This window comes from Roseovarius amoyensis, from assembly GCF_003260265.1.
Lineage (GTDB): Bacteria > Pseudomonadota > Alphaproteobacteria > Rhodobacterales > Rhodobacteraceae > Roseovarius > Roseovarius amoyensis.
This window is the reverse complement of sequence record NZ_QITQ01000011.1, coordinates 54,454-108,790: the sequence shown is the minus strand read 5'-3', so window position 1 is coordinate 108,790 and position 54,337 is coordinate 54,454. Positions and strand designations below refer to the sequence as shown.

At 64.6% G+C, this 54,337-nt stretch carries 60 protein-coding genes and 1 tRNA gene (2 of these 61 running past the window's edge); 37 read left to right on the top strand and 24 right to left on the bottom strand.

The genetic code is table 11. The features are described 5' to 3' along the window. Window positions 1-830: the 3' portion of a universal stress protein gene (locus DL899_RS11385; protein ID WP_111734476.1), read on the top strand. It extends 28 nt beyond the left edge of the window; only the last 830 of its 858 coding nucleotides appear in the window; the start codon falls outside the window, past its left edge; its stop codon occupies window positions 828-830. Here the strand turns inward: DL899_RS11385 and DL899_RS11380 are convergent. Beyond that, window positions 820-1,113, bottom strand: a complete 294-nt coding sequence (locus DL899_RS11380) for a hypothetical protein (RefSeq protein WP_162685562.1) — start codon at window positions 1,111-1,113, stop codon at window positions 820-822. The genes DL899_RS11385 and DL899_RS11380 overlap by 11 nt on opposite strands. A 201-nt stretch (window positions 1,114-1,314) precedes the next feature. On the opposite strand from DL899_RS11380, the gene DL899_RS11375 reads away from it, so the two are divergent. Then, on the top strand, window positions 1,315-1,827 hold the full coding sequence (locus DL899_RS11375; protein ID WP_111734474.1) for an SRPBCC family protein: 513 nt from the start codon (window positions 1,315-1,317) through the stop codon (window positions 1,825-1,827). A 7-nt stretch (window positions 1,828-1,834) separates the two neighbouring features. Here DL899_RS11375 and DL899_RS11370 read toward each other — a convergent pair whose 3' ends face one another. Next, on the bottom strand, window positions 1,835-2,518 hold the full coding sequence (locus DL899_RS11370; RefSeq protein WP_111734473.1) for an SGNH/GDSL hydrolase family protein: 684 nt from the start codon (window positions 2,516-2,518) through the stop codon (window positions 1,835-1,837). A 261-nt stretch (window positions 2,519-2,779) separates the two neighbouring features. On the opposite strand from DL899_RS11370, the gene DL899_RS11365 reads away from it, so the two are divergent. The 7 genes from DL899_RS11365 to uvrC all read left to right on the top strand — a co-directional run bounded on the left by DL899_RS11365 (window position 2,780) and on the right by uvrC (window position 9,534). Beyond that, window positions 2,780-3,712: an ABC transporter ATP-binding protein gene (locus tag DL899_RS11365; RefSeq protein ID WP_111734472.1), complete on the top strand. Its 933-nt coding sequence runs from the start codon at window positions 2,780-2,782 to the stop codon at window positions 3,710-3,712. Then, window positions 3,709-4,470, top strand: a complete 762-nt coding sequence (locus DL899_RS11360; protein WP_111734471.1) for an ABC transporter permease — start codon at window positions 3,709-3,711, stop codon at window positions 4,468-4,470. Before DL899_RS11365 ends, DL899_RS11360 begins: the two co-directional genes overlap by 4 nt. 145 nt (window positions 4,471-4,615) lie before the next feature. Next, a complete protein-coding gene (locus tag DL899_RS11355) occupies window positions 4,616-5,413 on the top strand; it encodes a S49 family peptidase (protein ID WP_111734494.1) in 798 nt (265 codons plus the stop codon). Beyond that, window positions 5,394-5,597 (top strand): hypothetical protein, encoded by a 204-nt coding sequence (locus tag DL899_RS11350; RefSeq protein WP_111734470.1) that lies wholly within the window; start codon window positions 5,394-5,396, stop codon window positions 5,595-5,597. The genes DL899_RS11355 and DL899_RS11350 overlap by 20 nt, the downstream gene beginning before the upstream one ends. Beyond that, on the top strand, window positions 5,594-6,556 hold the full coding sequence (locus DL899_RS11345; RefSeq protein ID WP_111734469.1) for a calcium/sodium antiporter: 963 nt from the start codon (window positions 5,594-5,596) through the stop codon (window positions 6,554-6,556). The genes DL899_RS11350 and DL899_RS11345 overlap by 4 nt, the downstream gene beginning before the upstream one ends. 30 nt (window positions 6,557-6,586) lie before the next feature. Then, on the top strand, window positions 6,587-7,369 hold the full coding sequence (locus tag DL899_RS11340) for an SDR family oxidoreductase (RefSeq protein ID WP_111734468.1): 783 nt from the start codon (window positions 6,587-6,589) through the stop codon (window positions 7,367-7,369). Window positions 7,370-7,656: 287 nt separating this feature from the next. Further along, window positions 7,657-9,534: an excinuclease ABC subunit UvrC gene (gene uvrC / locus DL899_RS11335; RefSeq protein WP_111734467.1), complete on the top strand. Its 1,878-nt coding sequence runs from the start codon at window positions 7,657-7,659 to the stop codon at window positions 9,532-9,534. A gap of 42 nt (window positions 9,535-9,576) precedes the next feature. Here uvrC and DL899_RS11330 read toward each other — a convergent pair whose 3' ends face one another. Genes DL899_RS11330 through DL899_RS11305 form a run of 6 tightly spaced genes read right to left on the bottom strand, consistent with a single transcriptional unit; the run spans window position 9,577 to window position 16,143 of the window. After that, entirely contained in the window at window positions 9,577-10,509 is a 933-nt protein-coding gene (locus DL899_RS11330) for a 2-hydroxyacid dehydrogenase (RefSeq protein WP_111734466.1), read from the bottom strand. 4 nt (window positions 10,510-10,513) lie between these two features. Further along, a complete protein-coding gene (rodA, locus tag DL899_RS11325; RefSeq protein WP_111734465.1) occupies window positions 10,514-11,653 on the bottom strand; it encodes a rod shape-determining protein RodA in 1,140 nt (379 codons plus the stop codon). After that, on the bottom strand, window positions 11,650-13,593 hold the full coding sequence (gene mrdA, locus DL899_RS11320) for a penicillin-binding protein 2 (protein WP_111734464.1): 1,944 nt from the start codon (window positions 13,591-13,593) through the stop codon (window positions 11,650-11,652). Before mrdA ends, rodA begins: the two co-directional genes overlap by 4 nt. Further along, the gene (locus DL899_RS11315) at window positions 13,590-14,129 is read right to left on the bottom strand and encodes a rod shape-determining protein MreD (protein WP_111734463.1); all 540 of its coding nucleotides are present in this window, start codon (window positions 14,127-14,129) and stop codon (window positions 13,590-13,592) included. Before DL899_RS11315 ends, mrdA begins: the two co-directional genes overlap by 4 nt. Beyond that, a complete protein-coding gene (gene mreC, locus DL899_RS11310; RefSeq protein WP_111734462.1) occupies window positions 14,122-15,066 on the bottom strand; it encodes a rod shape-determining protein MreC in 945 nt (314 codons plus the stop codon). The genes DL899_RS11315 and mreC overlap by 8 nt, the downstream gene beginning before the upstream one ends. 30 nt (window positions 15,067-15,096) lie before the next feature. After that, window positions 15,097-16,143, bottom strand: a complete 1,047-nt coding sequence (locus tag DL899_RS11305; protein ID WP_111734461.1) for a rod shape-determining protein — start codon at window positions 16,141-16,143, stop codon at window positions 15,097-15,099. A gap of 299 nt (window positions 16,144-16,442) precedes the next feature. On the opposite strand from DL899_RS11305, the gene DL899_RS11300 reads away from it, so the two are divergent. Continuing rightward, the gene (locus DL899_RS11300) at window positions 16,443-17,249 is read left to right on the top strand and encodes an outer membrane protein (RefSeq protein ID WP_162685561.1); all 807 of its coding nucleotides are present in this window, start codon (window positions 16,443-16,445) and stop codon (window positions 17,247-17,249) included. Window positions 17,250-17,331: 82 nt separating this feature from the next. On the opposite strand, the gene DL899_RS11295 is transcribed toward DL899_RS11300, so the two are convergent. Continuing rightward, window positions 17,332-17,406: transfer RNA gene (locus DL899_RS11295), tRNA-Thr, on the bottom strand. 87 nt (window positions 17,407-17,493) lie between these two features. Between DL899_RS11295 and DL899_RS11290 the strand changes: the two genes are divergently transcribed. From DL899_RS11290 to DL899_RS11240, 11 genes are all read left to right on the top strand, one after another. Beyond that, window positions 17,494-17,676 carry a hypothetical protein gene (locus DL899_RS11290; protein WP_111734459.1) on the top strand — a complete coding sequence of 61 codons (183 nt, stop codon included), beginning with the start codon at window positions 17,494-17,496 and terminating at the stop codon, window positions 17,674-17,676. A 6-nt stretch (window positions 17,677-17,682) separates the two neighbouring features. Continuing rightward, window positions 17,683-18,951: a UDP-N-acetylglucosamine 1-carboxyvinyltransferase gene (gene murA / locus DL899_RS11285; protein ID WP_111734458.1), complete on the top strand. Its 1,269-nt coding sequence runs from the start codon at window positions 17,683-17,685 to the stop codon at window positions 18,949-18,951. After that, complete coding sequence (locus DL899_RS11280; RefSeq protein ID WP_111734457.1) at window positions 18,948-19,418, top strand: DUF2948 family protein; 471 nt, start codon at window positions 18,948-18,950, stop codon at window positions 19,416-19,418. The genes murA and DL899_RS11280 overlap by 4 nt, the downstream gene beginning before the upstream one ends. Window positions 19,419-19,544: 126 nt before the next feature. Continuing rightward, window positions 19,545-20,849: a histidinol dehydrogenase gene (hisD, locus tag DL899_RS11275; protein WP_111734456.1), complete on the top strand. Its 1,305-nt coding sequence runs from the start codon at window positions 19,545-19,547 to the stop codon at window positions 20,847-20,849. A gap of 113 nt (window positions 20,850-20,962) precedes the next feature. After that, on the top strand, window positions 20,963-21,442 hold the full coding sequence (locus DL899_RS11270; RefSeq protein WP_111734455.1) for a UPF0262 family protein: 480 nt from the start codon (window positions 20,963-20,965) through the stop codon (window positions 21,440-21,442). 7 nt (window positions 21,443-21,449) lie between these two features. Next, on the top strand, window positions 21,450-21,908 hold the full coding sequence (locus DL899_RS11265; protein WP_111734493.1) for an arsenate-mycothiol transferase ArsC: 459 nt from the start codon (window positions 21,450-21,452) through the stop codon (window positions 21,906-21,908). 394 nt (window positions 21,909-22,302) lie between these two features. Beyond that, window positions 22,303-23,127 (top strand): Hint domain-containing protein, encoded by an 825-nt coding sequence (locus DL899_RS11260; protein WP_338049657.1) that lies wholly within the window; start codon window positions 22,303-22,305, stop codon window positions 23,125-23,127. Window positions 23,128-23,303: 176 nt separating this feature from the next. Continuing rightward, window positions 23,304-23,924 carry a 30S ribosomal protein S4 gene (rpsD, locus tag DL899_RS11255; RefSeq protein ID WP_111734453.1) on the top strand — a complete coding sequence of 207 codons (621 nt, stop codon included), beginning with the start codon at window positions 23,304-23,306 and terminating at the stop codon, window positions 23,922-23,924. Between the two features lie 196 nt (window positions 23,925-24,120). Continuing rightward, a complete protein-coding gene (hisC, locus tag DL899_RS11250) occupies window positions 24,121-25,206 on the top strand; it encodes a histidinol-phosphate transaminase (protein ID WP_111734452.1) in 1,086 nt (361 codons plus the stop codon). Continuing rightward, a complete protein-coding gene (locus DL899_RS11245; protein ID WP_111734451.1) occupies window positions 25,203-26,117 on the top strand; it encodes a prephenate/arogenate dehydrogenase family protein in 915 nt (304 codons plus the stop codon). Before hisC ends, DL899_RS11245 begins: the two co-directional genes overlap by 4 nt. A 48-nt stretch (window positions 26,118-26,165) precedes the next feature. Then, complete coding sequence (locus DL899_RS11240) at window positions 26,166-26,768, top strand: extensin-like domain-containing protein (RefSeq protein WP_111734450.1); 603 nt, start codon at window positions 26,166-26,168, stop codon at window positions 26,766-26,768. A gap of 128 nt (window positions 26,769-26,896) precedes the next feature. Here the strand turns inward: DL899_RS11240 and DL899_RS11235 are convergent, their stop codons facing one another. The 3 genes from DL899_RS11235 to DL899_RS11225 all read right to left on the bottom strand — a co-directional run bounded on the left by DL899_RS11235 (window position 26,897) and on the right by DL899_RS11225 (window position 28,907). Next, on the bottom strand, window positions 26,897-27,403 hold the full coding sequence (locus DL899_RS11235; RefSeq protein ID WP_111734449.1) for a copper chaperone PCu(A)C: 507 nt from the start codon (window positions 27,401-27,403) through the stop codon (window positions 26,897-26,899). A gap of 87 nt (window positions 27,404-27,490) precedes the next feature. Further along, entirely contained in the window at window positions 27,491-27,844 is a 354-nt protein-coding gene (locus DL899_RS11230; RefSeq protein WP_111734448.1) for a hypothetical protein, read from the bottom strand. A gap of 58 nt (window positions 27,845-27,902) precedes the next feature. After that, window positions 27,903-28,907: a DUF2125 domain-containing protein gene (locus DL899_RS11225; RefSeq protein WP_111734447.1), complete on the bottom strand. Its 1,005-nt coding sequence runs from the start codon at window positions 28,905-28,907 to the stop codon at window positions 27,903-27,905. A 69-nt stretch (window positions 28,908-28,976) separates the two neighbouring features. On the opposite strand from DL899_RS11225, the gene DL899_RS11220 reads away from it, so the two are divergent. The 4 genes from DL899_RS11220 (at window position 28,977) to DL899_RS11205 (ending at window position 33,496) form a co-directional block, all read left to right on the top strand. Next, complete coding sequence (locus tag DL899_RS11220; RefSeq protein ID WP_111734446.1) at window positions 28,977-29,507, top strand: gamma-glutamylcyclotransferase; 531 nt, start codon at window positions 28,977-28,979, stop codon at window positions 29,505-29,507. Window positions 29,508-29,575: 68 nt separating this feature from the next. After that, window positions 29,576-30,814, top strand: a complete 1,239-nt coding sequence (locus tag DL899_RS11215; protein WP_111734445.1) for a biopolymer transporter ExbB — start codon at window positions 29,576-29,578, stop codon at window positions 30,812-30,814. A gap of 3 nt (window positions 30,815-30,817) precedes the next feature. Continuing rightward, window positions 30,818-32,911 (top strand): peptidoglycan -binding protein, encoded by a 2,094-nt coding sequence (locus tag DL899_RS11210; RefSeq protein ID WP_111734444.1) that lies wholly within the window; start codon window positions 30,818-30,820, stop codon window positions 32,909-32,911. A 207-nt stretch (window positions 32,912-33,118) separates the two neighbouring features. Then, the gene (locus tag DL899_RS11205; protein ID WP_111734443.1) at window positions 33,119-33,496 is read left to right on the top strand and encodes a VOC family protein; all 378 of its coding nucleotides are present in this window, start codon (window positions 33,119-33,121) and stop codon (window positions 33,494-33,496) included. A gap of 257 nt (window positions 33,497-33,753) precedes the next feature. Here DL899_RS11205 and clpA read toward each other — a convergent pair whose 3' ends face one another. Further along, window positions 33,754-36,087 (bottom strand): ATP-dependent Clp protease ATP-binding subunit ClpA, encoded by a 2,334-nt coding sequence (gene clpA, locus DL899_RS11200; RefSeq protein WP_111734442.1) that lies wholly within the window; start codon window positions 36,085-36,087, stop codon window positions 33,754-33,756. Between the two features lie 173 nt (window positions 36,088-36,260). Continuing rightward, window positions 36,261-37,028 carry a hydroxyacylglutathione hydrolase gene (gloB, locus tag DL899_RS11195; protein WP_111734441.1) on the bottom strand — a complete coding sequence of 256 codons (768 nt, stop codon included), beginning with the start codon at window positions 37,026-37,028 and terminating at the stop codon, window positions 36,261-36,263. 62 nt (window positions 37,029-37,090) lie between these two features. On the opposite strand from gloB, the gene DL899_RS11190 reads away from it, so the two are divergent. The 6 genes from DL899_RS11190 (at window position 37,091) to DL899_RS11165 (ending at window position 43,075) form a co-directional block, all read left to right on the top strand. Then, the gene (locus tag DL899_RS11190; RefSeq protein ID WP_111734440.1) at window positions 37,091-37,831 is read left to right on the top strand and encodes a class I SAM-dependent methyltransferase; all 741 of its coding nucleotides are present in this window, start codon (window positions 37,091-37,093) and stop codon (window positions 37,829-37,831) included. 322 nt (window positions 37,832-38,153) lie between these two features. Next, complete coding sequence (locus tag DL899_RS11185; RefSeq protein ID WP_111734492.1) at window positions 38,154-38,714, top strand: F0F1 ATP synthase subunit delta; 561 nt, start codon at window positions 38,154-38,156, stop codon at window positions 38,712-38,714. Beyond that, complete coding sequence (gene atpA / locus DL899_RS11180; RefSeq protein ID WP_111734439.1) at window positions 38,715-40,253, top strand: F0F1 ATP synthase subunit alpha; 1,539 nt, start codon at window positions 38,715-38,717, stop codon at window positions 40,251-40,253. It begins immediately after the preceding gene. A 15-nt stretch (window positions 40,254-40,268) separates the two neighbouring features. Next, complete coding sequence (locus DL899_RS11175) at window positions 40,269-41,147, top strand: F0F1 ATP synthase subunit gamma (RefSeq protein ID WP_111734438.1); 879 nt, start codon at window positions 40,269-40,271, stop codon at window positions 41,145-41,147. Window positions 41,148-41,169: 22 nt separating this feature from the next. Further along, window positions 41,170-42,594 (top strand): F0F1 ATP synthase subunit beta, encoded by a 1,425-nt coding sequence (gene atpD / locus DL899_RS11170; RefSeq protein WP_111734437.1) that lies wholly within the window; start codon window positions 41,170-41,172, stop codon window positions 42,592-42,594. A 55-nt stretch (window positions 42,595-42,649) separates the two neighbouring features. Next, entirely contained in the window at window positions 42,650-43,075 is a 426-nt protein-coding gene (locus DL899_RS11165; RefSeq protein ID WP_111734436.1) for a F0F1 ATP synthase subunit epsilon, read from the top strand. A gap of 142 nt (window positions 43,076-43,217) precedes the next feature. On the opposite strand, the gene DL899_RS11160 is transcribed toward DL899_RS11165, so the two are convergent. After that, window positions 43,218-43,625, bottom strand: coding sequence for a MerR family transcriptional regulator (locus DL899_RS11160; RefSeq protein WP_111734435.1), 408 nt, complete (start codon window positions 43,623-43,625; stop codon window positions 43,218-43,220). 65 nt (window positions 43,626-43,690) lie between these two features. On the opposite strand from DL899_RS11160, the gene DL899_RS11155 reads away from it, so the two are divergent. Together DL899_RS11155 and DL899_RS11150 are read left to right on the top strand one after the other, a co-directional pair. Further along, the gene (locus DL899_RS11155; protein ID WP_111734434.1) at window positions 43,691-44,335 is read left to right on the top strand and encodes a cation efflux transmembrane domain-containing protein; all 645 of its coding nucleotides are present in this window, start codon (window positions 43,691-43,693) and stop codon (window positions 44,333-44,335) included. A gap of 204 nt (window positions 44,336-44,539) precedes the next feature. Beyond that, window positions 44,540-44,890 carry an H-type lectin domain-containing protein gene (locus DL899_RS11150; protein WP_111734433.1) on the top strand — a complete coding sequence of 117 codons (351 nt, stop codon included), beginning with the start codon at window positions 44,540-44,542 and terminating at the stop codon, window positions 44,888-44,890. 24 nt (window positions 44,891-44,914) lie between these two features. Here the strand turns inward: DL899_RS11150 and DL899_RS11145 are convergent, their stop codons facing one another. Next, complete coding sequence (locus tag DL899_RS11145; protein WP_111734432.1) at window positions 44,915-45,931, bottom strand: ribose-phosphate pyrophosphokinase; 1,017 nt, start codon at window positions 45,929-45,931, stop codon at window positions 44,915-44,917. A gap of 100 nt (window positions 45,932-46,031) precedes the next feature. Here DL899_RS11145 and DL899_RS11140 point away from each other — a divergent pair, with 100 nt between their 5' ends. Beyond that, window positions 46,032-46,631: a 2-hydroxychromene-2-carboxylate isomerase gene (locus DL899_RS11140; RefSeq protein WP_111734431.1), complete on the top strand. Its 600-nt coding sequence runs from the start codon at window positions 46,032-46,034 to the stop codon at window positions 46,629-46,631. Window positions 46,632-46,645: 14 nt separating this feature from the next. On the opposite strand, the gene DL899_RS11135 is transcribed toward DL899_RS11140, so the two are convergent. The 7 genes from DL899_RS11135 to DL899_RS11105 form a co-directional block, all read right to left on the bottom strand. Further along, entirely contained in the window at window positions 46,646-47,692 is a 1,047-nt protein-coding gene (locus tag DL899_RS11135; RefSeq protein WP_111734430.1) for a threonine aldolase family protein, read from the bottom strand. After that, window positions 47,689-48,165: a YcgN family cysteine cluster protein gene (locus DL899_RS11130; RefSeq protein ID WP_111734429.1), complete on the bottom strand. Its 477-nt coding sequence runs from the start codon at window positions 48,163-48,165 to the stop codon at window positions 47,689-47,691. The genes DL899_RS11135 and DL899_RS11130 overlap by 4 nt, the downstream gene beginning before the upstream one ends. Continuing rightward, window positions 48,162-49,100, bottom strand: coding sequence for a bifunctional riboflavin kinase/FAD synthetase (locus DL899_RS11125; RefSeq protein WP_111734428.1), 939 nt, complete (start codon window positions 49,098-49,100; stop codon window positions 48,162-48,164). The genes DL899_RS11130 and DL899_RS11125 overlap by 4 nt, the downstream gene beginning before the upstream one ends. A 94-nt stretch (window positions 49,101-49,194) precedes the next feature. Further along, complete coding sequence (locus tag DL899_RS11120; RefSeq protein WP_111734427.1) at window positions 49,195-49,638, bottom strand: MaoC family dehydratase; 444 nt, start codon at window positions 49,636-49,638, stop codon at window positions 49,195-49,197. 102 nt (window positions 49,639-49,740) lie between these two features. Further along, on the bottom strand, window positions 49,741-50,613 hold the full coding sequence (locus tag DL899_RS11115; RefSeq protein ID WP_111734426.1) for a TIGR01459 family HAD-type hydrolase: 873 nt from the start codon (window positions 50,611-50,613) through the stop codon (window positions 49,741-49,743). 124 nt (window positions 50,614-50,737) lie between these two features. Then, a complete protein-coding gene (locus DL899_RS11110) occupies window positions 50,738-50,965 on the bottom strand; it encodes a DUF1150 family protein (protein WP_111734425.1) in 228 nt (75 codons plus the stop codon). A 4-nt stretch (window positions 50,966-50,969) separates the two neighbouring features. Next, window positions 50,970-51,383, bottom strand: a complete 414-nt coding sequence (locus DL899_RS11105) for an Hsp20 family protein (protein WP_111734424.1) — start codon at window positions 51,381-51,383, stop codon at window positions 50,970-50,972. Between the two features lie 169 nt (window positions 51,384-51,552). Here DL899_RS11105 and DL899_RS11100 point away from each other — a divergent pair, with 169 nt between their 5' ends. The 3 genes from DL899_RS11100 (at window position 51,553) to DL899_RS11090 (ending at window position 53,399) form a co-directional block, all read left to right on the top strand. After that, complete coding sequence (locus tag DL899_RS11100) at window positions 51,553-51,777, top strand: YdcH family protein (RefSeq protein ID WP_111734423.1); 225 nt, start codon at window positions 51,553-51,555, stop codon at window positions 51,775-51,777. Between the two features lie 61 nt (window positions 51,778-51,838). Continuing rightward, window positions 51,839-52,327 (top strand): 5-(carboxyamino)imidazole ribonucleotide mutase, encoded by a 489-nt coding sequence (gene purE / locus DL899_RS11095; RefSeq protein WP_111734491.1) that lies wholly within the window; start codon window positions 51,839-51,841, stop codon window positions 52,325-52,327. Beyond that, complete coding sequence (locus DL899_RS11090) at window positions 52,320-53,399, top strand: 5-(carboxyamino)imidazole ribonucleotide synthase (protein WP_111734422.1); 1,080 nt, start codon at window positions 52,320-52,322, stop codon at window positions 53,397-53,399. The genes purE and DL899_RS11090 overlap by 8 nt, the downstream gene beginning before the upstream one ends. 19 nt (window positions 53,400-53,418) lie before the next feature. On the opposite strand, the gene DL899_RS11085 is transcribed toward DL899_RS11090, so the two are convergent. Then, window positions 53,419-54,337, bottom strand: the 3' portion of a protein-coding gene (locus tag DL899_RS11085; protein WP_111734421.1) for an alpha-D-ribose 1-methylphosphonate 5-triphosphate diphosphatase. The gene runs 227 nt beyond the window's last position; 919 of the gene's 1,146 nt are visible here — the last part of the coding sequence; its start codon lies beyond the right edge, outside the window; its stop codon occupies window positions 53,419-53,421.

Genomic DNA, 54,337 nt, shown 5'->3' with positions numbered 1-54,337 from the left:
TGGACGGCTCGGCCTATTCCGAGAGCGTCTGCCATCACGCGGCCTGGATTGCGGGCAAGAATGGCTGGAAGGTGAAAATCTACCACGTCATGGGGCGCCGCCAGGGCGTGGAAAAGCAGGATCTTTCCGGTGCGATCCGCCTGGGCGCGCGTACGCGGCTGCTGGAGCAGCTTTCCAAGCTTGATGCAGAGCGCGCCAAGCTCTCCCATGAACACGGGCGAGCGATACTCGAGGACGCCAAGGCCGTCATCCAGGCCGACGGCGATATCGAGGTCGAAACCCGCCTGCGCCAGGGGGACCTGGTCGAGACGGTGACCGCGAAAGAGGAAACCGGCGACATGATCGTCATCGGCAAGCGTGGCGAGGCCGCAGGCGTGGCGATGGAACATCTGGGGTCCAACCTGGAACGCATCGTGCGCGCCAGCCACAAGCCGGTTTTCGTTGCCAACCGGGCATTCCGGCCGATCGGGAAGGTTCTTGTCGCGTTCGATGGCGGGTCATCGGCGCTCAAGGCGGTGGACTACATTTACCGAAGCCCGCTCTTTGCCGGGTTGACGATCTCGCTGGTCTTTGCCGGCAGGGAAACCCCGGAAATCCGCAAGGCGCTTGAGAACGCGGCGGCGACCCTCAAGGCGGGGGGCTTTGAGGCAGAGATCATCATTCGCGACGGCGAGCCGGAAAAGGTGCTTGCCCAGATCACAACGAAGGACAAGCACGAGTTGCTTGTAATGGGCGCTTACGGCCATTCACGGGTGCGTTCGCTTGTCATCGGCTCGACCACGACCGAGATGATCCGTTCCTGCCGCGTGCCGGTCCTGATCATGCGGTGAATGATGGGGGCGGTAAATTCGCCGCCCATCCGGGTTTTGCGGCACGGCCATTCCCGGGATGTCGATATCTTTCCGTCGGCCGCCCAGTACCGCCGGTGAATGCGCCCGCCGCTGACCAGCGAGCGATGCTTATGATGCTTGCGCAGGAACAAAAAAGCCCCGCACCGAGGGTCAGAGCGATGCCCGTTATCACCACCGGGCCGGGCAGGTCGCCCAACAGCGGGATCGACAGCGGCGTGATCAGCATGCCGGTGACCGAAATCGCCAGGATGCCCATCAGCATGAAGGCAATCCCGGCATCGGGGGTGTTGAGGTGCATCAGGCCGGGTAGTGAAGCCTTGCTCTTAAGCCGGCCCTGGCATGGGGGTGCGCCGCGCAAATGTCGGTTGCGATGGTTATGCGCCCATGTCTCGCGGGGTCTTGGCCCGGCTCGGACGCTCCGCTAGGCTCGCCCCCGGATCAACAGCGAAGAGGAGCCGCCGAAATGGAAATGCGGGGTGAAAGAGAGATCGCCGCAGACCGTCAGACGGTCTGGGCGGCGCTGACCAGCGCCGAGGTGCTGAAGGAATGCGTGCCCGGCGCGCAGGAGGTCACGGGATCGCCCGAAGAAGGGTTCGAGGCGACGGTGGTACAAAAGGTCGGGCCGGTAAAGGCCACCTTTCGCGGTGCCGTCACCCTGTCGGAAATGGTCCGGCCCGAGCGGCTGAAACTGGTCGGAGAGGGCAAGGGCGGCGCCGCCGGTTTTGCCAAGGGCAGCGCCGATGTGACCCTGACTGAGACCGAAAACGGCACGCTGCTGGCCTATGATGTCGATGCCAGGGTGGGCGGCAAGCTGGCGCAGCTTGGCAGCCGGATCGTCGATGGTTTTGCCAAGAAGATGGCCGACCAGTTCTTTGCCCGGCTCGAAGAGGTGATCGAAGGCCCCAAGGAAGAGGACGAGGCGCCAGAGGCCGAAAAGAAAGGCTGGCTCAAGCGCCTCATCACCCGCAACGATTAGGCCTTGTTTACGGCCCTTCAATCACGTTGGCCAGCAATTGCCCGATGGCGGTGCTGCCCTTGACCGAGGGGTGGATCATGTCGATGGCGTGGTACGATCCGTCGCCGTTCGGCACAAGGTCCTGCAGCGACAGGTAATAAAGGCCACTGTCGATCTGCGACAGCCGGGCGACGCGGCGTTCCAGCTCGGCGCCCTCGTCGCGGCAATGCTCGATGGGTGAGGCCAGACCGGGGCTGCGCAGATAGCCGACATAGATTACCTTGGCGCCGGACTGGCGCAGCCGCGACAGAAAGCCGGGGATCGTGCCCTTGGTGCCGTCCTCGGAAATCAGCCGGTTCAGCTTGGGCCCGCAGATCATGCAGCCGCAGCCGAACCACAGGTCGTTACCGCCGCCGTTGACAACCACCCAGTCCCATTCGCCGGGCACGTACTGCTTGGTGATGTTCAGCCCGGCACTGCCGGAAATCGGCATGGCATAGTGAAACCGCGCACCGATGGTGGAGCGGTCAACCACCGGTTCGCGCAGGGTCTGTTCCAGCGCGTCGGCGACGGCGCTGTCGGACATGCGGTGGGTGGCGAGCATTGAATCGCCCACGACCAGAATACGCGAGGGGAAATCACGGGTGACGGATTCGCCACAGGCGGAAAGCAAAGCCGCCGAAGCGACCAGAACAATCATACGAAGAAACATGGGCGGCAGTATCTCTTTTTACTCTGACCACCCCGCGCGGCGCGAACGCGAATGCGGAATGGTGACGCCCCCACGGGCAAGCGTGGCAAAACCGTGGCCGATTCTCAACCTTTTTCGGGCGGTATTGTGCGCCTTGGGGAAACAGTCTGGTTCGTTTCCGCCCAATGGTGGAATTGCGCACACCCCGGGCTGCGCCCCGGCGCGATTGCACTTCCTGCGCCGGGGGTTAGGTTGTGCGGAAATCCGAGCGGAGGCCGCCCCATGCCCGCGATCGTCGAGATCGACAGTCTGACCAAGACCTATGATGATGGCTTTCAGGCGCTCAAGGGCGTCTCTCTGACTATCGAAGAGGGCGAGATACTGGCGTTGCTCGGCCCCAACGGGGCGGGCAAGACGACGCTGATCTCGGCACTCTGCGGCATCGTCGCGCCCACAGGGGGCCATGCGCGCGTCGGCGGTCTTGACATCGCTGCCGACTATCGCGCGGCACGGGCCATAATCGGGCTGGTGCCGCAGGAAATCACGCTGGAGCCGTTCGAAAAGGTCATCGACACCGTCCGCTTTTCGCGCGGGTTGTTCGGCCGGCCGCGCGACGATGCACTGATCGAGCGTGTGCTGCGCCAGCTGTCGCTTTGGGACAAGCGTGACAGCCGCATCATGCAGCTTTCCGGCGGGATGAAGCGGCGGGTCCTGATCGCCAAGGCGCTGTGCCACGAACCCAGAGTGCTGTTTCTGGACGAACCCACCGCCGGCGTGGATGTCGAGTTGCGCCGCGACATGTGGCGCGTGGTCGAGGGGCTCAAGCAAAGCGGCGTCACCATCATCCTGACCACCCACTATATCGAAGAGGCCGAGGCCATCGCCGACCGGGTGGCGGTGATCCATCGCGGTGAAATCCTGCTGGTCGAGGAAAAGGACGCGCTGATGCGGCGGATGGGGCAGAAATGCCTGCGCATCGAGCTGACCGAACCGATTGCCGCGGAGCCCGAAGCGCTGGCCGATTTCGGGCTGGTGTTGTCGGATGACGGCCGGGTGCTCAGCTATACCTACGACCGTCAGGCCGAACGCACCGGCATCACTCGGCTGTTGCGCACGCTGGCGGATGAGGGGATCGCGCTGGCGGATCTGCAGACCGCGCAATCAAGCCTGGAGGAGATATTCGTGGGCCTCGTCAGTGATGGGAAAGCGGCATGAACCTGCGGGCGATCTGGGCGATCTACAAGTATGAAATGGCGCGCTTCTTTCGCACGCTGCTGCAAAGCTTTGTCTCGCCGGTGCTGTCGACCTCGCTTTATTTCGTGGTCTTCGGCGCCGCCATCGGCAGCCGCATATCAGAGGTCGAAGGCGTGGCCTATGGCGCCTTCATCGTGCCGGGGCTGGTGATGCTGTCGGTGATGACCCAGTCCATCACCAACGCCGCATTCGGCATCTATTTCCCCAAGTTCATCGGCACCATCTACGAACTGCTGTCGGCGCCCGTCAGCTTTTTCGAGGTGGTGCTGGGCTATGTCGGGGCGGCGGCCACCAAGGCGATGTTCATCGGGGTGGTAATCCTGGTCACCTCGTCGCTGTTCGTCGATCTCGACATCGCGCACCCGCTGGCGATGGTGGCGTTCCTGGTTCTGACCTGTCTCAGTTTTTCGCTCTTCGGCTTCATCATCGGCATCTGGGCGCAGAATTTCGAGCAGCTTCAGCTTATCCCGCTGCTGATCGTCACGCCGCTGGTGTTTCTTGGGGGCTCTTTCTATTCGATTTCGATGCTGCCGCCGGCATGGCAGACGATCACGCTGTTCAACCCGGTGGTCTATCTGATCTCGGGGTTCCGCTGGTCGTTCTTCGGCCAGGCGGATGTGGCCATCGGGCTGAGCCTGCTGGCGATCGCCGCGTTCACGACGATCTGCCTGGTGCTGATCTGGGCGATCTTCAAGACCGGCTATCGTATCCGGGCGTGACAGGCGCGCGGCTCGCGCCGGGGTGCGGTCAGACTGTGCCGCCGCGTGACTTATTTGCCGCCGGTTACGTGATTTGTTCGCCACGGCGAAAAATGCCTCGTGCTGCCGCCTTGTTCTGGACCCGGGTGCATTCTACATCGGGCGGATGAACCTTAAATTTCCCCTGGTCAAACGCGGACCGCTGGTTGCCGTGATCCGGCTTAGCGGCGCCATCGGAACCGGCGCCCGAATGCAGCTCAATGACGAGGCGCTGACGCCGGTCATCGAAAAGGCATTCAAACGCGGCAAGCCGGCGGCGGTGGCGCTGGTGATCAATTCACCCGGCGGATCGCCGGTGCAATCCTCGCTGATCGCTGCACGTATCCGGCGGCTGGCGGAAGAGAAATCAATACCTGTACATGCCTTTGTCGAGGATGTCGCCGCCTCGGGCGGGTATTGGCTGGCCAGTTCGGCCGATGACATCTGGGTCGATCCCAGCTCGATCGTGGGTTCGATCGGGGTGATCTCGGCCGGCTTTGGCGCGCCGGTGCTGCTGGCCCGACAGGGGGTCGAGCGTCGTGTCCACACCTCGGGAAAGTCGAAAAGCATGCTCGACCCGTTCCTGCCGGAAAAGGAAGAGGACGTCGCGCGGCTGAAAAAGCTGCTGAGCGAGATGCACGAAACCTTTATCGATCAGGTCAAGACGCGGCGCGGCGACAAGCTGGCCAAGGGGCAAGATCTGTTTACAGGCGAATTCTGGCTGGGCGGACGCGCGGTGGAGCTGGGCCTTGTCGATGGTATCGGCCACATGGTGCCGAAACTGAAAGAGCTTTACGGCGACAAGGTGCGCCTGGCCCGTTATGGCCGCCGGCGTGGCCTGTTCCAGCGTTTCGGAATGGAGCTGGTGCAGGACGGCGTCGCGGCAATCGAGGAGCGGGCCGCCTATGCCCGTTACGGCCTGTGACGTGATCGTCAAGATCGTCACCCTTTTTCTGGTGTTCATGGCCGTGCTGGCCATGTTCGGCAGGTTGCGTTTTCCGGGGCAGAAACGGCTGGCGGCCGCGCGTTGTGCGCGCTGCGGACGGTTTCGCATGGGTCGCGGCCCTTGTGACTGCGGCAAGACGACAGGCAAGGGTAAGGGCAGATGATCGTCTGGCTGATGGCAGGTCTTGGATTGGTGATTCTGCTTCTGGCGGGGGATGCGCTGGTAAAGGGGGCGGTCAATCTCAGCCTGCGCGTCGGCGTGCCGGCCCTGATCGTCAGCCTGACCATCGTCGCCTTCGGCACATCGGCGCCCGAACTGCTGATCTCGGTCAACGCCGTTCTGGTCGATGCGCCGGGGCTGGCGCTGGGCAATGTCGTGGGCTCGAACATCGCCAATATCCTGCTGGTGCTGGGCGTGCCGGCAATCATCTCGCGGCTGCATGTCAGCCAATGCGAGAGCCGCCGGACATATCTGTTCATGCTGGCGATCTCGGTGGGGTTCGTGGCGCTGGCATTTCGCGGCCGGTTCGACGCCCTGTCGGCGGTGCTGTTGCTGGCGGTGCTGGCGCTCATTCTCGCCGATGCCTTTCGCGCGGCCCGCGATCACAGGCGAGAGGCCGCGCGCATCGCGCTGGATGCCCCCGAAACCGAAGATATCGAGGGCGCCGATCCCGACATGCCCTGGTGGCAGATCGTGGCGTTCCTGGTGCTGGGGCTGATGGGGCTGCCGCTGGGGGCCGATCTGCTGGTCGACAATGCGTCGATCATCGCGCGGCTATACGGCGTCAGCGACGCGGTGATCGGGCTGACGCTGGTGGCGCTGGGCACCTCGCTGCCGGAACTGGCGACAACGGTGATGGCGGCGCTGCGGCGGCAGGCGGATGTGGCGCTGGGCAATGTCATTGGGTCCAACATGTTCAACCTGCTGGCGATCATCGGCATTTCGTCGCTTGTGGGCGAGATCCCCGTCGAAAAGGAATTCCTGACCTTCGACCTGTGGGTGATGCTGGGGGCGTCGCTGATACTGGCGCCGTTCGTGATGATGTGCCGGGATATCGGCCGGCGCTGGGGCGTTGTCTTGACCTCGCTCTACGTGGTCTATGTCTGTGTTGTGTTGAGCTGACGGTTTGATCTGACGGGGAGGGCTGAACAGATGACGCGGGCACTGGTGACCGGCGCGGGCCGGCGGTTGGGCCGGGCAATGGCGCTGGAACTGGCGCAGCAAGGGTATGACGTTGCGGTTCACTACGCCACCTCGGCCGAGGACGCGGGTGAGGTGGTTGCCGAGATCCGGTCGCTGGGACGCGCTGCCGTGGCGCTGGGGGCCGACCTGCTGGACGAGGCGCAGGTGCAGACGCTGCTGCCGCGCGCGGCCGAGGCGCTAGGCGGGCCGGTGCTGGTGCTGGTCAACAATGCGTCGATCTTCGAACATGACCGCCTCGACACCGCCACCCGCGAAAGCTGGGACCGGCACATGGAAAGCAACCTGCGGGCCCCCTTCGTGCTGACCCAGGCGCTGGCCGCGCAGGTGCCCGACCCCGAGAACGACGAGAACGGCGAGCCGGTCGCGCGCGGGCTGGTGGTCAACATGATCGACCAGCGCGTGCGCAAGTTGACGCCCGAATTCATGAGCTATACCATTGCAAAGATGGGGCTCTGGGCGCTGACCCGCACCGCTGCGCAGGCGCTGGCGCCGCGCATCCGGGTCAACGCCATCGGCCCGGGTCCGACCCTGCAGGGCCACCGCCAGAGCGACGAGCATTTCCGCCGGCAGCGGCGCGCCACCGTGCTGGAGCGCGGAGTGGCGAGCGAGGATATTACCGCGGCGCTGGCATATCTGCTGCGCGCGCGGGCGGTTACGGGGCAATTGATCTGCGTCGATGGGGGGCAGCACCTCGCCTGGCGGACCCCTGATATCCTGGGGGTCGAGCCGTGATCGGCAGCCGAGTTGTGCACCGGTCGCGCTGCTGTCACGAACCCGTTACGAAATCTTTAACCTTTTCAGTATTTTGCTGGCAGCCCAGAAATTTTTCCGGCAAAATCAACATGTTGAAAAGGTGCCCATTTTTTGGGCAAGTCAGGGAAGCGGGCCGAAAACAATGAAAATTTCAGGGTCTTGCAAAGTTATCTGCAGGGTTATCCACAGGAATCGTGGACAGCTTTGCTCTTGATTGCGGCCCGTTAAGGTTGCAGCGAGAGCGAGAGAATCAGGAAAACTGCACAATGAAGCGGCCCGACCCCGATACAGCCCCCGACAAGGCCGAAACCGGCCATACCGTGATTCGGGCGTATCTCAAGACGCTCGACGCCTCGCCCGGGGTTTACCGGATGCTCGATGCAAAGGCGCGGGTGCTTTATGTCGGCAAGGCGCGCAACCTGCGCGCGCGGGTGTCGAGCTATGCGCGCCCGACGGGCCACACCGCGCGGATCGCGCGGATGATTTCCGAAACTGCCTCGATGATGTTCCTGACCACGGCGACCGAGACAGAGGCGCTGCTGCTGGAACAGAACCTGATCAAGCAGCTCAAGCCGCGCTACAACGTGCTGCTGCGCGACGACAAGAGCTTTCCCAGCATCATCGTCACCGACCACGATTTCCCCATGATCAGGAAGCACCGCGGCGCCAAAACCGGAAAGGGCACATTTTACGGGCCGTTCGCGGGGGCCGGTGCGGTGAACCGGACGCTGGCGCAACTGCAAAAGGTCTTTCAGTTGCGCAACTGCTCGAATTCGGTCTTTGAAAGCCGCACCCGTCCCTGCCTGCAATACCAGATCAAGCGCTGCACCGCGCCTTGCGTGGGCTATGTGACAAAGGACGAATATGCCCGCCAGGTGACCGATGCCAAGCGTTACCTGTCGGGCCGCTCAACCGAGTTGCAGGGCCGGCTGAAGGCCGAAATGAGGGCCGCCTCCGAGGCGCTGGAATTCGAACGCGCGGCCGCCCTGCGCGACCGCATCCAGGCGTTGACCCAGGTGCAGACCGCCCAGGGCATCAACCCGCGTACCGTGACCGACGCCGACATCGTGGCGCTGAATCTGGAAAACGGGCTGGCCTGCGTGCAGGTGTTTTTCATTCGGGCGGGGCAGAACTGGGGCAACCGGGATTTCTATCCGCGCGTTGGCCCCGACGTTGAGGAATCCGAGGTGCTGGAGGCGTTTCTGGGCCAGTTCTATGACAACAAGGAACCGCCCCGGCAGGTGATCCTGTCGCATGAGCCGGCCAATCCCGACCTGATGACCCAAGCGCTGACGGGCCGGCGCGGCGGCAAGGTTGAATTGCTGGTGCCCAGGCGCGGCGAAAAGGCGGAGCTGGTCGAGGGCGCGCTGCGCAACGCGCGCGAAAGCCTGGCGCGCCGGATGGCCGAGACGGCGACACAGGCGCGGCTGCTGCAGGGACTGGCGGACGCGTTCGGCCTGGACGAGCCGCCGGCGCGGATTGAGGTCTATGACAACAGCCACATCCAGGGCAGCGATGCGGTGGGCGCGATGATCGTGGCCGGGCCCGAGGGGTTCATCAAGTCGCAATACCGCAAGTTCAACATCCGTGGCGATGCGCTGACGCCGGGCGACGATTTCGGGATGATGAAAGAGATGCTGGAGCGGCGCTTCAAGCGGTTGCTCAAGGACAGCCCCGACCGGAAAGAGGGGCAATGGCCCGACCTGCTGTTGATCGACGGCGGTGCCGGGCAGATCAGCGCGGCGGTCGAGATCATGCGCGACCTGGGCGTGGCCGATATCCCCGTGGTGGGTGTGGCCAAGGGCATCGACCGCGATCACGGCAAGGAAGAGTTCCACCGCGCCGGGCAGCGGCCCATGGCGCTGAGGCGCAACGACCCGGTGCTGTATTTCATCCAGCGCCTGCGCGACGAGGCGCACCGCTTTGCCATCGGCACCCACCGGGCGAAGCGGTCAAAGGGGATCACGGCCTCGCCGCTGGATGAGGTGCCGGGCGTGGGCGCGGCGCGCAAGCGAGCGCTTTTGGCACATTTCGGGTCGGCCAAGGCGGTCAGCCGCGCGGCGCTGGCTGATCTCAAGGCGGTCGAGGGCATCTCGGCCGGGCTGGCGCAGAAGCTCTACGATTTTTTCCACGAAAAAGGGTAGGGCGGCGATCAAAAGTCATTGGGGTATTCAACTCCCGCCCGCTCAGTACCCGTGTGCGCGATCGACCAGGTGCAACAGCGGCTCGCCCGCCTCGGAGCGGCGGATGTTCTCGGCGATGACGCGCGCGGCGGTTTTGGGCCGCGTATCGGCCGCGATATGGGGCGTGACGGTGACGTGCGGGTGGCGCCAAAAGGGGTGGTCTTCCGGCAGTGGTTCTTTCCGGAAGACGTCCAGCGTGGCATGGGCAACCTGCCCGCTGTCGAGCGCCGCGATCAGCGCGTCGTCGTCGATCAGCGGCCCGCGCCCCGGATTCAGGATGAACGCGCCACGGGGCAGCAGCGCCAGCGTGCGGGCGTTCAGGATAGTTGTTGTCTCGGGCGTGTCGGGCAGCAGCAGCACCAGGATCTGCGCGCTGGCCAGCGCCTGTTTCAGCCCATCGGGCCCGGGCAGGCAGGTGATGCCGGGGATGTCCTTTGGTGTCCGGCTCCACCCCGCTACCGGAAAGCCGATGCCCGTCAGTATCTGCGCTGCCGTCTGGCCCAACTCGCCCAGCCCCAGGATGGTGACCGGCCGCTCCCTTGCCAGTGGCGGGGTGCGTTGGGTCCAGTCGCCGGGGGCGCGGCGGACGTCCAGGTCGGTGCCCAGATGATGGCGCAGCGCGTGCCCCGCCACCCATTCGGCCATGCCCAGCCTCAGCCCCTCATCGACCATCCGGCACAGCGGCTGGGTCAGGGTGGGATTGTCGACGATGGTTTCCACCCCGGCCCAGAGACTTAGTACCGCTCTGGCGCGGGTGAAGGGGCGGAAATCGCTGACCGGGCCGTTGGGGGCATAGACGATGTAATCCACCTCGCCCGGCGGGATGTCGGTGGCCAGTCGGGTGTTCAGCCCTGCCTCGGCCAGGGCGGTTGTCAGCGCAGGTTCGTATTCGTCCCACCTTTCGGGGCGGCCCGCGAACAATACGTTGAGCGTCATCGCATCACCTCGGTCTGTGGACGTGCGCGCTTTGCACCAGGCCGAACCCCAGCATCAGGATCAGCATCGCCGAGCCGCCATAGCTGACCAGCGGCAGCGGCACGCCGACCACGGGCGCCAGCCCCGTCACCATCGCCATGTTGACGGCGAAGAACAGGAAGAACGTAACCGCCATGCCCAGCGTCAGCAGCGACGAGAACCGGTCGCGGTTCTTGAGCGCCGAGGCGACGCAGAAGAAAACGATCAGCGCATAAAGCGCCAGCAGAGACACGGCACCGACAAAGCCGAATTCCTCGGCCAGGGTGGTAAAGATGAAATCGGTGTGCTTTTCGGGCAGAAAGTTCAGCCGCGACTGCGTGCCCTGCATGAACCCCCGCCCTGTCCAGCCGCCGGAACCAAGCGCGATCTTGGACTGGGTGATGTGATAACCAGCCCCCAGCGGGTCAGAGGCGGGGTCCAGAAACGTGTCGATGCGCCGGTACTGATAATCGGCCAGAAGCTGCCAGTCGGTGCCGCGGCTTTGAAATACAGCGGTGACCAGCCCGACCAGCGCGGCGATGACAACTGCGAAATAGGCCCAGTGCACCCCGGCCATGAACATCATCGCCCCGCCGCCCGCAATCAGCAGGATCGAGGTGCCCAGGTCGGGCTGGCGCAGCACCAGCGCGACCGGAACCAGGATCATCACCGCCGGGATCAGCACCCAAAAGGGGCGCGACACCCGCGACATTTGCAGCCAGTCGTAATAGGCGGCAAGCCCCATCACCAGCGCGACCTTCATCAACTCGGATGGCTGCAGGCGCATGAACCCGATGTCTATCCAACGCTGGGCGCCCTTGCCCTCGACGCCGAAGAACACCACCGCGACCAGCAGCAGCACGGCGCCCAAGTATGCCAGCGCGGACATGTTGCGCCAGAACCAGATCGGAACCATGCCGATGGCGAACATCGCCACGAAACCGATGGCAAAGCGTTTCATCTGCGGCTCGGCCCAGGGCGAGAACGATCCGCCCGCGACCGAGTAGAGCATCAGGAAACCGATCCCCGCGACAGTGGTCAGCAACAGTGCCAGCGCCCAGTTGAAATGGAGCACCTTGCGCAGCCCCGTCGGCGTGGTCCTGACGGAATACTCCAGGTAACTCATGCGCGGCCACGCTTCTGCGTGCCGCCGGCGGGCCGGTACTGGCGCAGCTGTTCCTGCTGTGTCCTGATGCGACCGCGGTCCTTGGCCGGGTAGGCATCAAGCGGCGGATCGCCGCCGTATAGCGCCTGCAGGGTAATGTCGCGCGCGATCGGGGCGGCGACTGACGATCCGCCGCCGCCGTGTTCCACCACCACGGACACCGCGACGCGCGGCGCCTCATAGGGGGCGAAGTCGACGAACAGGGCGTGGTCGCGCTGACGCCAGGGCAGATCGGCATTGCTGCGCACGCCCGAGGCGCGTTCGCCCGTCGAGATGTTGCGCACCTGGCTGGTGCCGGTCTTGCCGGCCATGCGGTAGCCGTCTGCGATGATGCGGTTGGAATAGGCGGTGCCGCGGCGGCTGTTGCTGACCGCGAACATCGCGCGGCGCACCTCATTCAGCATGTTGGGGTTCAGGCCCAGATCGGGCATCTCGCCGCCGGGCTCCTCGACCCCGTCGACGGACCGGATCAGCCGCGGGGTGATTGCGCGGCCGGTGGCCAGCCGCGCCGCCATCACCGATAACTGCAATGGTGACGCCAGAACGAAGCCTTGGCCGATCGCGGCATTGACGCTGTCGCCGATCACCCATTCGGCGCCGCGGTTTACGATCTTCCAGTCCTTGGTGGGCGTCAGCCCCTTCGCGACCGAGGTCATCGGCAGGTCATACTCGATGCCCAGGCCCAGCCGCTGTGCCATCGCCGATATCTTTTCGATGCCCACCCGCTGCGCCAGGTCGTAATAGTAGACGTCGCAGCTTTCCCTCAGCGAGCGGTGCAGATCGACATTGCCGTGACCAGAGCGTTTCCAACAGTGAAAACGGCGGTTGCTGATCTCGACATAGCCGGGGCAATAGACGGTTTCGTTGGGGTCGATCTGGCCATCTTCGAGCGCCGCCAGCGCGGTAACCATCTTGAAGGTCGAGCCGGGCGGATAAATGCCCTGCACCGCCTTGTTGGGCAGCGGCCGGCGCTCGTTCTCCAAAAGGGCATTGTAATCGGTCGACGAGATGCCGCGCACGAACAGGTTGGGGTCGAAGCCGGGGGAGGATGCGCAAGCCAGCATGTCGCCGGTCTGGCAGTCGATCACCACCACCGCCGCGCTTTCGTCGCCCAGGCGGGCATGAACGTAGGTCTGCAGTTCGTTGTCCAGGGTCAGCTGGATGTCGGCGCCAGAGGTGCCCTCGTGGCGCTCAAGCTCGCGCATGACGCGGCCGGTGGCGTTGACCTCGACGCGCTTGGTGCCGGCCTTGCCGCGCAGCAGGTCCTCGCGTTCGGCCTCCAGCCCGATCTTGCCGATCTGAAAGCGGGGGATCAGCAGCAGCCCGTCAGGGGCATCTATCCGTTCCAGGTCGCGGTCGCTGACCGGGCCGACATAGCCGACGACATGGGCATAGGCCGCGCCGTGCGGGTAATGGCGCGTTAGCCCCACCTCGGGCGCGACGCCTGGCAGGGCGGGTGTGTTTACGGCCACGCGGCTGATCGCCTCCCAGCTGACGCGGTCAGCCACGGTGACGGGGGTGTCGCCGCGCAGGCGTTCCAGGTCGCGGCGCGCGCGGTTCAGCTCGTCCGGGTCAAGTTCGACCAACTGCCCCAGCCGGTCGATCACCGCCTCTATGTCGCTGGTTTCCTCGGGGACCAGCGTGATGCGATAGCTGGGCACGTTTTCGGCGATGATCACGCCGTTGCGGTCGAAGATGCGCCCGCGCGCCGGCGGGATCAGACGGATGTTGATCCGGTTTTCATCGGCCAGCAGGCGAAACTGGTCGGCCTGTTCGACCTGCAGGAACCGCATCCGCAGTGCCAGAACCGCGGCGGATGCGGACATGACGCCGCCCAGGATCAGGCTGCGCCGACTGATGCGGCGGTGGCTGGTGGCGCTGTCGCGGGTTGGCCGTCTCATGCGCGTGGCCTCATGGCGTCCAGATCGCCGGGCGCGGCCTTGCGCACGCCAAGGGCGAAATGTGACACGAACACGACGGCTGGATAGGCCAGCAGCGTGGCCACCAGTTCCATCAGGCTCAGCCCCAGCGGTGCCTGGTCGACCAGCGTGATGCCCAGCACCATGCGAAAACCCAGCGTCATCGCCACAAGTGTCGTGGCCACGCTGGCCCATTCCATCATAAAGGTCAGGTCGCGCAGGTTCTGCGCGCGTGCCTTCAGCGCTTGGCTGCCGATCAGCACCAGCGCCGCCCACAGCCCCGGCGGGCGCTGAAACAGCAGGTCGGTCAGCAGTATCACCGCGGCGATCAGTAGCGGCGGCACATATTCGGGGCGTCGCAGGCTCCAGGCAAGGGTCAGGGCGACGATCAGGTCAGGGCCGGCCCAGCCGCGCGGCAGGGTGTCGAGCGGCATCAGCCGCAGGAACATGAGGACCCCGCAAAGCGCCAGGAACAGCGCCCGCATCGACCACAGATGTGCCGGTCCCCGCTCAACCATCGGCGGCCTCCGGCGTCGTTTCGTCGGCGGTTTCGTCGGGCCGGTCCCGGTCCGTGCTCAGGGGGATGGGCCGTGACCCCGGTGGGGTGACCGGCCCGCCCGGCTCGGTGATTTGTTCCTCGCCCCAGTTTCTGAGCACGCGCAGGAATTCAAGCCGCTCGTAGTCGGCCGACAACCGCACGCGCAACCGCCCGCTGGGGTCGCGCGCCACGCGGCCGACATGCAGACCCGCCGGAAACACCCCGCCATCGCCCGAGGCAACGACCCGGTCGCCCGGGCGCACCTGGTCGGGGGCCTCTAGAAAGCTGACGACCGGCGCCGGGCTGTTGTCGCCCGACAGCAGGGCGTGCTGGCCAGAAGGTTCGATGGTGACGGCGATGCGGCTGGAGGTGTCGGTCAGCAGTATCACCCGCGAGGTGCGTTCGCCCACGCCCGAGATGCGCCCGACCAGCCCCAGCCCGTCCATCGCTGCCCAGCCATCGACGATGCCGTCGCGGGCGCCCACGTTGATCAGCACCGATTGCCGGAAGGGGGAGCCGCTGTCGGCCATCACCACGCCGGTGACGTAGGTCAGCCGCGGGTCGAGCTGGACATTGTTGAGGTCGAGCAGTCGCGCGTTTTCCTGTTCGAGCTGCAACGCCGCCTCTTTCCACGCCTTCATCTGTTGCAATTCACGGCGCAGTTCCTGGTTTTGCTGGTAGATGCGCTGATAGCTTTGGAAATCGCGCAGCAGGTTGACCGTCGCGGTCACCGGCGCCATCGCCCAGTCAAAGCTGGGAACCACCTTGTCGACGACCTGGGCGCGAAACCGTTCTACCCGCGGACTGTCGATTCGCCACAGGACGAACAGACCGATCAGGCACATGACCAGCACGCCCGCCAGCAGGCGCTTCAGCGGGCCGGAATAGTCGCCTTCCTGCGGTCTCTCCCGTGCCAATAGCAGCCCCTCGGTCGCAAGCAGTGTGGGTCAGCTGTCGTAGTCTATCGCGTGCCGGAGCTGTTTTTCAAACTCCAGCGCCTTGCCGGTGCCAAGTGCCACGCAGTTGAGGCTGTCATCGGCAATGGACACCGCCAGCCCGGTCTGTTCGCGCAGCGCAAGGTCCAGGTCGCCCAGCAGGGCACCGCCCCCGGTCAGCATCACGCCTCGGTCGACGATGTCGGCGGCCAGGTCCGGCGGCGTGGTTTCCAGCGCGGTCATCACCGCCTCGCAGATCGACTGCACCGGTTCGGCTAGGGCCTCGGCCACCTGGGCCTGGGTGATCTCGGTTTCCTTGGGCACGCCGTTCAACAGATCGCGGCCTCGGATCTGCATCGAGGTGCCGCGCCCGTCATCGGGCATGCGCGCGGTGCCGATCGAGGTCTTGATCCGCTCGGCGGTCGATTCGCCCACCAGCAGGTTCAACTGGCGGCGCAGATAGTTGATGATCGCCTCGTCCATGCGGTCGCCGCCGACCCGGATCGAACGGGCATAGACGATGTCGCCCAAGCTGAGCACCGCGACCTCGGTGGTGCCGCCGCCGATGTCGACGACCATGTTGCCGGTGGGGTCGGTGATCGGCATGCCCGCGCCGATGGCCGCCGCGATCGGCTCGGCAATGAGGCCGGCACGACGCGCCCCGGCCGACAGCACCGACTGACGGATGGCGCGCTTTTCCACCGGGGTGGCGCCATGCGGCACGCAGACGATGATCTTGGGCTTGGAAAAGGTCGTGCGCTTGTGAACCTTGCGGATGAAGTGCTTGATCATCGCCTCGGCGGTGTCGAAGTCGGCGATCACGCCTTCACGCATCGGCCGGATCGCCTCGATGCTGCCGGGCGTGCGGCCCAGCATCAACTTGGCGTCCTCGCCTACCGCCAGCACCTTCTTGACCCCGTCCTTGACGTGGTAGGCCACCACCGAAGGTTCGGACAGGATGATGCCACGGCCCTTGACATAGACCAGCGTGTTCGCGGTCCCGAGGTCGATGGCCATGTCGGACGAAAACAGCCCGGGAATGTGGTCGAAGATCGACATATGCGCGTTGAATCCTGTCGCAGATTGGGTTGCGGGCCGGCGAGTCGGCGGCTGTATTGAGAGTTCTTATAATGGTCGGAACCGAGGGGCGAAAGGCCCGGTTTTTGCTGCATTCGGCGTCTATCTGCCGGAAATGCCACAAGGCGCCGCATGAGTATGCCGAACGAAAAGATCAACGGCCGCCACCACGTGGGCAATCGGATTCTTCTAAGCCCGTGATCGTCGCCATTAGGCAACTATCCGCTAATAAATCAGCCCTGCGCCCTCTGACCGGCTGGGTTTTGGAAGGCGGTTGCCTAATGGTGATCCTTGAAAGGCTCGTGATCGAGAGCTGCCGAACCGAACAGGGGAAACCAATGAAACTCCGTATCATCGCCGCCGCAATCGCTCTGCTCTCCCCCGCCGCCGCGTCCGCCTCGGGCCTGACTCAGGCAATCGTGCCGCCGTCGCCCGTCGCCGCAACCTCTTATGACTGGTCCGGCTTCTACGTCGGGTTGTTCGGCGGCGCGGCCGAGAACAAGACTAAATCGACCGACATTACCGGCGAGGAATTCGGCGGTTCCACGCCAGGTGCGGCGCTCTCGCTGTCGGGGAAAGACGCGATATGGGGCCTGACATCGGGCTACAATTTCCAGAGCGGCGCTTGGGTTTACGGACCTGAAATCGAGCTGGGCAGTCTTTCGATCGACAAGACGTTCGTCATCAACGGGGATGACGGCGTACGGACCAAATACAGTAATTTCGGGGCGCTCACTGGCCGTCTGGGCTACAGCATGGACCGTACGCTCATCTATGCCAAGGGCGGCCTGGCAATTGCCCGGATCAAAAACGGCGGTGGCGAATATGACGGAATCGGCAGCGAGGACAGTGGTGGCGGTTGGGGCTTTGATGGTAACGAGGCCGGTGTCGGCAGCTCGCTTCGGCAAGGATGGGCGCTGGGGGTCGGCATCGAACATGCGATCAGCCAGAAATTTTCTGTAAAGGCCGAATATCTTTACTCGGACTTCGGCAACAAGACCTATGGAACATTCGTATCGGGCTTTCAGCCCTTCAAGTTCCACGACCGCCTTCACATGCTGAAGATCGGCGTGAACTACCGATTCTAGAGGGCATGGTGCCGGTTCCCGGTCTCGCGTGACGTCTCGCGCAGGATATCCTGCGTGCTTCGAAAGTCGTGCGCGGAATTTATGGTGCTGCTGGAGAGAATTGAACTCTCGACCTCTCCCTTACCAAGGGAGTGCTCTACCTCTGAGCTACAGCAGCCTGCCGTGGCGCGCCTATTAGACGCTTCCGGACACGCGCGCAAGGGATAACTGGACCGCGATTTGCGCCTGCGGTAGGAAAGGCGCCATGACCGAACGCACGCCCCGAAATCCGGATTCCCACGCCCCGAAAAACGGATCCGATAACAGGCAGGACCGGCTGAAGGCCGCGCTCAAGGCCAATATGGCCCGGCGCAAGGCCCAGATGCGGGCACGGGCCGGAACGGGGCAGGGCGGTGCGGCGGATGAGGCAGGCAAGGACAAGGAATAGCGGCGAATGGATTCGATACTGGTGACAGGCGGCGGGCCGCTGAAGGGCGACATACCCATTGCAGGGGCCAAGAACGCCTGCCTGGCACTGATGCCGGCGACGCTTTTGAGCGAAGAACCGCTGACGCTGACCAACGCGCCACGCCTGTCGGACATTCGCACGATGAGCGTGCTGTTGCAAAGCCTCGGCGCCGAGGTCACGGCGATGCAGGACGGGCAGGTGTTGGCGCTGTCGGGGCATGACCTGAAAAGCCACGTTGCCGACTATGACATCGTGCGCAAGATGCGCGCGTCGATCCTGGTGTTGGGTCCGCTTCTGGCGCGCGAGGGGCAGGCGGTGGTCTCGCTGCCTGGTGGTTGTGCCATCGGCGCGCGCCCTGTCGATCTGCACCTCAAGGCGCTGGAGGCAATGGGCGCAGAGCTGGAACTGCGCGACGGTTACGTGCACGCCTCAGCCCGTGGCGGGCTGAAGGGGGGCGAGGTGGCATTTCCCTTCGTCTCGGTCGGGGCGACGGAAAACGCGCTGATGGCGGCGACGCTGGCCAAGGGAACCACCGTGCTGAAAAACGCGGCGCGCGAGCCCGAGATCGTCGACCTTGCGCAATGCCTGCGCCGGATGGGCGCCCATATCGAGGGCGAAGGCACCGAAACCATCACCATCGAGGGGGTTGACCGGCTGGGCGGCGCCACGCACCGGGTGGTGCCCGACCGTATCGAGCTGGGCACCTATATGCTAGCGCCGGCCATTTGCGGCGGCGAGGTGGAATGCCTTGGCGGGCGCGTCGACCTGATCGGCGCATTCTGCGAAAAGCTGGACGAGGCCGGTATTTCGATCGAAGAGACCGAGCGCGGGCTAAAGGTGGCGCGCAAGAATGGCCGGGTGAAATCGGTCGATGTGGTCACAGCGCCCTTTCCAGGCTTTCCGACCGACCTGCAGGCGCAGATGATGGCGCTGATGTGCACCGCTGATGGTGTCAGCGTGCTGGAAGAACGGATTTTCGAGAACCGCTTCATGCATGCACCGGAACTGATGCGGATGGGGGCACAGATCGACGTACATGGCGGCACCGCGCGGGTGACCGGGGTCGAGCGGCTGAAGGGCGCGCCGGTGATGGCGACCGACCTGCGCGCCAGCGTTTCGCTGATCCTGGCCGGGCTGTCCGCCGAGGGCGAGACGCGGGTGAACCGGGTCTATCACCTGGATCGCGGATATGAGAGCGTCGAGGAAAAGCTGGGCGCGGTGGGCGCCAGGATCGAAAGGGTGAGTGAAACGTGAGCCAGGACGCGCGATTCGAAGAGGGCGCCGAGGCGCCGCTCAACCTTGGGGCCTTGGATGCCGAGGATCTGCAGGTCATTTCGTCACTTGCGCAGGATGCGGTGTTCCCGGCCACGGAAATGGCCTGGCGCGCGCGTGAGCGGCGCTTTGCGCTGTTGCTCAACCGTTTCCGGTGGGAGGACCAGGGCCGCGACCGCCACGGGCCGGAACGGGTGCGTTCGGTGCTGGCAGTGGACAACGTGATGAAGGTGTCCAGCCAGGGCTTTGACCGCACCGACAGGGACCTTGTGATGTCGCTTCTGTCGGTGACGTTCGAGCCGGGCGAAGACGGCGCCGGGCAGGTGCTGCTGACACTCGCGGGGGATGGCGCGATCCGGCTGGATGTCGAGGCGCTGGATGTCACGCTCAAGGATGTGACCCGCCCCTACAAGGCGCCATCGGGCAAGGCGCCGGAACACGGCGACTGAAACGCGCGACCCCGAAATCCTTCAAGGATTTCGGGGCGTTTTCTTTTGAAGAAAACGCGCGTGTCTGGTCCGGGGCCTTGAGCGCGCCGCAGCGCCCGCCTAAAGACAGCGGCGAAAGGATGTCCGATGCCCCAGTTCATGGATTCTGCCGACGCGGATTTCGAAACCGCCTTTGTTGCCCTGCTGGGCGCCAAGCGCGAAGAGGCCACCGATGTTGATGACGCGGTCGCCGCGATCATCGCCGATGTGCGCGCCCGCGGGGATGTTGCGCTGATCGAGCTGACCGAACGCTTTGACCGGATGACGCTGACACCTGAGCAGTTGCGCTTTGCGCCCAAGGAAATCGACGCGTTTATAGCCGGGGTAAGCGCCAAGGAACGCGCAGCGCTGGAGCTGGCGGAGGAACGCATCCGCGCCTACCACGCCCGCCAGATGCCAACGGATGAAAGCTGGACGGATGAGCAGGGCGCAATGCTCGGCTGGCGCTGGACACCGGTCGCGGCGGCGGGGCTATACGTGCCCGGGGGGCTGGCCTCTTACCCGTCATCGGTGCTGATGAACGCCATTCCTGCCAAGGTCGCCGGGGTCGGGCGGCTGGCGATCACCGTGCCCACGCCCGATGGTATTGCCAACCCGCTGGTGCTGCTGGCGGCGCGGCTGGCAGGGGTGGACGAGGTTTACCGCATCGGTGGCGCGCAGGCCATCGCGGCGCTGGCCTATGGCACCGAAACCATCGCCCCGGTGGACAAGATAACCGGCCCCGGCAACGCCTATGTGGCGGCGGCCAAGCGGCGCGTTTTTGGCCGGGTCGGCATCGACATGATCGCCGGACCGTCCGAGATACTGGTCATTGCCGATGGCGACAACGACCCCGACTGGATCGCGCTGGACCTGCTCAGCCAGGCCGAACACGACGAAAGCGCACAGTCGATCCTGATCACCACCGATCCCGCCTTTGCCAAAGCGGTCGCGCGGGCGGTCGAGGCGCGGCTGCAGACGCTGGAACGCCGCGCCATCGCCGCCGCCAGCTGGCGCGATTTCGGCGCTGTGATCACCGTGCCCGACCTGGAAACCGCCGCCCGGCTTGCCGACCGCATCGCGCCCGAGCACCTGGAACTGTGCGTCGCCGAGCCAGAGGCACTGGCCGACCGGATCACCCATGCCGGCGCGATCTTCCTGGGGCCCTGGACGCCAGAGGCCATCGGCGATTACGTCGGCGGGCCGAACCATGTCTTGCCGACGGCGCGCTCGGCGCGGTTTTCCTCGGGCCTCAGCGTGATGGATTTCCTCAAGCGGACGACGCTGGCGCGGATGACCCCGGCGGCGCTGAACGCCATCGGCCCGGCGGCCGAGACATTGGCGATCTCGGAAAGCCTGCAGGCGCACGGGCTGAGCGTGCGGGCGCGGCTGGACAAGCTGAACGAGGGCTGAGGCCGGCGCAGGCGTGACGCTGCGGTCACGGCCGGGCGCACGCGTGGCTTGCCGATTGCCCCGGGCTGCGGGCTGCGCTACTCAGCCACGGACAATTGCCGGAGGGCCGACCAATGTCCCGCATCTGTGAAATCGAACTCGACGACGCCAACCTGCCGCCACCGACGCCCGAGATCGAGCAGGAACGCAAGGTCGCCATGTTTGACCTGATCGAGGAAAACGCCTTTGCGCTGCCTGCGCGCAATGGCACAGCCGTGCCCGATGGCCCCTATCGGCTGACGCTGGCGATCCGGGAAAAGCGTCTGGTTTTCGACATTCGCAGCGAGGCGGGCGAATCGGCGGCAGAGTTTCACCTGTCGCTCAGCCCCTTCCGGCAGGTGGTCAAGGATTACTGGGCGATCTGCGAAAGCTATTTCGACGCGGTCAAGAACCTGCCCCCCGGCCAGATCGAAACCATCGACATGGCTCGCCGGGGAATCCACAACGAAGGCGCGCGGGTGCTCGAGGAACGGCTGGCGGGCAAGGCCGAGGTCGACAGCGATACCGCGCGGCGGCTGTTCACCCTCATCTGCGTGCTGCATTTCGGGGGCTGACACGGTGGTGCGCGCGCTTCCCCAGTCGGTGCTGTTCTGCTGCGACCACAACGCCGTGCGCTCGCCGATGGCCGAGGGGATCATGAAAAAGTTCTACGGCACCGACGTCTATGTGCAGTCGGCCGGCGTCAAGAGCGACATCGATATCGACGGGTTTTCCATCGCCGTGTGCCGCGAGCTGGGGGTGGAGCTGGACCGACACCGCAGCCGCAGCTTTGACGAGATGGAACAGTGGGGTGATGACCTGTCGTCCTTCGACGTGATCGTGGCGCTCAGCCCCGCCAGCCAGCGCAGGGCGCTGGACCTGACGCGGCTCTATCATCTCGACGTGGTCTATTGGCCGATCCTCGACCCCACAGGGCTGGGCGAGACCCGCGAGGCCAAGCTGAACGCCTATCGCCAGACCCGCGACCAGATCATCAAGCACCTCAAGGACACCTGGGGCGATCCGGATGTGGGTATCTGAGCGCCAAGGCCCGCCATGGCCTTGCTGTGGGTTCGGTGCAGCTACGGGTGAAATTCTGAAAACCCATTGACTCTGGCCGTTTACAGGGTGATTCGCACCTGATATCCTGAACTCAATAAAAAAATATGACGAGGCAGGACTACAGGCGATGGGAACGGGCTATCGAGGCGCGTTTGTCATCTCCTGGTCGCAAACAGAACTGGACGGCCTCAGCGCCGCACCGCTGCAGTCTCTTGCGGTGGGCGCGGCATGGTCGTGGCATGGGAACATCGTCAGAGTCGATGGGCCGGACGGTATCTTGCGGCTGGAGACGACAGACCGGGAGGCAACACGCCGCAAATGCGCGGCGAAACTGGTTTCGCGGCTCGTAAGGGCCGCGACCGCGAACGCAACCATGATCGACGACATCGATGACGACACGCCGGAACCGCTGGGCGATATTGGTTTTGTCGTGACCGACGGGCTGAAAACCTATTCCGTTTCGGTGGTGCAGGTGGATGGTGGGGCGCCGCCCTTGCTGCTTTTCGTCGATGATATTCCGCCCGAAGGCCGCGAATTGTGGGTGGTGCATCATTCGCTTGATGCGCTGGCCAAGAACCCGACCGGCCCGGAAACCGGCGGTGTGATCTGTTTTACTCCCGGCACCAGGATCGAGACCCCCCAGGGCCCCCGGCTGGTGGAAGAGTTGCGCGAGGGCGACCGCGTGCAGACCAAGGACAATGGCGCGCAGCCGGCTTTGTGGATCGGTCAGCGCCGCATGAGCGGGGCCAGGCTCTTTGCCATGCCGCATCTGCGGCCGGTGCGTATCCGTGCCGGCGGGCTGGGCATCGGCCAGCCCGACCGCGAACTGCTGGTTTCACCCGAACACCGGATGCTGATCCGGGGCGCGGTGGCGCGGTCGCTGTTCAACACGCCCGAGGTTCTGGTTTCGGCCAAGGACCTGGTCAACGGCACCTCTATCGCCGTCGATATGGGGGTGCGCGAGGTCAGCTATATCCATATCCTGCTGCCGCGCCACCAGGTGCTGTGGGCCAACGGTATCGAGACCGAAAGCTTTCACCCCGCCTCGGCCGCGCTGTCGACGCTGAGCCCGGACGATCGTATGCGCCTGCTGGAGATCGACCCTATGATGGCGCACCAGCCAGAGGCCTATGGCGTCTTTGCCCGCCGCAACCTCAGCGCATCCGAGGCCGCGATCCTGATGCACGAGGCCGCCTGAGGCATTCAGCCCGGGCATGCGGGGCGCGGCTTTGGCGGTTGACACCCCGACGCGCGGGCGTATAAGCGCGGCTTCATTGGTGTTGGTGGCCCCCGCAAGGGGATGCCTGTCGGCTGCGGCCCCCAGGGTTCGTGGCAAAGGACAACGCCCTTCGATTCAAAAGAAGGAGACCAGAGGTGACCAAACGCACCGCTGCCAAGTACAAGATCGACCGCCGGATGGGCGAAAACATCTGGGGCCGCCCCAAATCCCCGGTCAACCGCCGCGAATACGGCCCCGGCCAGCACGGCCAGCGCCGCAAGGCCAAGATTTCCGACTTTGGCCTGCAGCTGCGCGCCAAGCAGAAACTCAAGGGCTATTATGGCGACCTGACCGAAAAGCAGTTCCGCCGCATCTTCCGCGAGGCCGAGCGTCAGCGCGGCGACACCGGTGAGAATCTGGTCGGCCTGCTGGAACGCCGTCTCGACGCGGTCGTCTACCGGGCGAAATTCGTCCCCACCGTCTTTGCCGCGCGCCAGTTCGTGAACCACGGCCATGTCAAGGTGAACGGCCAGCGGGTAAACATCCCCTCCTACCGTGTGAAAGAGGGTGATGTGATCGAGGTACGCGACCGTTCCAAGCAGCTTGCCGTGCTGCTGGAGGCCGTTCAACTGCCCGAACGCGACGTGCCCGATTATATCGACGTGGATCATTCCAAGATGACGGCGGCATTCGTGCGCACGCCGTCGCTGGCCGATGTGCCTTATCCGGTGATAATGGAACCGCACCTCGTGATCGAATTCTACGCACAGAACTAGGCCGGTTTCCAAGCCGACAGGTTTCAGGGGCCGCGCCTTCGGGTGCGGCCCTTTTCCGTTATCGGGGGCAGGGCCGCGACATTCGGACGCGCCGGCGCAAGGCTGGCAGCGATGCAACGGTTTTTGCGTCCAGGTTTTCAATCTTTCTTTGCCGGGGTGGCCCCGCTATGAAACGAAACGAAGGAGAGCCCAGCCCATGACCGAAATAGCACCGCAACCGGGGATCATGGAGATCGCGCCCTATGTCGGCGGCGCGTCCAACGTCGATGGCGTCGAGAACGTGGTCAAGCTCAGCTCGAACGAGAACCCGCTGGGGCCGAGCGACGCCGCGAAAGAGGCGTTTCGCAAGGCCGGCTTTTCGCTGCACCGATACCCGCCCAGCGACCACGGCGCGCTGCGTGCGGCGATTGGCGAAGTGTTCAGCCTTGATCCCCAACGCATGATCTGCGGCGTCGGCAGTGACGAGATACTCGCACTGCTCTGCCAGGCCTATGCGGGGCCGGGCGACGAGGTGATCCATACCGAGCATGGCTTTGCCCTCTATCGCATCGGGGCGCTGGCGAACGGGGCCACCCCGGTCGAGGTGCCCGAGCGAGAGCGCGTGACCGATGTCGACGCCATTCTTGCCGCCTGCACCGAACGCACCAGGCTGGTCTTTGTCGCCAACCCCAACAATCCCACCGGCACCATGATCCCCGAAGCAGAGCTGTCGCGCCTGGCCGAGGGGCTGCCGAAACAGGCGCTCCTGGTGATCGACGGCGCCTATGCCGATTATGTCGAGGGCTATGACGGCGGTGCCAGGCTGGTCGAGACGCGCGAAAACGTGGTGATGACGCGCACCTTTTCCAAGCTTTACGGGCTGGGCGGGTTGCGTGTGGGCTGGGGCTATGCCCCGGCGCATGTGATCGAGGTGCTGGCGCGTATCCGCGCGCCCTTCAACCTCGGCACCGCCGCGCTGGCCGCGGCCGAGGCCGCGGTGCGCGACACCGCCTGGGCCGAGAGATGCCGCACCGAAAATACCCGCCTGCGCGCCTGGCTGGCCGAGGCGCTGGCCGAACGCGGTATCCCATCCGACACCTCGACGGCCAATTTCATCCTTGCCCGCTTTGCCAGCCGCGAAGAGGCCGAAGCCTGTGACGAATTCCTTAAGTCCGAGGGGCTGATCGTTCGCCGGGTGGCGGGGTACAAGCTGCCGCATTGCCTGCGCATCACCGTGGGCGACGAACCTGCCTGCCGCCGTGTGGCCCATGCTGTCGGAAACTTCATCGAGGGGTCACGATGAAACCGATTTATGATCGTGTGGCCCTGATCGGGCTGGGCCTGATCGCGTCGTCGATGGCCCATGCGATGCGCCGACACGGGCTGGCGGGCGAAATCGTGGGCCACGCCCGCAGCACCGAGACCCGTGACGTGGCGCGCGAGATCGGGCTTTGCGACCGGGTCTGCGACAGCGCCGCCGAGGCCGCCCGCGATGCCGATCTGGTGGTGCTTTGCGTGCCGGTGGGCGCGATGGGCGCGGTGGCCGAGGAAATCGCGCCGGTACTGAAACCGGGCGCGACGGTCAGCGATGTCGGCTCGGTCAAGCGCGACGTGATTCAGGCTGTGGGGCCGCATATCCCCGAGGGTGTGCATTTCGTCCCGACCCACCCGCTGGCGGGGACGGAACATTCGGGGCCCAGGGCAGGCTTCGCCGAGCTGTTCGAGAACCGCTATTGCCTGATCGTGCCGGACGGGGCCGACCGCGACGCGGTTGACAGGGTCGAAACCCTGTGGCGCGCCATGGGCGCCAAGACCGACGAGATGGACGCCGACCACCACGACCTGGTGGTGGCGGTGACCAGCCATGCGCCCCACCTCATCGCCTACACGATGGTGGGCGTGGCCGACGATCTGCGCCGCGTCACCGATAGCGAGGTGATCAAGTATTCCGCAGCAGGATTTCGCGATTTCACCCGCATTGCCGCCAGCGATCCGACGATGTGGCGCGACGTGTTTTTGCACAATCGCAAGGCGACGCTGGAAATTCTTGGTCGCTTTACCGAAGAGCTGTTCGCGCTGCAGCGGGCGATCCGAACTGGCGATGGTGACCTGCTGTTCGATTATTTCACTCGCACCCGCGCCATCCGCCGTGGTATCATCGAAGCCGGGCAGGATACCGACGCCCCCGATTTCGGGCGCGTGAAAAAGAGCTGAGGCAACGACCCGGCCAGTATCCTTGGGCAGAGGCGAGGGCAGGCGCGCATGCGGATCATTCTGGCACTACCATTGATTCTGATGGGGTGTTCGCTGTTGGGCGGGCGCGACACAGCCGATGTTTCCACTCGTGGATCGGTCTGTGGCCAGCCCCTGATCCGGGGCGAGGTGATCGGCCCGGTTCGCGACGGCGCCTCCTGCGGCGTCAGCAGCGCCGTGCGCGTGCACGAAATTGGCGGTGTGCGGTTGAGCCAGCCTTCGGTGATGGAATGCAGCACCGCGCGGGTTCTCAATGTCTGGGTGCACGAGGACATGGACCGGATCGTCGGCACGATGGGCGGCGGGGTTGAAGAACTGAAGGTTGCGGCGCATTACGCCTGCCGCACCCGCAACAGCCAGCCGGGTGCGCGAATCTCGGAACATGCCAAGGGCCGGGCCATCGACATCGCCGCATTCAAGCTGCGCGATGGGGATGAATTGTCGGTTCAGGATGACTGGGGCAAGGGGCGGCGCGGGCGTGTCCTGCGGCGGTTGCACGAATCGGCCTGCGGGCCCTTCGGCACGGTTCTGGGGCCGAAATCGGACCGCCACCACCAGGACCACTTTCATTTCGACACCGCGTCCTACCGTTCGGGTGCCTATTGCCGTTAAGGCGGGTTCGGATCGCGCCCCGGGGCTGACGCGGCGGGCGATATTTCGAAAAAAGAGCCCCGGCACGGGGGCCGGGGCTGTTAGACGGGCCTGGCTTGATTGGCCCGTATGGCATCGCCGCTGTCGGATCAGTCCTGCGTGGAGTGATCGGAATGATCTGAATGGTCGTGGCCCGAATGGTCGTGGCCCATGTCGCCTTCGCGTTCCATGACCATGAATTCCACCTCGATCTCGCCGGCGTTTTCAAAGGACAGCGTCACCGGCACATGGGTTCCGGCGACGAAGGGCTCGGTCAGCCCCATGAACATCACGTGATAGCCGCCCGGCGCCAGTTCGACGGTTTCGCCGGCACCGATTTCCAGCCGCTCGACATGCTGCATGCGCATGACGCCATCCTGTTCAAAGGATTCGTGCAGCTGAACCATCGGGAAATCGGCCGAAACGCTGACCAGCGTGTCGGCGCTGTCGCCAGTGTTGGCGATGGTGACATAGCCGCCGCCGGCCTTGGCCGTGGCTGTGGTTTCAAACATGTAGGGATGGATGATTTCAAGATCGCCCAGCTTGTAGTCATGGGCGGCGGCAAGCGCCGGCAGGCTGAGGGCGAGCGCGGTTGCAGTGGCAAGAAGGGTTTTCATCGGGTTGTCTCCATGTGGTCGTGATGGCGCGCACGCAGGGTTGCTGTGCGGCGCCGGTCTGGTCTTGGGGTTGAAAAAGACGGGGGGTCAGGCGGCCGGAGGGGCGCGCGGCCGCGACGGCAGAACCGGTTGCATCACCTGAGCCGGCTGCCGTGTCAGCGGCTCTGCGTCGGCAATGGCCAGCCGTTGCGGCGGCGGTGCCGGCGCAATGCCCGCAGCCGTACCGGTGGCGTGAACCAGCGCGCAGTCTTGGCTGTCTTCAGACAACTCGACCGGCGCGCCATCGGCGTCGAACTGTATCAATCGCACCCCGTCGCCGGTGCAGACGATCAGAACCCGCCCCTTGGCCAGCCCGGCGGCGGCCAGCAGCCCCGCGCTTTGCGGCGCGAGGATGCCCAGCACCACAAGCAGGGCGGCGAGATGTGCGGCAAGGCGCGTCATGGCCCCATTGCTAGCCCCCTTCCGCCTGCACCTGCAAGCTGGAATCGGCGGCCTGCGGCTATCTGAGACGCAGCACCGGGGCATTACTCAGCGGCACCGGGCCAAGGCGAACCCGCCCGTCGCGGAAGTTCAGCGGAATATCCAGCGTGCGCGGATTGCCTGCCATCTGCGCCAGAAGTGACAGCCCGTCTTCGAGCGTGGCGGCAAACCCTTCGCCCAGCGTGCCCGAGGCAACCGCCATTTTCAGGATGTCGCGCCAGTTGCGTGCCTTGACGGTGATCTCGCCCACGGGGTGGCCCTGGGCATCGACCGTCACCGCACCGGCGGCCTGCAGTTCCAACTGGCCCCAGCGGGCCTCAGCCAGGCGGATTTCAATATGTTGCGGCTGCGGGCGGGCATCCTCGATCGCCGAGCGGTCCCAGGGCTTGTCGAAGGTCACCGTCAGATCGGCGCTGAGCGCATCAAGCCGTTCGGGCAGGCGCCCCGACGGGTCGAGCCTGACACGCCAGTCCAGCGCCGGCATCAGCCCGTCGGCGGCAAGCCCCAGCCGATAGGCGGTGGGGGTCGTCGGCACCCGGTCCACCGCCAGACGCAACGCCTGCGCCCGCAGCGGCTGATCGGTCGATTGCGCGGTGATCGTAAGTTCCTCGGCGGTCAGGGTCAGGCGTTCCAGCGGCAGGCTGATCCTGGCGCCGGTGACGATGCTGGCGCGCATGTCGGCGCTTTCGACGCGGTACTTGTCCAGGGGTGTCGCGATAAGCTGGCTGTCGGGCCAGACCGCGATGACGTGGTTGGGCTTGTAGCTGAGCGCGAGGATCTGAAAGAAAGGCGCCTCCCACGCCAGCCCGGTTTCGGGATCGGCCAGTACCAAATCGGAAAAGCTGGTGTCGAATCGGTTGGGAAAGCCGCGCGTCGCCAGTTCAGAGGTTTCCGCAACCCAGCCTTCGGCGCGGCGGACCTCGAACCAGCGCTCAAAACCGCGGCTGACGCCGGTCTTGCCAACATACCAGTAGCCCGACCATCCCGCCGCCGCGACCAGGATAACGGTAAGAAGAACGCGCATCCGATCCCTGCCTCTTTCATCGCCCGATGCGATGGTGTTTAAGGCTTTGCAGCGCCAAGGAACAGTGAAATGACGATGTGGGTATTCGGCTACGGATCGCTTTTGTGGAACCCGGGCTTTGACCCGGTCGAGACCTCGGTCGCACGCCTACCGGGGTATCACCGCAGCTTTTGCATGCGCAGCATCCACCATCGCGGAACGGTGGAAAACCCCGGGCTGGTGCTGGCACTGGACGCGGCGGATGACGCGCATTGTGTCGGGCTGGGGCTGCGGGTGGCGCCGGGGGATGAGACAACGGTGCTGGCCGATCTGCGCGAACGCGAACTGATTTCGTCCGCCTATCTGGAAAAGCGGCTGCAGATCGCCCTGACCGACGGGCGCGAGGTCGAGGCGCTGACCTATGTCATCGATCCGCACCACGTCCAGTATTGCGGCAGCCTGCCGCTGGACGAGCAGGCCAGTATCATCGCCAAGGCCACCGGCGGGCGCGGCCCCAACACCGAATATTTGGTCAACACCACCCGTCACCTGCAGGAGATCGGCATCAATGACCCCGATCTTGACTGGCTGGCGGCACGAGTGGGCCAGATCGTGGGATAATTTCTTGGCTTGCCACCATATAAAGCGTAGGGTGGCCCCAAATGCCGTCAGAGCCAGGAGCCGCCCAGATGGCCCAGCCGGAGCGTGAGATCGCGCCGCAGTTTTCACAACCGGTCCGTCAGATAGCTCTGATGCTGATCGTTCTCGTGTTGACCGGGTTTGGTGCCTTTGTGGCCCTGCCGCGGGTGCTGCCGGTGTTCGAGGCCAACCTCTATCTCAACGGTTTCATCCTGTTCGTCTTTGTCATCGGGGTGCTGGCCTGTTTCTGGCAGGTATTCCAGCTGATCGGTTCGGTCCGCTGGATCGAGGATTTCGCCACCGGTCAGCCGGGGCACACGGACTACAGCGCGCCCCGGCTACTGGCGCCGCTGGCATCGCTGATGCGGCAGCGCAGCGGCAGCCGGATGCAGATCGCGTCGGGTTCGGCGCGCTCGATCCTGGATTCGGTCGCCCAGCGTATCGACGAGGCGCGCGAGATCACGCGCTATATCGTCAACCTGCTGATCTTTTTGGGCCTGCTGGGCACCTTTTACGGGCTGGCCACCACGGTTCCGGCGGTGGTGGACACCATTCGCAGCCTCGCCCCGCAAGAAGGCGAAGGCGGGGTCGAGGTGTTCAACCGCCTGATGACCGGGCTTGAGGCGCAGCTTGGTGGCATGGGCGTGGCGTTCGCGTCGTCGCTGCTGGGGCTGGCGGGGTCGCTGGTGGTGGGGCTGCTGGAACTCTTTGCCGGGCATGGCCAGAACCGGTTCTACCGCGAGTTGGAAGAGTGGATTTCGACCATCACCCGCGTGGGCTTTGGCGATGGTGAGGGCGAAGGCGGTGGCGAGCAGGGCCTCATCGTCGGCGTGCTGGAACAGATGAGCGACCAGATGGACGCCCTGCAACAGCTTGTCACCCAGTCCGATGTCAGCCGCGCGATGGTCGATGAAAAGCTGGGCGTTCTGGCGGATTCCATCGAAAGGCTGACCCGCCGGATGGGCGAGACGAACCCCGTCAACACCGCGCTGATGCAGGTCGCCGACGGGCAGGAACGCCTGATCGCCGCGATAGAGGCGCGCGGCGTCGCCGCCGAGCCGGGCCTCGATGCCGAAAGCCGGATGCGCCTGCGTTCGATCGACGTGCAGATGCTGCGCATCCTCGAAGAGATCAGCGCCGGCCGGCAGGAAACCATGACCGAGATCCGGACCGACCTGGCGGCGCTGACCAAGATCTTCAACCAGCTGCGCAAGTCCGAGGCCGGACAGCGCCGCGCCTCTGCCCGCCAACAGGGCGACCCCGGCGAAACCGGGCCCGAGGAGGGCTAGGCGGTGGCACTGTCACGCCGCAGCGGCAACCGTTTCCAGGCGTCGATCTGGCCGGGATTCGTGGACGCGATGACCGCACTTCTACTGGTGCTGATGTTCGTGCTGACGATCTTCATGATCGTGCAGTTCGTCCTGCGCGAGACGATCACCGGGCAGGCGGACAAGCTTGACGCGCTGTCGGCAGAGGTGGCGGCGCTGTCGCAGGCGCTGGGGCTGGAACGGCAAAAGAGCGCCGACCTGACCGGCCGGGTGGGCGAGCTGACCGCGACGCTGGGCGACGCCCGCGCCCGGGCCGAACAGCAGGCGGCGCTGATCGCCAGCCTGCGCAGCGAACGGGCGGCGCAGGACGAGGTGCTGGCCCAGGCCCAGGGCCGCATCGCCAGTTTCGAGGAACAGGTGGCCAGCCTGCTGGCCGAACGCGAAACCAACCTGGGCACCATCAGTGAGCTGCAAGAGACCCGCGAAACGCTGATGAGCGAGCGCGAGCAGCTGAACCTGGCGCTGGCCGGGCTGCGCGATGAGATAGACGCCCAGACAGAGGAGGCCCGCCTTGCCGCCGCCCGCCGCGAGGCTCTGGAGGCGCTGATCGCCGATCTGCGCCGCCGTTACGCCGAGGGGCAGGAGACGGTCGCGGCGCTGACCGGGCAAGTGGATGAGCTGGAAACCCGGCTGAGCGACGAAGAGGCCACGCGCCTGGTCGAGGCCGCGGCGGCAGAGGCTCTGCGCGACAAGCTGGAAAATGCCGAGGCGGAATTGACCTCAATGACGCTGGCGCTGGAAGAGGAGCGCCGCCGCGCCGAGGAAACGCTGACGTTGCTGGCCGCAGCCGAGGAGGCAGAGAAAGACCTGGATATCCGCCTTGCCGCGGCGCTGCTGGCGCAGGACGAGATCGAGGAAAAGCTCGCCGCCGCGCTGTTGCAGGCTGACGAACAGGGCGCGCGCGCGGACTCGCTCGAGGAACGGCTGAGCGGGGCAGAGGCCGAGGCCGCCGGCGGCGCCGAAACCATAGCTGATTTGCGCGCGCGCCTCGCCCGCAGCGAGGCGGCGCTGGAACAGGTGCGCGCACGGCTGGCCGAAGTGCTGGCCACCAACGAGGCCGCCCAGACCGAGGCGCAGCAGGCGGGCGACCTGCGCCAACAGCTGGCCGCGGCGCTGGCGGCCAGGCTGGCGGCCGAGAACGCCGCAGCCACCCAGCTGCGCGAGGTCGAGGATGTTCGTGACGAACTGGCCCGCGCGCTGGCCGCCAAGCTGGCCGCCGAAAGCGACCTGAGCACGCAGATGAGCAAGGCCGAGGAGCGCGCGCTGCTGCTCGAAGAGGCCCGCCGCAAACTGGCCGAGGCCGAAGCCGCGCGTGACGCCCATGCTCAAGAGGCGACAGAAGCGCAAAAGCAGCAGGCGCTGCTGAACCGGCAGGTTGCGGCGCTGCGCCAGCAACTGGGCGAATTGCAGGCGCTGCTGGATGACGCCAAGGACCGCGAATCCGCCGCCAACGTCCAGATCGAGGCGCTAGGCCAGGATCTGAACGTTGCCCTGGCCCGCGCCGCGGCCGAGGAACGCCGCCGCCGCGAGTTGGAAGAAGAGCGGCGCAAGCAGGTCGAGGCGGAAAAAGAGCGCCTGGCGGCCGAAAACGAGAACCTGGAAAAATACCGTTCGGATTTCTTTGGCCGGCTGCGCGACGTACTGGGCACGCAGGAACGGGTGCGCATCGTCGGCGACCGCTTCGTGTTTTCGTCGGAGGTGCTGTTCGCCCCTGCCAAGGCCGAACTGTCGGCCGAGGGCAAAGAGGAAATTGCCAAGGTTGCGGACATCCTGCGCAGTGTTGCCGATGATATCCCCGAGGGCATCGACTGGGTGCTGCAGGTGCAGGGCCACACCGATGACGTGCCGATCCGCAACAGCGTCAATTTTGCCGACAACTGGGAACTCAGTCAGGCGCGGGCGCTGTCGGTGGTGCGCTATTTGGTCGATGATCTGGGCTTTCCGCCAGAGCGGCTGTCAGCGGCAGGGTTTGGGGAATACCAGCCGATCAACCCCGCCGACACCGAAGAGGCCCGCGCGCAAAATCGGCGCATCGAGTTGAAGATTACCGAGAAATAGCTGCCGGGTCCCGCACCGCAGCCAAGCCCCTTACCGGATGTGTTAGGTCAGGCTCCGCTGGCGAGGCCTCAATGACCGCTTCGGGCCCAATTTATCCAAAGTCGTTGTAAGCTGGTTGGTAGTTCGACAGCTTGCTTCTTCTTGACCACAACCGACCTGCGCGAAGTAGGTTGAAAATTCGACGGAAGCGACAATCAAGAGGTATACATGAACTTCACGAAGGCAGGCGTCATTTTAAACACGGAAAACTATAGAGACTGTGTAGACTTTTACGGGTCCATTTTAGGCCTCCCTATCTTGCAACAGTTTGGGAACGGTAGCGACGAGATCACCGTGTTTTCCTTGGGTAGCTCCTACCTCATGGTCGAACATGGAGGGACCGCTCATCCCGAAGGCAAGTCGAACAGCACTTGCCCAACCAAATTTCGTTTCAATGTTCGCGACGTTGATGCGAGCGCTAGCGAATTGCGCGAGAAAGGGGTGGCTTTAACAGTTCTTCACCATGATTGGGGAACAACAGCAGAGTTCTCGGACCCGGACGGGAATAGATGCGCTCTTAGGTCTGATGAGGGCTTCGGTAGCTAAAGTCCGCTTCGTCCGCACAGCCGACCTTCAATACGGCAACGCCCTCGCAGAAATCTGCGTGGGCCACCGCATAGACAGCTTCCAGCCGCGCTGCGCCTGCGCAGTCGCAGCGCAACACATCCGGTAAGGGGCTTGCACCGCCGCCCCGCCCCTCCCGTCCCGTCCCTGAGCCGGGACCCCGTTTGTAAAATGAAAAGGCCCCGGGCATAAACCCGGGGCCTTTTTTTCCGTTGCCGGCTGGTTGCGCGCCGCCGCTGTCAGTCGGCGGTCAGAAGCGGCGGTTTGCGGCGCGACAGTTGCGCCTGCTTGGGCCCCTCGCAGACAAGGTCGATCTTGCCGTCGCGCACGCCCACCTTGACGATGCCGCCCTTTGTCAGCTTGCCAAACAGCAGCTCCTCGGCCAGCGGTTTCTTGATATGCTCCTGAATCACGCGTGCCAGCGGGCGGGCGCCCATGCGGTCGTCATAGCCGCGCTCGGCCAGCCATTCCGCGGCAGGGCGCGTCAGCTCGATGGTGACGTTGCGGTCCAAAAGCTGCGCCTCAAGCTGCAGGACGAACTTTTCGACCACCTGCAAAATCACCTCTTTCGGCAGTGGCGCGAAAGAGATCACCGCGTCCAGCCGGTTGCGGAACTCAGGCGTGAAGGTGCGTTCGATCGCCTCGGTATCCTCGCCCTCGCGGCGGTCGCGACCGAAGCCGACCGCGGCCTTGGCCTGTTCGGTTGCGCCGGCATTGGAGGTCATGATCAGCACGACGTTGCGGAAATTGACCGTGCGGCCGTTGTGATCGGTCAGGTTGCCGTGATCCATCACCTGCAACAGGATGTTGAAGACATCCGGATGCGCCTTTTCGATCTCGTCCAGCAGCAGCACGCAATGCGGGTGCTGATCGACGCCGTCGGTCAGCAGACCGCCCTGATCGAACCCGACATAGCCCGGCGGCGCGCCGATCAGGCGGCTGACGGCGTGTTTTTCCATGTATTCCGACATGTCGAAACGCAGCAGTTCCACCCCCAGCGTGTCGGCCAGCTGCTTGGCGACCTCTGTCTTGCCGACGCCGGTGGGGCCGGCGAACAGGTAGTTGCCGATGGGTTTTTCGGGCTCGCGCAGGCCGGCGCGAGACAGCTTGATCGCGCTGGCCAGTGCGTCGATGGCCGCGTCCTGGCCAAAGACTACGCGCTTGAGCTTGCCTTCGAGGTCTTTCAGCACCTCGGCATCGTCCTTGCTGACGCTTTTCGGGGGGATACGGGCGATCTTGGCCACCACGGCCTCGATCTCTTTGGGGCCGATCGACTTGCGCCGCTTGGACTCGGCCACAAGGTGCTGCGCCGCGCCGGCCTCGTCGATGACGTCGATGGCCTTGTCGGGCAGCTTGCGGTCGTTGATGTAGCGCGCCGACAGGTCCACCGCGGTGCGGATTGCCTCGCTGGTGTATTTGACGCTGTGATGTTCCTCGAAATAGGGCTTGAGGCCGCGCAGGATCTTGACCGTGTCGTCGACCGTGGGTTCGACAACGTCGATCTTCTGAAAGCGCCGCGACAGCGCGCGGTCCTTTTCGAAATGCTGGCGAAACTCCTTGAAGGTGGTGGAGCCCATGCAGCGCAGCTTGCCGCCCTGCAGCGCCGGTTTCAGCAGGTTCGAGGCGTCCATCGCCCCGCCCGAGGTGGCGCCGGCGCCGATCACGGTGTGGATCTCGTCGATGAACAGCACCGCGTCGGGGTGATCCTCCAACTCGGTCACCACGGCCTTGAGCCGTTCCTCGAAATCGCCGCGATAGCGCGTGCCGGCCAGCAGCGCGCCCATGTCGAGCGAATATATGGTGGTTTCGGACAGCACCTTGGGCGTCTCGCCCTGTACGATCTTGTACGCCAGCCCTTCGGCGATGGCGGTCTTGCCAACGCCGGGGTCGCCCACCAGCAGCGGGTTGTTCTTTCGCCGCCTACACAGCACCTGGATGCAGCGTTCGACCTCCTGGTCGCGGCCGATCAGCGGGTCGATGTCGCCGCGCCGCGCCTTTTCGTTGAGATCGACACAGTACTTGGCCAGCGCGCTTTCGCCCGCCTCGACGGCCTCGGCGCTGCTGTCGGGCTTGGTTTTTTCGCCGTCAATGTCGTTGATGCCCTGAACCGGTCGGGTCTCGCCATAGGCGGGGTCCTTGGCGACGCCGTGGGCGATGAAATTCACCGCGTCATAGCGGGTCATGTCCTGTTCCTGCAGGAAATACGCGGCATTCGATTCGCGCTCGGCAAAGATCGCGACCAGCACGTTGGCGCCCGTCACCTCTGTCCGGCCGGAGGATTGAACATGGATCGCGGCGCGCTGGATGACGCGCTGGAACGCTGCCGTCGGCACCGCCTCGGACCCGTCGATGTCGGTGACGAGGTTCGCCAGGTCCTCGTCGATGAACTCGACCAGGGTCGAGCGCAGATCCTCGGTGTCGACCGAACAGGCCTTTAGCACGCGCGCCGCGTCGGGCTCGTCTATCAGGGCCAGCAGCAGATGTTCCAGCGTGGCGAATTCATGCCGGCGCGCGTTGGCCAGCGCGAGCGCCGCGTGAATTGCCTGCTCCAATGTGGTCGAAAATGACGGCACTTTGCTGTGCTCCTTTAAATCTGCGTGCCGGGGGCGGGTTCCGGCATCATGGCCCCTTGGGACTAAAGTTTGGTCGATCCCGCCGATGCTTCAAGTTTTTTTTGCCGGTTCGCGATCACATTTCCCAAGGTCATTGATGTTTTGCATCTGTTTCGGGCAGTTTGAGGTGGTGTTCAGAACCGATCCTTGCGGCTGCGTATCTCTGCGAACACCTCGGCAGGGTCGGCGCCGTTCATCCCCAGATGCGCCTGCACGTCCGGATCGGCGGCGCGCAGGAACGGGTTTGTTGCGAGTTCATCGGACAGGACCGAGGGGACTGTCGGCTGCCCTTGCGCGCGTGCCGCCTCGATTGTCTCTGACCGGGATATAAGCGCGGGATTGCCGGGATCAATAGTCAGCGCGAAACGGGCGTTGGCGGCGGTGTATTCATGGCCGGAGCAGATCAGCGTGTCGGGCGGCAGCGCGGCCAGTTTCTGCAGGCTGTTCCACATCTGCGCCATGGTGCCCTCGAAAACCCGGCCGCAGCCCAGGGCCATCAGGCTGTCGGCGGTAAAGGCGACACCGCTCTGGGCAAAGTAGAACGCGATATGCCCCAGGGTGTGGCCCGGCACCTCGATCACGGTTCCGGTCTCGCTGCCGATGGTGACAGTGTCGCCCTCGCTGACCGTATGGTCGAGCGGCGGCAGGCGGTGGGCGTCCGCCGCGGCGCCGGTAACGCGGGCGTCATGAGCCGCCAGCAATTCATCAAGCCCCTGCACATGGTCAGCGTGGTGGTGGGTCAGGAACACCTGCGTCGCCCGCCAGCCACGGGCATCGAGCGCCGCCAGGATCGACGCCGCCTCGGGGACATCGACCACGGCGGTTTCGCCCGTGCCGAAGTCATGGGCGATATAGGCATAATTGTCGTCCAGGCAGGGTATCGTCTCGACCTGCAGTGTCATGGTGTTTTCCCATTTGCCGGTTACTGCTAGGCTCAGACTGACTGATTGGAACGGCGGCTGCAATGCATCTGGACGTGCAGGACCTGAGGAATTTCTATTATCGCCGTCCGCTTGGACGGGCGGCGCAAAAGATCGTGCGCGCCGAGGTGCTGAATTTCTGGCCCGAGGCCAAGGGTCAGACGGTGTGCGGTTTCGGTTTCGCGGTGCCGTTCCTGCGCCCCTATCTGTCGGATGCCCGGCGGGTGGTGGCCTGCATGCCGGCGCCGCAGGGGGTGATCCGCTGGCCGCAGCAGATGCCCAATGTTTCGGTTCTGTGCGAGGAAACACGCTGGCCGCTCGAAACCGGTCATGTCGACAAGCTGCTGGTCGTGCACGGTCTGGAAACCTCGGAACAGCCCGGTGCCTTGATGCAGGAATGCTGGCGCGTGCTGGGGCCGGGGGGAACGGCGCTGTTCATTGTCGCCAACCGCGCCGGGCTGTGGTCGCGCAGTGACCGCACCCCGTTCGGATTTGGCCGCCCCTATAGCCAGAGCCAGCTGGAAAGCCAGTTGAGAGAGCATGGCTTTCTGCCTGAACGCCACACCACGACGCTGTTTCAGCCGCCTTCCGAACGGCGTTTCTGGCGCAAGACTGCCGGCATGTGGGAAGGGCTGGGCGGGCGGCTGTCGATGGTGCTGGCCGGCGGGGTGCTGATGGTGCTGGCGTCGAAACGGGTGCATGCCCCCACCAGCACCGGGCTGCGCGCCACCGTGCGCAAGCCGCTTGAGGTGCTCAAGCCCAAGCCCGAGGCAAAACCGGTATAGGCCCGCGCGGCGGATTTCAGCCCGTTAGCGCCACCATCGCGTGGCTTGCGCGCCGAGGAATCGCGGATTCCACCCGCCGGGGCCGAAGTTTTTGTGGCAATCATTCGGTGCAAACCGTCGCAGGAGTAGCAAGTCTTTGAAATGGCTTCGTATTCAACGGTATGCAAACTTTTTCAACCGGCTTGCTAGGTGGGTAAGGCTCTGCTACACCCCAGCCGAATTTCGGTGTAACCGTCGTGACATCGTGTCTCAACGCCCCTGGAGGACGGCAGCCTTTCGCCGTCGTTTTCATGCACCGGGGCCAGAAATCGGAAGGGTGGACGTGTCCGAACCAGCTTCGATCTCATCCGGCATCGCCAAGCGCTATGCCACCGCCATGTTCGAGATTTCGCAGGAAAACGGAACTCTCGACAAGCTGGAAGCCAACATTGCCGATCTCGCTGCCGCGCTTGATGGCAGTGAAGAATTCCGCGGCTTTGTCAGCAGCCCGATCCTGTCGCGGGCCGACCTCAAGGCCGGCATCACAGCCGTCGCCGAAAAGATGGGCCTGATCCCGGTTCTGCGGAACGGCCTGGCCGTGATGGCCGACAAGCGCCGCCTTTTCGCGCTGCCGCAGCTGCTGGATCGCCTGCGCGTGATGGTCGCCGATCACAAGGGCGAAGTCAGCGCCGACGTCATCAGCGCCAAGGCCCTGACCAAGGCCCAGGCGGAAAAGCTCGCCGCGACGCTCAAAGCCAGCGTCGGCAAGGACGTGAACATAAATGCGACCGTCGATGAAAGCCTCATCGGTGGTCTTGTCGTCAAGGTTGGCTCGAAGATGATCGACACCTCGATCCGCTCGCGCCTCAATTCCCTACAGAACGCAATGAAAGAGGTCGGATAAATGGGTATCCAAGCTGCAGAGATTTCTGCGATCCTGAAGGACCAGATAAAGAACTACGGCAAAGACGCCGAAGTGGCCGAGGTCGGCCGGGTTCTGTCTGTGGGTGACGGCATCGCGCGGGTCTACGGGCTCGACAATGTGCAGGCCGGCGAACTGGTGGAATTCCCCGGCAGCGTCATGGGCATGGCACTGAACCTCGAGACCGACAACGTCGGTGTCGTGATCTTCGGCTCCGACCGCGAGATCAAGGAAGGCGACACCGTCAAGCGCACCAAGTCGATCGTCGACGTGCCGATCGGTGACGAGCTGCTGGGCCGCGTCGTGGACGGTCTTGGCAACCCGATCGACGGCAAGGGCCCGATCAAGACCAAGAACCGCGGCGTTGCCGACATCAAGGCGCCGGGCATCATCCCGCGTAAATCGGTGCATGAACCGATGGCAACCGGCCTGAAATCGGTTGACGCCATGATCCCGATCGGCCGTGGCCAGCGTGAGCTGATCATCGGCGACCGCCAGACCGGCAAGACCGCTGTTGCGCTCGATACGATCCTGAACCAGAAAAGCTATAACGAGGCCGCCGGCGACGACGATAGCAAAAAGCTCTACTGCGTCTATGTCGCCATCGGGCAAAAGCGCTCGACCGTGGCGCAGCTGGTCAAGAAGCTGGAAGAAAACGGCGCGATGGAGTATTCCATCGTCGTGGCCGCAACCGCATCCGACCCCGCGCCGATGCAGTTCCTGGCCCCCTATTCGGCCACTGCGATGGCCGAACATTTCCGCGACAACGGCCGCCATGCGCTGATCGTCTATGATGACCTTTCCAAACAGGCCGTGGCCTATCGCCAGATGTCGCTGCTGCTGCGCCGTCCGCCGGGGCGTGAAGCCTATCCGGGCGACGTGTTCTACCTGCACTCTCGCCTGCTGGAACGCTCGGCCAAGCTGAACGAGGAAAACGGTGCCGGTTCGCTGACGGCGCTGCCGATCATCGAAACCCAGGGCGGCGACGTGTCGGCGTTCATTCCGACCAACGTGATCTCGATCACCGATGGCCAGATCTTCCTGGAAACGGAACTCTTCTACCAGGGTATCCGCCCGGCCGTGAACACCGGTCTGTCGGTGTCTCGTGTGGGATCCGCGGCGCAGACCAAGGCGATGAAATCGGTCGCCGGGCCGGTCAAGCTGGGCCTCGCCCAGTACCGCGAGATGGCCGCGTTCGCGCAGTTCGGGTCGGACCTTGACGCCGCCACCCAGGCCCTGCTGAACCGGGGCGCGCGTCTGACCGAGCTGATGAAACAGCCGCAGTATTCGCCGCTGACCAACGCCGAGATCGTGTGTGTCATCTATGCAGGCACCAAGGGGTATCTCGACAAGATCGCCGTCGATCAGGTCGGCCGGTTCGAGGAAGGGATGCTGAACCACCTGCGGTCCAAGCATCAGGACCTGTTGGACTGGATCACCACGGAAGACCCCAAGATTGCGGGCGAAGCCGAGGAAAAGCTCAAGGCCGCGATTGACGAGTTCGCCGCGGACTTCGCGTGACGCGGGGGAGAGGGCATGCCCAGTCTTAAGGACCTTAGAAACAGGATCGAGTCGGTCAAATCGACCCGCAAGATCACCAAGGCCATGCAGATGGTGGCCGCCGCAAAACTGCGGCGGGCACAGGATGCTGCCGAGATGTCGCGCCCCTATGCGGAGCGGTTCAACCAGGTGATGGGCAAACTGGCCGCATCGGTGGGTGACAGCGAAAGCGCGCCGGCGCTGCTGCGCGGTACCGGTCGTGACGAAACCCACATGCTGGTGGTGATGACCGCCGAGCGCGGGCTTTGCGGTGGCTTCAACGGCAACATCGCCAAGCTTGCCCGTGCCGAGATCGAAAGTCTCAAGGCGCGGGGCAAGACCGTCAAGATCATCACCGTGGGCCGTAAGGGCCGGGATGCGCTCAAGCGCGAGTTTTCCGACCTTTTTGTCGATCATGTCGACCTGACCGGTCTGCGCAACGTGGGCTATTCCAACGCCCAGGCGGTTGCTGAAAACCTGCTCAACCGCTTCGAGGCCGGTGAATTCGACGTCGCCAAGATTTTCTTTTCGCGGTTCGAGAATGTCGTCAGCCAGATCCCGACCATTCAGCAGATCATTCCGGCCGATGTGCAGGGCGGTGACGAAACCGGGGATGCGAGCGCATTCTATGATTTCGAGCCCGACGAGCAGGAAATCCTGCGCGAGCTGCTGCCGCGTGGCGTGGCCACCGCGATCTTCAGCGGGCTGCTGGAAAACGGCGCCTCGGAACAGGGCGCACGGATGTCGGCGATGGACAACGCCACCCGCAACGCAGGCGAGATGATCGAAAAGCTGACAATCGAGTTCAACCGCTCGCGTCAGGCGGTGATCACCAATGAGCTGATTGAAATCATTTCGGGCGCGGAAGCGCTCTGACGAGAAACCGGAGATACGAGACATGGCAAACGCAAAAGGCACAGTCACCCAGGTGATCGGCGCCGTCGTGGACGTGCAGTTCGGCGATGACCTGCCGGCGATTCTGAACGCGCTGGAAACCGACAACAGCGGCAAGCGGCTGATCCTCGAGGTTGCGCAGCACCTGGGCGAGAACACCGTGCGCTGCATCGCGATGGACGCCACCGAGGGCCTCGTGCGCGGGCAGGAAGTGACCGACACCGGCGGCCCGATCACCGTTCCGGTGGGCAACGGCACGCTCGGCCGCATCATCAACGTTATCGGCGAGCCGGTTGACGAACAGGGTCCGGTGAAAACCGATGCCCGCCGCGCGATCCACCAGGAAGCGCCGGAATTCTCGGATCAGGCAACTGAATCGGAAGTCCTGGTGACCGGGATCAAGGTCGTCGACCTGCTGGCCCCCTATGCCAAGGGCGGCAAGATCGGCCTCTTTGGCGGTGCCGGCGTTGGCAAGACGGTTCTGATCATGGAACTGATCAACAACATCGCCAAGGTGCACTCGGGCGTGTCGGTGTTTGCCGGTGTGGGTGAACGGACCCGCGAAGGCAACGACCTTTACCACGAGATGATCGAATCGGGTGTTATCGTTCCCGACAATCTGGAAGAATCGAAAATTGCGCTGGTCTACGGCCAGATGAACGAACCTCCCGGAGCACGGATGCGGATCGCCCTTTCCGGCCTGACGCTGGCCGAGCAGTTCCGCGACGAAACCGGGGCAGACGTTCTGTTCTTCGTCGACAACATCTTCCGCTTCACGCAGGCCGGTTCGGAATGTTCGGCCCTGCTGGGTCGTATTCCTTCGGCTGTGGGCTATCAGCCGACGCTGGCCACCGACATGGGCGCGATGCAGGAACGCATCACCTCGACCAAGGCCGGCTCGATCACTTCGGTGCAGGCCGTCTATGTGCCCGCCGACGACCTTACCGACCCGGCGCCGGCGACCTCGTTCGCGCACCTCGACGCCACCACCGTTCTGAGCCGTGCGATTTCCGAGCTTGGCATTTACCCCGCGGTGGACCCGCTCGACAGTACCTCGCGCCTGATGGACCCGGCTGTCGTGGGTGAAGAGCATTACAACGTAGCCCGTGACGTGCAGGGTATCCTGCAGCGCTACAAGTCGCTGCAGGACATCATCGCCATTCTGGGCATGGACGAGTTGTCCGAAGAGGACAAGCTGACCGTGGCCCGGGCGCGCAAGATCCAGCGATTCCTGTCGCAGCCCTTCGACGTGGCGCAGGTCTTTACCGGTTCGCCCGGCGTGCAGGTGCCGCTGGAAGATACGATCTCGTCCTTCAAGGCCGTGGTCGCCGGCGAATACGACCACCTGCCCGAGGGTGCGTTCTACATGGTCGGCGGCATCGAGGATGTGATCGCCAAGGCCGAAAAGATGGCCGCGGAAGCCGCCTGAGCGTGATAGCCGCGCCCCGACCCGGGCGCGGCCCGTCTTTCCAAGGAGGCCCTGAATGGCTGACACAGTGCAATTCGACCTCGTGAGCCCCGAGCGCCTGCTGGCCTCGGTCGCGGCCCGCGATGTGCGCCTGCCCGGCGCCGAGGGCGACATGACCGTGCTGCCCGATCACGCCCCGCTGATCACCACGCTGCGCCCCGGCATCGTCCGGGTAACCAGTGCGGACGGCGAACGGGAATACGTGGTCACCGGCGGTTTCGCCGAGATCAACCAGGAAAGCATCTCGGTTCTGGCCGAGCGCGCGATCCCGCGCGAGGACATCACCCAGGAACATTTCCAGGAGATGATCGACGCGGCCAATGCGCGGCTGGAAAAGGCGCAGGACGCCTACAAGAACGAGCCAGGCCCCGTCGATGAGGCCGCCAAGCTGCTGGCCGACATGGTGGCGATGGGCGACGAGATCGGCCTGGGCGCGAACTGACGCGAGACAGCCAGTGTTTCAAAATGGGCTCCGCCTTGGCGGGGCCCATTTTCTTTGCTGTTACCCGTCTATCGGGCAGGGCGTCTTGCCGCAAATGCCATGCCTCATGCCGGGAAAGGAATGAAACGATGGCGGTGGCGGCCTATTCCGGGCCGATCGCGTCAAGGATGCGGCAGTTCGAGATCGTACCGCCGCCACTGCAGCTGTCAGAGATGCGTGTCAGTTCCTTGGCCAATGCTTGCAGGTCGGTGATCTTGCGCTCGACCTCGGCCAGGTGAGCGGCAGTAATCTGATCCACCATCGCGCAGGAATGCTGGGCGTTGGTGGAAAGTTCCAGCAGCTCTCGAATCTGATCCAGGGTAAAGCCCAGGTCCCGGCAGCGCCTGATGAACCTCAGGCGTTCAAGCGCCCTGGTGTCATAGGTCCGGTAATTGCCGGCACTGCGGGCAGGGGGTGCAAGCAGCCCGACCTTTTCATAGTACCGGATCGTGACGACCTTGGTTCCCGTCGCCCGGGCAAGATCGCCAATCTTCAGGTCACGCTGTTCCATGTCTTGACCCTATAGTTGCTATAGATCGCATATAGGGGTGAACCACAACGAAGGCGAGATCCCTGATGCCCTGCTGTTCCGAAGATACCTGTTCATCGAGCGCGATCGCGACCGGCCGCTACCGCACCATCCTCTGGATCGTGCTTGCGATCAACGCGGGCATGTTCCTGATCGAGATCGTTGCCGGCCTGGCCGCCGGATCGGCATCGCTGCAAGCAGACGCTCTCGACTTTTTCGCGGATGCGGCCAATTACGGGATCAGCCTGTTCGTGCTTGGTCTGGGAATCCGCTGGCGGGCGCGTGCCGCTCTTGTGAAAGGTGGCTCGATGGGGCTGTTTGCCCTTTGGGTTATCGGAAGCGTCATCTGGCACATGTTGCATGGTACCGTGCCCGGTTGGACCACGATGGGTGTGGTGGGCATGGCCGCACTGGTGGCAAACACCATCTGTCTGGTGCTCTTGTATGCGTGGCGCGATGGCGATGCGAACATGCGCTCGGTGTGGATATGCTCGCGCAACGATGTCATCGCGAACATGGCTGTCCTGGCCGCGGCGCTTGGGGTGTTCGGCACCGGGACCGGCTGGCCGGACATCATTGTGGCCGCGGTCATGGCGATACTGGCGATTCAGGGGGCGCTGACGGTGGTTCGCCAGGCGCTTTTCGAACTGCGCGAGGATCGCCGGTCCGACCCGGTTCCGGCCCTCAGATAGGGGGAAGAGGCGCGGATCGGCAGGGGATTGAACGAAGGCCGGGGGCCGAACCATGCCGGCGGCGAAACTCCCTGCTTTTTCATGCCGCGCGCCTGAAAGCCATGCAATTCCCACGGCTTTGCCCGCCGGCCGCCATTTTTCACTGCACATCTGCCGTCCGGATCATTTATAAGGGCTGTTCAGGGTGAGGCCGAGACGGGAAACATGAAGGAAATACCAAGCGGGCTGATCGGGATAGACCAGGGCGATGACGTCCTGTTTTCCGATTTCGAGGATGGCGGCGACATGTGGACCGGTGACGGCAACCGCGAACGCCGTCGGCGCCTGAGCTTTGCCCGCAGTTTCCGTGACCCGCCCGCGGTCTTTGTTTCGCTGTCGATGTGGGACTTTCACCATATCGTCAACGCCCGCGCCGATGTGACGGCCGAGAATGTGCTGCCGGATAGTTTTGATCTGGTCTTTCGCACCTGGGGCGACACGCGTGTCGCGCGGGCGCGGGTGCGCTGGATGGCGATCGGGGCACTGGCGGGCGAGGATGACTGGGAACTCTACTGACACCGGCAGGCGCGCCCCGCCGGGTTATTTCCCGAACTGGCCCTCATAGATAGGTTCCAGCGTCGGGATTTCGAACAGTGACGAAACGCTGGTGCCGTTCCAGATGTTCAAAATCGCCTGCGCAAATACCGGCGCGGTGGGAATGATGCGGATATTGGGCGTGGCCTTGACCGCCTCGGTCGCGGCAATCGTGTCGGTGATGACCATCGACTTGAGCTGCGATTTGGTGATCCGTTCGACCGCCGGGCCGGACAGAACGCCGTGCGTGGTGTAGGCGTGAACTTCGCTCGCGCCATTCTCGATCAGGATGTCGGCGGCCTTGCACAGCGTGCCGGCGGTGTCACACATGTCGTCGATGATGATGCAGACCCGGTCGGTGACGTCGCCGATCACCGTCATCTCGGACACCTCGCCGGCCTTTTCACGCCGCTTGTCGACGATGGCCAGCGGCGCCACGATCCGCTTGGCCAGCTCGCGCGCCCGCGCCACGCCGCCCACGTCGGGCGAGACCACCATCACCTGGTCCATGCGATCGCGGAACTGGGTCTGGATGTCGAGCGCGAAAACCGGCGAAGCGTAAAGGTTGTCGACCGGGATGTCGAAAAACCCCTGGATCTGGGCGGCGTGCAGGTCCATCGTCAGCACCCGTTCAACGCCGGCTTCGACGATCATGTTTGCCACCAGCTTGGCCGAAATGGGGGTGCGCGCCTTGGAGCGACGGTCCTGACGGGCATAGCCGAAATAGGGGATCACGGCGGTGATGCGCAGGGCCGAGGACCGGCGCAGCGCGTCGGCCATGATCAGCAGTTCCATCAGGTTGTCGTTGGCCGGGTTCGAGGTCGACTGGATGATGAACATGTCCTCGCCGCGGACGTTCTCGAACACCTCGACAAAGATTTCCTGGTCGTTGAAGCGTTCCACCCGCGCCTCGACCAGCCCGATGGGCGCGCCGCGATGCATCGTCATTCGACGGGTGATGGCCTTGGCAAGCGGCAGGTTGGCGTTGCCGGAAATGAGCTTGGGCTCGGGCGTGATCGACATTGGCAGGGATCCCGGGTGGTGACAGTAACAGATTCGTGTCGTTGAACACCGCTTAGCACGCGCGTACGGTCTGGCAAACTGCGGTAACGGAGCATTCTGCATGGCCCACATAGATTATTTTGTGTCGTTGCTGTCACCCTACGCCTATCTGGCGGGAACCCGGATGGAAGAGGTCGCAGCGCGGCACGGTGCATCGGTCGCATACAGGCCTTTTGACATCGTCGCGCTTTTTGCACGCACCGGCGGCACGCCGGTCAAGGACCGTCACCCCAATCGCCTGGCCTATCGGGCCGAGGACCTGCCGCGCCAGGCCCGCAAGCACGATATGCCGTTCAACCTGAAACCGGCGCATTGGCCCACCAATGCCGCGCCGGCCTCTTACGCCGTCATCGCCGCGGGAAACGCGGGCGGCGGCGACATGGGCGCGCTGGTACACGGGTTCCTGCGCGCCTGCTGGGCAGAAGAACGCGACATTGCCGACGACGCGGTGATCAAGGATTGCCTGTCACAGGCGGGGTTCGACCCAAACCTGGCCGACAGCGGCCTGCTGAGCGGGGCGGAAACCTATGCCGCCAACCTCGAGGCTGCGATTGAGGCCAGCGTATTCGGCGCGCCGTTCTATGTCGTGGACACGGGGCAGAAATTCTGGGGCCAGGACCGGCTGGAAGATCTGGACCTGCACCTTGCTGGCAAGCTCTGACAGGCTGAGCGCCGTCAGCCGCGCGCCAGCGCGATGAAGCGGTCGATATCTTCCTCGGGTATCGACCAGTCGCAGACCAGCCGCGCCAGCAGCGGCTGATCGGCGTCGCCGGTGTCGAGCGGCCCTTCGGACAGCCCGTAAACGGCCCCGCCCGCGTGCAGCCGCTGATGCACGGCGCGGGGCAGGCGGACAAAGATCATGTTGGCCTGCATCTGGGCCGCCAATTCCGCCCCCGGCACCGTCAGCAGACCGTCGGCCAGCCGCGCTGCGCGCTCATTCGCCGTGCGGGCCGAGCGCAGCCACAGATCGTCCTTTAGATAGGCCAGCATTTGCGCCGACAAATAGCGGTGCTTGGAAAAAAGTTGCGCCGCGCGTTTGCGCCGCAGCGCGAATTCCCACGCGGGTGACGGGTCGAACAGAATTACCGCCTCGACACCGACGCAGCCGTTCTTGGTGCCGCCAAGGCTGACCATGTCGATGCCGGCGGCTTGGGTCATCTCGGCCGGGCTGCACCCCAGCGCGGCCAGCGCATTGGCCAGGCGCGCGCCGTCCATGTAACAGCCCATGCCATGCGCCCGCGCCACCCCGGTCAGCGCAGAAAGCTCGGCCAGGTCATAGACGCGGCCGCGTTCCGTCACCTGCGTCAGGGCCAGCGCCCCGGGCTGGGGGACATGCACGTCGCCCACGGGCAGACTGCCGATGGCGTCTGCCAGCGCCTGCGGCGTCATCTTGTCGTCCTCACCCACCAGCGTCAGCTTGGCCCCGCCGGTATAGAATTCAGGCGCGTTGCATTCGTCGGTGTTAATATGTGCCAGCGGCGTGCAGAACACGGTCTGCCAGGGTTCGACCATCGTTGCCAGCGCCAGCGAATTGGCGGCGGTGCCGGTGGCAACCAGAAAGACCTCTGCCTTTGGCGCGTCGAACAGGGTGCGGATGCGCTCGCGCACCTCGTTCATCGCGGCATCGTCGCCATAGGACGGGGCATAGCCGTGATTGGCGTCGGTCATCGCTGTCAGAACCTCGGGGTGCGCCGGCCCGCAATTGTCGGAGGCAAGGTTCATGGCAGCGGCTCCTCTATCAGGTGATCTTCCCAGTCGTCCTCGGCCACCTCGAATTCGGGCACCGTGCGTTGCCGCATTGAAACGCCGGCGTCATGCACGGACTCGGCTGTGCCCGAGATCAGCGGGTGCCAGTCGTATAGCGGCTTGCCCTGGTAGAGCAGCTTGTAGGCACAGGTTTCGGGCATCCAGTAAAGGTTGCGGTCCAGATTGGCCGGGCTCAGCGTGATGCATTCGGGCACGAACTGGTGGCGTATTTCATACTGAGCGCAGCGGCAGGTGGTGTCGTCGAAAAGACGGCAGGCAACGCGGGTGAGAACGACCTCGCCGGTTTCTTCGTCTTCGAGCTTGTTGAGACAACACTTGCCGCAGCCGTCGCACAGGGCCTCCCATTCCGGGCGGGTCATGCGGTCCAACGGAGTGGTTTCCCAATAGCGCGGTCGCAGGCCGCCGCGGTCGATGGGATCGGCGGTCATAGCGCGGCGAGAATCTTGCGCGCCTCGGCGCAGTCGGCGTCCATCCGGGCAATGAAGGCCTCAAGATTGTCGAACGTGGCCTCGGGGCGCATGTATTCGACCAGCCCAACCGATAGCTCGGCATTGTAGAGGTCGCCCGAGAAATCGAAGATGTAGGTTTCCAGGTTGGGAACCTCGCCATCGAACATCGGCCGGATGCCAAGGCTGGCGGCGCCGTGATACTGCCCCTGCCAGCGCCCCGACAGCACCTCGACCAGCACCGCGTAGACGCCGAAACGCGGCGGATGCAGTCCGGCGATGGACATGTTGGCGGTGGGATAGCCCAGCTTGCGCCCACGCTGTTCGCCGCCCACCACCGGCCCGTCGATGCGGTGCCAGTGCCCCAGCATCCGGGCGGCGTCGCGCGGGCGGCCTTCGCTCAGCGCCTTGCGGATCGCGGTCGATGATACGGCGCCCTCTTCGCCTGTCAGCAACTCGGCAATGCTGACCTCGAACCCCATTTCCGTGCCAAAACGCTGCAGGTCCGCGGTATTGCCCGCGCGCCCTTTGCCGAAACAGAAATCGGCGCCGACGACGACATGACGCAGGCCCAGCCCCTCGCTGATCACCTCGCGCGCAAACTCCTCGGGGGTGAACGACGACAGGGCTGCGTTGAAATTCAGCTCATACAGGCGTTCGACGCCCAGCTTTTCCAGCCGGTGCGCGCGTGCCTCGCGCCCGGTCAGGCGAAAGGGCGGGGCATCGGGGGCGAAGTATTCGCGGGGATGGGGCTCGAACGTCAGCACGCCAAGCGGAGCGCCGATGCGCTGACCGGCCTCGTGCGCCTGTGCGATCACGGCCTGGTGGCCCAGGTGCACGCCGTCGAAATTGCCGATGGCGACCGAGGCGCCCCGGTCGGCGGGATCGAGATAGGTGTAATCGCGGATAATTCGCATGCGGGGTGGGTAGCTCCATGCGCGTGCGGGTGCAAGCAGGGATGAAACGCGCGCGGCGGCGACCGGGGCCCGGATTCGGGCCCGTGGCCTGGGCTCAGTCGAACTTGCCCGAGGGCGCCAGCACCGTTGCCTCGCCCACCAGCACCTTGCGGCCCTTGACCATGCAGCGGCAATCCAGCGTCACCCGGCGCTTGGCGTGGTCGATGCCGGTGACCTCGACCTCGGTCTCGACCGTGTCGCCGGGGCGCACGGGGGCAAGGAATTTCAGCGTCTGGCCCATGTAGACGGTACCATGCCCGGGCAGCTGTTCGCCGATCACGGCCGAAATCAGCCCGGCGGTCAGCATGCCATGCGCGATGCGCCCCTCGAATATCGTGTCGCGGGCATAGTCGTCATCCAGGTGCACCGGGTTGCGGTCGGTGGACACCTGCGCGAACATCTCGATGTCATCGTCGGTCACGACCTTGCGCAGACTGCGGGTCATGCCCATCTCGATTTCCTCGATGGTGATGGTTCCGCGTGGCATGTTGTCCAACATCTGATCCTCCGGGATGATCGAGACCGAAACAATAGTGACGAAATGGCGCTGATTTCGGTAACTTTATTACTTCGCAACTGCAGAAAATCAAGCGTTTTTTTGCTAGCGCAACCGTCCGATGACAAAGGTCGGCGTGACCTTTTCGGCGTCCAGAAATGCCTTTAGCGCCGCTTCGTCGGGTTGATCGGTGGTGCGCGTCGCCACGGCCGCCAATCCGCCGGCGATGAAAAGGCTGTCAATGTCTTCGCCCATGGCGCCGGCGATATCGGTCTGCGCGCCGTCGCCGATGGCCAGAATGCGGCCGCGCGGCACGTCCCGGTTCAGCGCATCGAGCCGGCGATAGGCAAGGTCATATATGGGGGGGTGCGGTTTGCCGAAATACAGGCTTTCGCCGCCCATCTCGGTATACATCCGCGCCAGCGCCCCGGCGCACCATTCGCGCGTTTCGCCACGGTCGACGACGATATCGGGATTGGCGCAGAGCAGTTTCAGCCCCTTCTGCTTGGCATAGAGCAGGTCGGGGCGGCTGTCGTCCAGGTCGGCCATCGGGTCGAAGGGGCCGGTGCAGACGATGCCCTCGGCCTCGGCCAGGGGGACGCGCTCTATTTCGATCGGGTCGTCGATGATCTGCAGAGGCTCGAAAAACTTGAGGTCCGTTTCCTGCCCGATGAAATAGATCTTGCTGCCCACCGCGCCGCGAAACATCGCCGCGCGCGCGCTGTCGCCCGAGGTGGCGATGGTGTCCCAGCAGTCGCGCGGCACGCCAAAGGTGTCGAGCTGCCGTTCGACCCGGTTGCGGGCGCGGGGCGAGTTGGTCACCAGCACCACCGTGCCGCCGCCGGCGCGATAGGTCCGCAGGGCCTCGACAGCCTCGGGAAACGCGGTGATGCCGTTGTGGACGCAGCCCCACAGATCGACGAACAGGGCGTCGTAGGGGCCGGAAACCTCGGCAAGCGATGTGATGATCCGGGTCATGGGGCGTGGCCTTTGGCTATGCTGTCAGACCTGCGCAGATATGGCAGGCGCGCGCCGCATTGACCAGTGCCGCGGATGACGTTTCCGGCAGGATCCGGCACGGCCGCCAGGCCCCGCGCGGGGCCTAGTGAACCGCGACCGGCACCAGATCGTGCTGGCGGGCCAGCACATAGGCCAGCGACCGGTCGCGCACCAGCGCCAGGCGCTCGCCCTCGGCGTTGTGCACGGCGTAAAGCGTGGTCAGCCCGCCAAGTTGCTGGCGCAGCTCTTCGGGCAGTTCATCGGCGTTGACCTGTCGGACATAAACGATGGGCCGCTCGGTTTCGGTGCCGAAATCATACTTGGTATCCATGTGGCTATCCCTTGTTGATCTTGATGGCCTGCACGACCGTTTCGGGCTGGGCGCGTTTGAGATCGATGTGCAGCAGGCCGTTTTCCATGGTCGCCTCGCCCACCTCGACACCGTCGGCCAGCACGAAGGAGCGCTGGAACTGGCGCGCGGCGATGCCGCGATGCAGAAAGACGCGGTTATCGGCTTCCTCTGTCTGGCGCCCGCGGATGACCAGTTGCCGGTCCTCCAGCGTGATCGACAGATCGGATTCGGAAAATCCCGCCACCGCCAAGGTGATGCGATAGCTGCCCTCGCACGTCTGTTCGATGTTTAAGGGCGGATAGCCCTCGTTGCCGGATTTGGCGCTGCGTTCCAGCAACCGTTCGAGTTGCTCGAACCCCAGCATGTAGGGGTGCGACCCCAGGGACAGTTTTGTCATTCGGTGCGTCCTTTTTCGATCAAGCGACGGTCCGTTTCAGGCCGCACCCCTGGCAGGCGATGCGACCTGACCCGAATATGGGGGCGAGGGGCACGCCGCGCAAGAGCTTTGCCAAAACGGGTACTTGGGCTACTATCGAACGCCCGACCGGCAGGGAGAATCGGCCAGAATGAACATGTTCAACGACCTGTCGATGAAATCCGACGAGGTTCTGCGCGTCGAACTCGAAGAGTTCCGGCGCCAGCACCGCGACCTGGACGAGGCGATTCACGCCCTGCAGGAACGCGGCACCGCGGACCCGCTGACCGTCAAGCGGCTCAAGCAGCAGAAATTACGGCTCAAGGATCGTATCGCCTGGATCGAGGACCGGCTTTACCCCGACATTATTGCGTAGCCGCCGCCAGTGCGTATAGTGCGCCTTCCCCGCGATGGGGTTGCAGGCGAAAGGGCGCGACATGGCCGGAATTCAGGTTGGCATCGTCATGGGCAGCCAGTCGGACTGGGCGACGATGAAACACGCCGCCGACATGCTGGACGAATTGGGCGTGCGCTACGAGGCGCGCATCGTTTCCGCCCACCGCACCCCTGACCGTTTGTGGGACTATGGCCGCGCCGCCGCCGGGCGCGGGCTGAAGGCGATCATCGCCGGTGCCGGCGGGGCGGCCCATCTGCCCGGCATGATGGCGTCCAAGACGCGCGTGCCGGTCATCGGCGTGCCGGTGCAGACACGCGCCCTTTCCGGGGTCGACAGCCTGTATTCCATCGTGCAGATGCCGCGCGGCTTTCCGGTGGCGACCATGGCCATAGGCGAGGCGGGGGCGGTCAATGCCGGGCTGATGGCGGCCGCGATTCTGGCCAATGACGACACGGCGCTGGCCGAGCGGCTGGACGCATGGCGCGCGGCGCTGTCCGATTCGATCCCCGAGGAGCCCATTGATGACTGAACCGCTGGCGCCCGGGCCCTGCATCGGCATTCTCGGCGGTGGCCAGCTGGGCCGCATGTTGTCGGTCGCGGCGTCGCGGCTGGGGTTTCGGACCTGCATCTATGAGCCAGGCAAGGATGCGCCCGCCGCCCACGTGGCGCAGGCCCATGTTCAGGCGGGCTATGACGACGAGGCGGCGCTGGCGCGCTTTGCCGAATCCGTCGATGTCGTCACCTACGAGTTCGAAAACATCCCCACCCAGGCGCTGGACGTGCTGGAACGGTTTTGCCCCGTGCGCCCCGGCCGGATGGCCCTGCGCATCAGCCAGGATCGGCTGGTTGAAAAGGCGTTTCTGAAGGATGTCGGGTTGGGTACAGCGCCCTTCTCCGCCGTCGATGACGAGGCGGACCTGGCCGAGGCACTGACCGAGATAGGCTGCCCCGCGATCCTCAAGACCCGCCGTTTCGGCTATGACGGCAAGGGACAGGTGCGCATCAGTGCAATCGAAGAAGCCGACGCCGCACTGGCGGAAATGGGCGGACAGCCGGCGATCCTGGAAGGGTTCGTCGATTTCTCGCATGAGGTATCGGTTATCGCCGCGCGCGGGCTGGACGGCAGCGTCGCCTGTTTCGACCCCGGCGAGAACGTTCACCGCGACGGCATCCTGCGCACCACCACCGTGCCCGCCCGGCTGAGCGCGTCGCAACGCGCCGACGCGGCGCTGCTGGCGGGGAAAATCCTGAACAAGCTCGACTATGTAGGTGTGATCGGGGTCGAGCTGTTCGTCACCGGCAGCGGCCTTCTGGTGAACGAGTTTGCGCCGCGGGTTCACAATTCGGGCCACTGGACGCAGGCCGCCTGCACCGTCGACCAGTTCGAGCAGCATATCCGCGCCGTGGCCGGCTGGCCGCTGGGCGATGGCAGCCGTTATGCCGACGTGGTGATGGAAAACCTGATCGGCGACGATGTCGACCGGGTGCCGCAGATCGCGCGCGAACCCGGAGCCGCGCTGCATATCTACGGCAAGGCTGAGACAAGGCCGGGCCGCAAGATGGGTCATGTCAATCGGGTGCGCGCGCTGGGTGGGGGCTGACTGATCCGCCCCGAGGGCGTCAGCGCAGGAAACGCACCGCCGCCTTGCCGCGCAGATGGGTGATGCGACCGCCCGCAAGGGTCGCGCCGATATCGCCGCTCTGCCGGTCGATCACCACCAGGTCGGCCCGCTTGCCCGGTACGAGCGTTCCGCGATCATCGAGCCCCAGCAGCCGCGCCGGGCCGGATGACACCAGCGCCCAGGCCGCGCCCAGATCGCGTAACCCCTCACCGGCCAGCAGCCATGCCGCGCGCCGGGGTGAGGGATAGTGATAATCTGATGCCAGCGCATTGCACAGCCCGGCAGCGATCATGTCGCGGGCGCTGACATTGCCGTTGTGCGAACCGCCGCGCATCACGTTCGGGGCGCCCAGGATCACCCCGTCGCCCATCCGGTGCGCGGCCTCTGCCGCCTCTCTGGTTTCGGGAAACTCGGCGATGTTCACCCCCAGCGCGTGCCATCCGCGCCGCTCGTCGGCGGTGGTGTCGTCATGGCTGGCCATGTGCACCCCGCGCGCGGCCAACGCCTCGGCAAGGCGGGGCAGGGCACTCGCGGTCTCGCCCGTGCGGACGTGCAGCGATTGCATGATTTCAAGGTGTCGTTCGGGGCTGCGCCCGGCCCGCAGCGCCTGCCCCGTCAGGCGGGGCGGTTTCTTGCCCGCCGCCAGTGCCGCATGGGGCAGGTGGTCGTTGAAGGCGACATAGGGAATGGAAAAGCGCGCCACCATCGCCTGCATGGCGGCGTAATCGTCCAGCATCGCGGTTTCGAACCGCAGCTGCGCCAGTAAATCGGTGTCGAGACGCGGGCGCACCTCATCCAGCGCCGAAAACACCCGCTCTGCAAATTCGGGGCCGCGCATGCCGCCTTCCCAGCTGCAGAACTGCGCCAGTACGGCGGTGGTGATGCCGTTCGCGGCCAGTTCGGCCTCGGCCGCGATC

Bases quoted from the DNA above. Each gene is read 5' to 3' on its own strand.
- DL899_RS11260 (WP_338049657.1), top strand. From the start codon at position 22,303: ATGATCGACGACATCGATGACGACACGCCGGAACCGCTGGGCGATATT.
- DL899_RS11110 (WP_111734425.1), bottom strand. From the start codon at position 50,965: ATGGATACCAAGTATGATTTCGGCACCGAAACCGAGCGGCCCATCGTT.
- gloB (WP_111734441.1), bottom strand. From the start codon at position 37,028: ATGACACTGCAGGTCGAGACGATACCCTGCCTGGACGACAATTATGCC.
- DL899_RS11205 (WP_111734443.1), top strand. From the start codon at position 33,119: ATGAACTTCACGAAGGCAGGCGTCATTTTAAACACGGAAAACTATAGA.
- DL899_RS11125 (WP_111734428.1), bottom strand. From the start codon at position 49,100: ATGCGAATTATCCGCGATTACACCTATCTCGATCCCGCCGACCGGGGC.
- hisC (WP_111734452.1), top strand. From the start codon at position 24,121: ATGACCGAAATAGCACCGCAACCGGGGATCATGGAGATCGCGCCCTAT.
- DL899_RS11115 (WP_111734426.1), bottom strand. From the start codon at position 50,613: ATGACCCGGATCATCACATCGCTTGCCGAGGTTTCCGGCCCCTACGAC.
- DL899_RS11175 (WP_111734438.1), top strand. From the start codon at position 40,269: ATGCCCAGTCTTAAGGACCTTAGAAACAGGATCGAGTCGGTCAAATCG.
- DL899_RS11145 (WP_111734432.1), bottom strand. From the start codon at position 45,931: ATGTCGATCACGCCCGAGCCCAAGCTCATTTCCGGCAACGCCAACCTG.
- DL899_RS11380 (WP_162685562.1), bottom strand. From the start codon at position 1,113: ATGCTGATGGGCATCCTGGCGATTTCGGTCACCGGCATGCTGATCACG.
- murA (WP_111734458.1), top strand. From the start codon at position 17,683: ATGGATTCGATACTGGTGACAGGCGGCGGGCCGCTGAAGGGCGACATA.
- DL899_RS11350 (WP_111734470.1), top strand. From the start codon at position 5,394: ATGCCCGTTACGGCCTGTGACGTGATCGTCAAGATCGTCACCCTTTTT.
- DL899_RS11360 (WP_111734471.1), top strand. From the start codon at position 3,709: ATGAACCTGCGGGCGATCTGGGCGATCTACAAGTATGAAATGGCGCGC.
- DL899_RS11135 (WP_111734430.1), bottom strand. From the start codon at position 47,692: ATGAACCTTGCCTCCGACAATTGCGGGCCGGCGCACCCCGAGGTTCTG.
- DL899_RS11340 (WP_111734468.1), top strand. From the start codon at position 6,587: ATGACGCGGGCACTGGTGACCGGCGCGGGCCGGCGGTTGGGCCGGGCA.
- DL899_RS11370 (WP_111734473.1), bottom strand. From the start codon at position 2,518: ATGTTTCTTCGTATGATTGTTCTGGTCGCTTCGGCGGCTTTGCTTTCC.
- DL899_RS11215 (WP_111734445.1), top strand. From the start codon at position 29,576: ATGGCCCAGCCGGAGCGTGAGATCGCGCCGCAGTTTTCACAACCGGTC.
- DL899_RS11130 (WP_111734429.1), bottom strand. From the start codon at position 48,165: ATGACCGCCGATCCCATCGACCGCGGCGGCCTGCGACCGCGCTATTGG.
- DL899_RS11190 (WP_111734440.1), top strand. From the start codon at position 37,091: ATGCATCTGGACGTGCAGGACCTGAGGAATTTCTATTATCGCCGTCCG.
- mrdA (WP_111734464.1), bottom strand. From the start codon at position 13,593: ATGAGACGGCCAACCCGCGACAGCGCCACCAGCCACCGCCGCATCAGT.
- DL899_RS11375 (WP_111734474.1), top strand. From the start codon at position 1,315: ATGGAAATGCGGGGTGAAAGAGAGATCGCCGCAGACCGTCAGACGGTC.
- DL899_RS11355 (WP_111734494.1), top strand. From the start codon at position 4,616: ATGAACCTTAAATTTCCCCTGGTCAAACGCGGACCGCTGGTTGCCGTG.
- DL899_RS11220 (WP_111734446.1), top strand. From the start codon at position 28,977: ATGACGATGTGGGTATTCGGCTACGGATCGCTTTTGTGGAACCCGGGC.
- DL899_RS11300 (WP_162685561.1), top strand. From the start codon at position 16,443: ATGGTGATCCTTGAAAGGCTCGTGATCGAGAGCTGCCGAACCGAACAG.
- DL899_RS11165 (WP_111734436.1), top strand. From the start codon at position 42,650: ATGGCTGACACAGTGCAATTCGACCTCGTGAGCCCCGAGCGCCTGCTG.
- rodA (WP_111734465.1), bottom strand. From the start codon at position 11,653: ATGAGTTACCTGGAGTATTCCGTCAGGACCACGCCGACGGGGCTGCGC.
- uvrC (WP_111734467.1), top strand. From the start codon at position 7,657: ATGAAGCGGCCCGACCCCGATACAGCCCCCGACAAGGCCGAAACCGGC.
- DL899_RS11230 (WP_111734448.1), bottom strand. From the start codon at position 27,844: ATGACGCGCCTTGCCGCACATCTCGCCGCCCTGCTTGTGGTGCTGGGC.
- DL899_RS11235 (WP_111734449.1), bottom strand. From the start codon at position 27,403: ATGAAAACCCTTCTTGCCACTGCAACCGCGCTCGCCCTCAGCCTGCCG.
- DL899_RS11120 (WP_111734427.1), bottom strand. From the start codon at position 49,638: ATGTTGGACAACATGCCACGCGGAACCATCACCATCGAGGAAATCGAG.
- DL899_RS11290 (WP_111734459.1), top strand. From the start codon at position 17,494: ATGACCGAACGCACGCCCCGAAATCCGGATTCCCACGCCCCGAAAAAC.
- DL899_RS11315 (WP_111734463.1), bottom strand. From the start codon at position 14,129: ATGGTTGAGCGGGGACCGGCACATCTGTGGTCGATGCGGGCGCTGTTC.
- DL899_RS11305 (WP_111734461.1), bottom strand. From the start codon at position 16,143: ATGTCGATCTTCGACCACATTCCCGGGCTGTTTTCGTCCGACATGGCC.
- atpA (WP_111734439.1), top strand. From the start codon at position 38,715: ATGGGTATCCAAGCTGCAGAGATTTCTGCGATCCTGAAGGACCAGATA.
- DL899_RS11155 (WP_111734434.1), top strand. From the start codon at position 43,691: ATGCCCTGCTGTTCCGAAGATACCTGTTCATCGAGCGCGATCGCGACC.
- DL899_RS11090 (WP_111734422.1), top strand. From the start codon at position 52,320: ATGACTGAACCGCTGGCGCCCGGGCCCTGCATCGGCATTCTCGGCGGT.
- DL899_RS11365 (WP_111734472.1), top strand. From the start codon at position 2,780: ATGCCCGCGATCGTCGAGATCGACAGTCTGACCAAGACCTATGATGAT.
- DL899_RS11225 (WP_111734447.1), bottom strand. From the start codon at position 28,907: ATGCGCGTTCTTCTTACCGTTATCCTGGTCGCGGCGGCGGGATGGTCG.
- purE (WP_111734491.1), top strand. From the start codon at position 51,839: ATGGCCGGAATTCAGGTTGGCATCGTCATGGGCAGCCAGTCGGACTGG.
- DL899_RS11140 (WP_111734431.1), top strand. From the start codon at position 46,032: ATGGCCCACATAGATTATTTTGTGTCGTTGCTGTCACCCTACGCCTAT.
- DL899_RS11100 (WP_111734423.1), top strand. From the start codon at position 51,553: ATGAACATGTTCAACGACCTGTCGATGAAATCCGACGAGGTTCTGCGC.
- DL899_RS11270 (WP_111734455.1), top strand. From the start codon at position 20,963: ATGTCCCGCATCTGTGAAATCGAACTCGACGACGCCAACCTGCCGCCA.
- DL899_RS11160 (WP_111734435.1), bottom strand. From the start codon at position 43,625: ATGGAACAGCGTGACCTGAAGATTGGCGATCTTGCCCGGGCGACGGGA.
- DL899_RS11150 (WP_111734433.1), top strand. From the start codon at position 44,540: ATGAAGGAAATACCAAGCGGGCTGATCGGGATAGACCAGGGCGATGAC.
- DL899_RS11105 (WP_111734424.1), bottom strand. From the start codon at position 51,383: ATGACAAAACTGTCCCTGGGGTCGCACCCCTACATGCTGGGGTTCGAG.
- DL899_RS11245 (WP_111734451.1), top strand. From the start codon at position 25,203: ATGAAACCGATTTATGATCGTGTGGCCCTGATCGGGCTGGGCCTGATC.
- DL899_RS11240 (WP_111734450.1), top strand. From the start codon at position 26,166: ATGCGGATCATTCTGGCACTACCATTGATTCTGATGGGGTGTTCGCTG.
- hisD (WP_111734456.1), top strand. From the start codon at position 19,545: ATGCCCCAGTTCATGGATTCTGCCGACGCGGATTTCGAAACCGCCTTT.
- atpD (WP_111734437.1), top strand. From the start codon at position 41,170: ATGGCAAACGCAAAAGGCACAGTCACCCAGGTGATCGGCGCCGTCGTG.
- DL899_RS11345 (WP_111734469.1), top strand. From the start codon at position 5,594: ATGATCGTCTGGCTGATGGCAGGTCTTGGATTGGTGATTCTGCTTCTG.
- DL899_RS11330 (WP_111734466.1), bottom strand. From the start codon at position 10,509: ATGACGCTCAACGTATTGTTCGCGGGCCGCCCCGAAAGGTGGGACGAA.